Source organism: Clostridiales bacterium (genome assembly GCA_017961515.1).
Lineage (GTDB): Bacteria > Bacillota > Clostridia > Acetivibrionales > RGIG10202 > RGIG10202.
Genome location: JAGCXC010000019.1, coordinates 1 through 57,671 on the forward strand (window position 1 = coordinate 1; position 57,671 = coordinate 57,671).

Sequence of the window (57,671 nt, forward strand, 5' to 3'; positions counted from 1 at the left end):
TACTATTGTCGATGATTCTATGCAATTTAGTCTAACAAATCCTAGCCCAAATTCCACTGTGAACGTATATTCAGGCAATAAAATAACTATATCATATAGTGGTGCAAAAAATACATATGGTACCGAAAATGTTACAGGCTATATCTCCGCCATAATCAAGCCTGGTGAATATGATTCAAAACCTCTATACTACGCTAGACTCAAAACAGTTGATACCCCGGGAGATGGGGAAGTTTGCATAAAAGTACCTCCTCTTGATGATGGCTACTATAATCTAATTATCTATAATGAAATAGAACGAGGTCCATATAAAACAAACTATGCAAAACCAGAAATACTAACAATATACGTATCAAATATAGTTGACAAAACTGCACCTATAATAAATAATGCTTATAGAAATGCTTCTAATACAACGTTTAAATTTACTGCAACAGATGATACTGAACTTGATCGTGTAGTTACATCATCTGGTTATAATCAATCTCTATTTGGAAATATTATAACTACAAATATAAATACTAATGAAGCCCAAACATCAATAGACGTATATGATTCCGCGGACAACCTAACCAGGAAATATATAGATGATATGATACTAGATGATACCCCCCCCCAAGTTGTCAATATAACATATGATGATGGCACATATACTCTAACTATAAGTGATAATGAATCTGGTATATGGAAGATAACTAATGGCGATGGTACTCGTACTTATCACGACTGTAGTACAATTGTTAACCATATTGTTCTTCCTGATCCTAACATTAGTTTTGAACCAAAATCCCTTTAGGGTAACATTCTCCACTATCTACACCTTAAATTTTTGTCATAAAATTTAAGGTGTAGAAGTGGGGGCTTTTTTTGTAACTATATACAAGCTTTAAACATAGTCTCTTTTCTTATACCTCTCCTTTATTAAAAGAAAAAATATTGCAAATATTATCAAAAAAAGATATAATTTACTCTAATCATTTAGAGGGAGGTTTTTTTAACTTATGAATTTTTTTAATCTTAGTAGTACGTTTTTAACCATTTGGGGATATGAATTGTCCTTTTTAGAATTTTTAGCAACAATATTTGGTATACTTAATGTATATTTGCTTGCTAAAATAAAAGTTTCTAATTACTTTTGGGGGATATTAAATGTAATTCTCTCATTTTTTATCTTTTTTCAAATTCAAATGTATTCAGATATGTTCCTACAAGTATATTATCTAGCCATGAATATATATGGGTGGTGGATGTGGTTACACCCAAAAAACAACAGTCAGTCCAACGATGCTAAACTGAAAGTATCAAAAAACTCGTTATCTTATAATTTAATTGCGGCATTATTAACTGTTATAGGATTCGTATTTCTTGGTTTCTTTCTAAAAAACATTCATGTTTTGTTGCCGACTTTATTTATTGAGCCATCTAGGTCTCCTTTTATTGATTCATTCATAACCGTTCTTAGTATTGTAGCTATGTTCTTTATGGCAAAAAAGAAAATTGAACACTGGTATTTATGGTTTATCGCTGATTTTACTTCGGTAGTGTTTTGCTACATGCAAAATATAAAATTTTTGGCATTAGAATATTTTATATTTTTATTCTTTGCCTTTTTAGGATATATGGAATGGAGAAAAGAATTGTTATCGGAAACTTAACTTTTAAAAAGATGAGTGTACAATTACTCATCTTTTCATATTTTTACTCCGCTACACTTTTCTTCTTCTTCATGTATGACGCAACAAAAGCAATAAGTACTATAACCATTATCATAATAGAAATGTGCTCAAATTTTTTAAACAACGGTCTTACCACTAATTCATAGTTCTCACCAAATTTATACCCTAAAAATATCAGTAGAAAATTCCATGGCACCATCCCCAACAAAGAATATATAACAAACTTTATAAAATTCATTTTTGTTATTCCCGCTGGCAATGATATAAATGTCCTTATTACAGGTAACAGCCTTCCAAAAAATACCGCACTCACACCGTGCTTATTAAATGTCTTTTCAGCTTTATCAAAGTTATCCTTTGATATGAAAAAATATTTCCCATACTTTAATATAAAAGACCTTCCTCCATAAAATCCAACCCAATACGTTAGTACAGATCCTAATAAGCTTCCTAACAACACCGCAACATTTGCACCAAGCAATGTTATCCTTCCTTCCGCTATCATAAATCCTCCTAGCGGCAAAATTAACTCACTTGGCAATGGTATACACGCGCTCTCTAAAAACATACCTAACCCTATTCCTAAGTACCCTAACTGACTTACTATGTTTGTTATAAATACGGCTACTACCTCAATCATTTTAACCATAATTTCTACCTACAGCTCCCTCTTATATTTGTTTTTCAACTCCAGATGACTCTATATCGGTCTGAGAATTTGATGGATTATTCTCTGTATAATTTTTCTTACTCTTCTTTGGTGTGTAAGTATCATAATTCAAAAAATCTGCTAAACTAACCTTTCTATCATTTGTAATGAAAGATCCCTTTACTATCTCATACGCCCTTTTTCTATCGTACAAATAGTACGACCCATTATTTATATATGCTGCGTCTCCTGGAAGAGTATTCATATCTACCACATTTAAATCAAATTTATTAAAATACATAATACTTCTTACTACTATATCAGGACTTATATTTGTATCTATATTGGCATACACTGTATCCACAAAGCCACTAGCTTTGGTTAAATATTTTATATTCAATTTTTGTTTTATAAATTCCTTTATAAAACTTTGCTGCGCCTCTATCCTTTTTATATCGCTGCCATCATAGTATTTGTTAACCTTCACCTTATTATAATGTCTAAACCTCATAAATTGCTCTGCCTTTTCTCCGTCCAAGTGCTGCTCGCCTTTCTTTAAGTGTATATGTAGCTTTTGGCACGGATCATCATATTCCATATCCACTGGTATGTTATAGTCCACTCCATCAAACAGATCTACAATTTCTCTAAACGCTTTCACATCTAAATAAACATAGTATTTGATGTCTATATTTAAAAAATCACTAACTGTCTTCATTGCTAGTTTCTCTCTTCCCATTGGATATGCACAATTTATCTTTGCAAGCTTCCCTTTCACTAAAACTCTTGTATCACGTGGTATGGATAATACTGTAACTTTGGGTTTCTTGCAGTCCACATTTGCTACCATTATTGTATCTGTATTCTTATTTACTTTATCTCCACCTAATATTAACACATTAAATGGTTCTTTTAATTCATCATCCAACACAGGCTCATATACTGTTGAACTAGCGTTACTTGCTACTTTACTTTGGGAGTTAACCCCGCCTATTGACACGTTCTTACTTAGTATCATACACCCAAACATAAAAAACACACCTAAGAATATGCACGTAAAACAAAGTATCAATCTTCTAAAATTCATCTTTAAAAACTCCCTACTCTCTTTTTTTGGCTTACTTTTTCCTATAACTATACTTCTTTAGACAAAAGGTCTCGTATTCTTCCTACATTATACATTTTATTCATACTTTTAGCAACCTCAAATTTTAAAACAAACTGATCTGATTACTCTCTGGCATCCCTTCCAGTGCACCTATCTGATCCAAAATATCAATTACAGGCTTACTCAATCTTGCTTCTGACCTTAATTCATCTATCGACAAGAATTTACCTTTTTTTCTAGCCTCCGCGATACTCTGAGCTGCTGCTTTTCCCAAACCTTGCAAAGTACAAAGTGGTGGACGTATTTTCCCATCCTCTATCAAAAACTTTTCTGCATCAGACTTATATATATCTATTGGTAAAAATTCTATTCCTCTTGCATACATTTCATTCACTACCTCAAGTATTGTCAAAATATTTTTTTCTGTCATCTTCAATTTATTGCCCATGTCTTTATACTCTTTTATTTTTTTCTGTACTCGCTCTTTTCCATATATCATTATCACAGCATCAAACAAGTCTGCTCTTACTGTATAATATGCTATATAAAATGCCAAAGGATAATACACCTTAAACCATGCTATTCTAAACGCCATCATCACATATGCCGCTGCGTGTGCTTTTGGGAACATATATTTTATTTTCTTACATGAATCAATATACCAATCTGGCACATTTTTTTCTTTCATTATTTCCTCATACTCTTTCTTTAACCCTTTCCCCTTTCTGACATCCTCCATTATCTTAAATGATGTCTTAGGTGGTAAACCCGCTCTTAATAAATACAACATTATATCATCTCTTGTACATATAACCTCCGACAATGTAGCAATATTATTGCGCACCAAATCTTGTGCATTATTTAACCAAACGTCAGTTCCATGTGACAGTCCAGATATCCTTATAAGCTCTGAGAATGTCGTTGGCTTAGTATCTATTAGCATCTGTCTTACAAATTTAGTACCAAACTCCGGCACTGCAAATGTACCAACTGTGCTATCTATATCCTCTGGAGTTATACCCAATGCCTCTGTACTTCTAAACAAAGTCATCGTTTTTTCTTCACCTATTGGTATTTTGGTTGCGTCAACTCCCGTTAAATCCTCTAGCATCCTTATCATTGTTGGATCATCATGTCCTAGTATATCTAACTTTAACAAACGTCCACTTATTGAGTGATAGTCGAAATGCGTCGTTATCGTATCTGAATTGACGTCATCTGCCGGTCTTTGTATTGGGCAAAAATCATATATTTCTTTATATCTTGGCACAACCATTATACCTCCAGGATGCTGCCCTGTTGTTCTCTTTACTCCCTCACATCCTTTGATTAATCTGTTCATCTCTGCTTGTGGCACAATCTTATTTCTTTCCTCAAAATAATTTTTCACAAACCCAAACGCTGTCTTACTAGCTATTGTCCCTATTGTCCCTGCCTTAAACACATTCCCTTCACCAAACAACACTTCTGTATACTTATGCGCCTTGGCTTGATATTCCCCCGAAAAATTCAAATCTATATCTGGCTCTTTATCTCCATCGAAACCCAAAAATGTTTCGAATGGTATATCATATCCATCTCTTTTTAGTTCCTGGCCACAATTAGGACAGTTTTTAGGTGGCAAATCAAAACCACATATACCTTTCGTGTCCTCCACAAACTCCGAATACTTACACTTGGTACATATATAGTGAGGCGGCAAGGAATTAACTTCGGTTATTCCAACCATATTCGCTACAAACGACGACCCCACTGACCCTCTTGACCCTACCAAGTACCCATGCTCTAGTGAGTTCCACACAAGCTTTTGCGCAATTATATACATCACCGAAAAACCATTCTTTATAATAGAGTTTAATTCCTTCTTTATTCTGTCCGCTACTATTTTAGGCAAATTTTCTCCGTATATCTCATGTGCTTTGGAATACGTTAACTCCTTTATCTCTTCTTCCGCCCCATCTATCTTAGGTGGATATGTTCCATCCGGTATAGGCAAAATATCCTCTATCATATCCGAAATCTTATTTGTATTAGTCACCACTATTTCATTAGCTAATTCATCATCTAAATAATAAAATTCCGCTAACATCTCTTCGGTAGTTCTAAGATATAATGGTGCTTGGTTATCAGCATCTTTAAATCCCTTTCCCGCCATTAGAATCCTTCTATATACTTCGTCTTTTGGATCCAAAAAATGCACGTCACATGTTGCAACAACAAGCTTTCCCAATTTTTTCCCCAACGCTATTATCTTTTTATTGATATCCTCTAACTCTTTTTTACTCTCAACTATATTATTCTCTAACATAAAACGATTATTCCCCAATGGTTGCACTTCCAGATAATCGTAAAATTTAGCAATCTGTTCTATTTCTAAATCACTTTTTTTATTAACAATTGCACGATAGAGTTCACCTGACTCACATGCACTCCCTAATATTAATCCCTCTCGATACTTTAATATAAGCTTCCTTGGCACTCTAGGTCTCATATAAAAATATTTAAGATGCGACTCGGATATAATTTTATATAAATTCTTTAATCCTACATAATTCTTGACTAAAATTATCGCATGATGAGTTCTAGTCTTCTTTATATCAACATTCCCCTGTAGCAAATTATTTATATCCTCCAATGTCTCTATTTCATCTTTTTTTAGTATATCCAAACACTTAAGTAATATACCTGCTGTAGCCATTGCATCATCTACTGCCCTATGATGATTTAGTAAGCTTACACCTAAGTGCTTTGCAACTATATTTAGCTTATGCTTACTAAGGTTTGGAAACATTCTCCTTGATAACATCAATGTGTCTAAAACTGAATTCTCAACCGAAAGCTTTAGTCTTGACGCAAATTCTTTTACAAATCCTAAGTCAAAAGGTGCATTGTGCGCTACCAAAACACAGCCTTTCGCAAACTCCAAAAACTTTGGCAACACTTCCTCTACTCCCAAACTTTCTGCAACCATATCATCTGTTATCCCTGTCAATTCGGTTATAAATGGCGGTATAGGCACAGTCGGCTTTATAAACTCCGAAAATTTATCTACCTCTTGTCCATTTTTTATTTTTACTGCACCTATTTCTATAATCTGCTCTTTTTTACTATCTAGCCCCGTTGTTTCTATATCAAATACAACAAACTCTGTATCCATTGTTGTATTTTGTTTATCCACCACTATGGGCATCTCATCTTCTAATAAATAGCACTCCACACCATATATCACTTTTATACCGTACTTTTTAGCCGCATCCATTGCTTCCGGGAATGCTTGCACCACGCCATGATCCGTTATAGCTACGGCCTTATGCCCCCAGCTACTAACTCTTTTTATTAGATCCGACGCTGACGATACTCCATCCATTGCACTCATTTGCGTATGAAGGTGTAACTCAACTCTCTTTTCATCCGCATTATCCATACGTTTTTCTTTCTCTTCACCCTTTAAGATACCTAATACGTAAATAGATACTTCTCTTATATATTTATCATATTGCGCATCACCTTTTACCTTTAAAACAGCCCCTTCTTTGACGTGATCCTTTATTCTAATCAAATCATCCTTCTTTAAAAATATCTTGCACGTAACAGAAGATGTATAGTCTGTCATATCAAACATAAATAATATTTTGCCATTTTGTAACTCCCTCTCCTCTGTCGATATAACTTCTCCGTTAAATGCAATCTCCCCTGAATCCTGTGTTATTTCTACTATTTTAATTAGTGGGTCGTTAAACACCTTTCCATATATATCGCTGCTTGGAGTTTTGGGCTTCCTATAATTATTTTCACTCTTTCGTTGTGAATTATCCACAGGCTTCGTTTCAGAAGCTATATTAGCACTGCTTAATATAGAATGAGTAACAACACGATATTCTTCACTTTCTTTCTCTCTTATGTAACTTATTTTCTCCTGCTCGGTTGGCACATAATTACAAAATTCCACTCTTACACTTTTATCAAAATAATCTTTAAGCAATTTCTCTATCATTTCGTTACATCTCTTGCTTAAAAGTATATCAGCACCTCTTGTCAATAGAATAATTTTTAGCTTACCATCAACCAATTTATACTGTGCATTTCTTAGTATCGCCTTTGCAATAGCCATATTACATGACAGCACAAGCAGTATATCCTTCCAATAATTGGCTAACACATCTTCTAGAGTAAAATCACTTTCATATGTAACTTTGATCCTAATTCTTGAATCTTTAAACATATCTTTAAGACTTCTTTGCACTGAATACACAACTGTGGGAGATATCAAATTATACGACACTAAAACCAGTTCTACCTTCTGGCTCTTCTTATACACATTAATGCATCTAACACTGACATTTTTTAAATAACTACTCCTCTTTGCGTTGTCCTCAAGATTCGGAAACACAGATAGAATGTTTCTTTTGTCATGTAATGTTACATCCTGCATAATATATTCCCCCACTATCCTCACATTTTCTCGATTTCCTCTATAAGCTCTTTTACAATATTACCCTCCGAGATTTTCCTTATTATATTGCCTTTTTTAAACAAAAGCGCCTCATTATCTCCTCCAGCAATACCTATATCTGCTTCCCTAGCTTCACCTGGTCCATTTACTGCACACCCCATAACTGCAACTACAATATCTTTGTTTATATCCTGTAGCTTTTCTTGTACCTTACCTGCTATTTCAATAAGATTTATTTTACATCTACCACAAGTAGGACATGAAATGAATTTTATCCCCGTTTTCCTTATCCCAAGTGATTTTAATATTTCTATACCTGTCCTTACTTCATCAACCGGATCACTAGTTAAGGATACCCTTATTGTATCACCAATCCCTTTAGCCAACAGGCTTCCTATGCCAATACTTGATTTTATTGTACCAATCCACTTTGTACCTGCCTCTGTTACTCCAACATGTAGTGGATAATCTGTTTTTTCGTTCATCAACGTGTACGCATCTATAGTTTTTTTAACATCAGATGCTTTTAGTGAAACTACTATATCTCCAAAATCTAAATCTTCTAGAATTTTAGCGTTCTCTATTGCACTATAAACCATCGCATCCGTTGTCACACCATACTTTTCTACTATGTGCTTTGGCAATGAACCGCTATTTACTCCAACTCGTATAGGAACTTTATATTGTTTTGCAACCTCAACTATCTTTTTTATTCTATCCACACTTCCTATATTCCCTGGATTAATTCTTATTTTGTCTGCACCATTTTTTATGCTGTCTATAGCCAATCTATAGTCAAAATGTATATCTGCAACTAATGGTATATTTATATCTTTCTTTATTTTAAATATTGCGCTACATGCATCATGGTCAAGCACGGCTACTCTCACAATATCACACCCAGCCTCCTCTAACCTTCTTATTTGCGAGACTGTGGATTTAACATCTCTAGTATCTGTCGTTGTCATAGACTGCACAGTTACCTTCGAATCTCCTCCAATTTGTAAATCCCCTACTTTAACCACTCTTTTCATATACACACACTTCCCTAATTTCGAATTCTTTGTACCAATCGCGCAATATCATTATACGTAGTCACTAATGCCAAACCAAGCAATACCACAATCCCTGCCATAGAAATTCTTGCTTCTTTCTCTGGCGAAATAGGTTTCTTTCTAACTGCCTCCACCATAAGCAACAATAATTTATTCCCGTCAAGTGCAGGGAAAGGAATTAAATTTGTAGCACCTATTGCTATGTTTATAAACGCAGTAATTTTAAGTAATGATAATACCTTTTCTTTTGTATTTTGGCCTACGCTAGCCGCATCACTCATCGTAGCGACAATACCCACAGGCCCAGTCATTTTTGATACTGATACATCACCTAAAACTAACCATTTTAATGTATAACCTACATTACGAATGTTCGCCCAAATATATTTAGTTGAATGTAATAACACTTCACCTAAATTTCCTTGATACATCTCAAAATCAATCCCTAAATTTATAATTGGCTTATCTTTTACACATTTAGGGACAAGATAAACATCTACTTTCTCGTCATTTCTTAAAAGTGTCACCTTCATTTTTTGGTCTTTATTTGCATTTGTATAAACAAGTATCTCCTGTAAATTAGACACATCCACATCGTTTAATGCTAAAATTTTGTCATTGGGTAACATTCCCGCAGTCTTTGCCGGATAATCTTCCAAAAGCTCTTCTATCGTAGTAGAATTTTCTTTCCTTCCCGTAACAATCCCTAAAACATATCTCTCCTCTTGTACAACCCCAGAAGAAACTTTAATATGTTTTTCTTCTTTGTCCCTAATAACAGTTAAATCTGCCTCTTCTTTGTTATACACATAAAAAAACTGCTGTAAATCTGTTGGAAGATATACTCTACTTTTATTATACTTAACAATTCTATCTCCAGCTCTCATACCCGCATTATATGCGATAGAATTGCTCTCAACATCAACTACTTTTGTTGTCTGATAACCCTTGATTGAAAAAATTATCACTAATATCACTAAACTAGACAATAAGTTTGCAAAAGGTCCGGCTGCAACTACAGCCATTCTAGCCCAAACTGATTTATTAGAAAACGAACCTTGATCAGTACTGCTCTCTTCTTCCCCTTCCATCTTTACATAGGCTAAAATCGGTATCAATCTTAATGTGTACTCAGTATCACCTCTTTTTATACCAAAAATCTTTGGTCCTACAAAAAGAGAAAACTCCAATACCTTTATCCCATTTAATCTGGCTACCAAGAAGTGACCTAATTCATGAATTATTATTATAAAATTAAAAGCTAATATTGTTAATATTATTCTCAAAAAATCGCCTCCTAATTAATATACTTTTTTCTGAGCCTATCCTTTACCTCTTTATCTGCATGCAAAATATCCTCTACCGTCACCCTTGAAATATTTTTATATTCATAAAGCGATCTTTTTATTATATCTTGTATATCTGTAAAATTTATTTTATTTCTTAAAAACAAATCTACCGAAAACTCATTTGCTGCATTTAGCACAGTCGGCATAAGACCGCCCTCAATACTTACTTGGTAAGCCATCTTAAGACACTCAAACGTATCCATATCGGGCTTTTCAAATGTCAATTTATTGTACTTTAATAAATCAAGTTTGGCAAAATTGTTTTTTACTCTATCAGGATACATTATAGCATGGCTAATTGGTACTCTCATATCTGGTGTGCCAAGCTCAGCCATAACCACACCGTCAACATATTCCACCATGGAATGTATTATGCTCTCTGGATGAATAACAACTTCTATTTTATCTACGTCCATATCAAATAACCATTTAGCCTCTATTACCTCAAAGCCTTTATTCATTAATGTCGCTGAATCTATGGTTATCTTCCTACCCATAATCCAATTGGGATGCTTTAACGCCATATCTGGCGTAACTGTCTTTAGATATTCATACTTCTTACCTCTGAATGGACCACCTGATGCTGTCAAAATTATTTTTTCCACATCTTTCTTATCATTGCCATATAAACACTGAAATATAGCAGAATGTTCACTATCTATCGGAATAATCTTAATATTCCTCTTTTTTGCTTCATCCATTATTATATTCCCTGCAACAACAAGTGTTTCTTTATTAGCCAGCGCTACATCATGCCCCGATTTTATCGCCATATAAGTTGGCATAAGCCCTGCTATCCCAACAATAGCAGAAACAACTAACTCTACCTCTGGTATCATTGCAATCTTCTCTAGCCCTTTTTGCCCACTAAATACATCTACCTCAAAATCTCTTAGCCTGTGTTTTAACTCATCCTCTAATCGTTCATCTGCTATTGCAACACATAAAGGCCTAAACTCCCTCGTCTGCTTTTCTAACAAATCTATGTTTGAATTTGCAGATATCCCCAGTACTCTTATATTGTTTAGTTTGCACACTTCTAACGTTTGTCTACCTATAGAACCAGTGGATCCCAGTATTGATATGTATTTTGCCATATATCAAACACCTCCTAAAAACCTCATATAAAAATATATCATAGGTGCTATGAACATTATGCTGTCAAATCTATCTAATATACCACCATGTCCAGGCAAAATATTTCCATAATCCTTTACACCAACAAAGCGCTTTATCGATGATGCAAACAAATCCCCTATTTGCGCTACAATCGCCATCACAAATCCTAATATTCCAAAATACAAAAGCGACACATCCATAACATTAACCGAAATTAAATATTTCCCGTATAACAACATCACCAAGACTGTAGCAATTACACCACCAATAGATCCTTCTATCGTCTTTTTAGGACTAACCTCTGGCAAAAGTTTGTGTTTACCAATTGAAAGCCCTACAAAATATGCAAATGTGTCTGTTACACACGATCCTATAAAAATTATCCATATGTAATATAAACCGTGCTCCATAAGCCTTATTAGTGTCACAAATGCAAATAAAAATGGTATATATAAAATTCCAAACACCGTTACAGCTAAATCAATTATTTTATATCTATGATTTTTTAACACAGCCAGAATCGCCAATACAAGCAATAAAACATACATTCCTCCAGCTAACATAACACTATCAGTTTTAAAACTACTAAATTTTAAAACTGGCACTAACAGCAATGCTGTAGATGCGTATAATATAATTTTGCTCGGCTTACAAGACATCTTTTCAAAACATCTTATATATTCTCTCATCGCTACAATAGAAAACAAGAATATAACAATCCCTAATGCTTTCTTATCTACTAAAATAACACCTACTAAAAAAAATACTATACTCAATGCAGTAATTATTCTAGTCTTCATAATAATATCTTAACGACCTCCGTATCTTCTGTTTCTTTTATAATACATCTTTATTGTATCATCAAAATTTTTTTTTGTAAAATCTGGCCACAATACATCTAAAAAAAATAACTCTGAATATGCACTCTGCCACATCAAAAAATTACTCAACCTCATCTCTCCACTAGTACGTATTATTATGTCAGGATCAGGAATATCTTTTGTATACACATTACCAGATATAACCTCTTGGGTAATATCATCTATATTTAATGTTCCATTTTGCACATCGGCTGCTATTTTCTTCATGGCATAAACAATTTCTTGTCTTCCTCCATAATCTAGTGCTATTACAAAAGTTAATCCTTTTTTATCTTTAGTTGCATCTTCCACAAAACTAATTTTTTCTTGTAACGCAAACGATAACTTATTTCTTCTACCTATAACTTTTATTCGCACATCACTTTTATCAAATTTCTTGCTAAACTCATCTATATATTCAGCGAGAATCATCATAAGATCATCTATTTCTTTCTTTGATCTATTCCAATTCTCTGTAGAAAAAGCATACACTATAAGATACTTTATCCCTATATCGTTAACATGTGCTACTATATTTTTTAATGCATTAGCACCTTCTTTGTGACCAATCTTTCTGGGCAATCCTCTTTTTTGGGCCCATCTACCATTACCATCCATTATAATACCTACACTTTGAGGCAAATTACTTTCTATAGCTAAACACTCCTTTTTTAACACAAACTAAATCTCCCACTCATATACAAACCAATATATTTATTACATCTTTATCTACTTTAGTAACCCGTAACACTCTAAAATCTTCAGTTATCGGCACATCTTTAATTGATGGAGCCTTTGTTATATCAAAAGTATATTTATATTTTTGAAGTTTATTTAGCACCGCCATTGCATCTTTTAATCTAAAGCCTGTCAATTTTTTTAATCCTGTAATCATACTTCTAAAACTTCACTTTCCTTCGCTTTTACTATATTGTCTACTTCACTAACATACTTATCTGTTAAGTTTTGTACATCTTTTTCTGCAACTTTTAATTCATCTTCAGTAACTTCTCCATCTTTCTTCTTATTCTTCATCTTGTCCATAGTGTCTCTACGGATAGATCTTATTGCTACTTTTGAATCCTCGCCTTCTTTTTTTATCTCTTTTGTTAGTTCTATTCTTCTTTCCTCTGTCAATGCAGGAAATAACAATCTTAATATTTTACCATCATTATTAGGAGTAATCCCTATATCTGACTTAAGAATTGCTTTTTCTATTTCCTTTAACAAACTACTATCCCATGGTTGTATCGATATAACGCGTGCTTCTGGAATTGTAACATTTGCAACTTGATTGATAGGAGTTGGAGTTCCATAATAAGGTACACTTATTTTATCTAAAACAGAGACATTTGCTCTCCCTGCTCTCATCCTCTTTAATGTATCTTTTAATACTAAAACCGTCTTCTTCATTTTTTCTTCTGCACTCTTGTACTCTTCTTTTAACATATCTTAGCTCATCTCCTACTTATAACTTATTATTATTTTATTTAACTATCTTAGTTCCTATTACTTCCCCTTTTACGGCTTTAACTATGCTCTCTGGATCATCTAATCCAAATACTAAAATTGGTATATCATTATCCATACACAAAGACGCTGCTGTCTTATCCATAACACCTAACTCTTTATATATAATATCTTTATGTGTTAATTTATCAATTTTCTTTGCATCTGAATTAATTGCTGGGTCTTTATCATATACTCCATCTACACTTTTAGCTAATAATATTATCTCCGCATCTATTTCCGCTGCTCTTAGCGCTGCCGCTGTATCAGTAGAAAAATACGGATTTCCTGTTCCACATGCAAATATAACTACTCTCTTTGTTTCTAAATGCTTTACTGCAACTCTTCTTATATACGGCTCTGCTATTTGCCTCATTTCTATTGCAGTCTGGACTCTGGTCTGTATGCCTCGTGCTTCTATGGCATCTTGTAACGCTAATGAATTTATAACAGTTGCAAGCATACCCATATGATCCGCTGTTGTCCTATCCATTCCTGTACCTGCTCGTCCTCTCCAGAAATTTCCTCCTCCAACAACTATAGCTATCTCTACACCCATATCATAAATTTCTTTTATCTTGTCCGAAATATTTTTGATTACATCAAAGTTTAGGCCAAACTTATTGCTACCAGCTAACGCCTCTCCACTTATCTTTAGCATAATCCTTTTATATTTAGCACCCATAACATTACCAACGCCTTTCTATTTTCTCTTCAAAAATAGGAACATAATATCAACCACTATGTTCCTATTTTGTATTATCACCAAAACATTAAATATACCATTAATGCCTCAAGCATAACATACTAACCTTTTATTTGTTTTTGTACCTCTTCTGCAAAATTTTCTTCCTTTTTCTGCAAGCCTTCACCCATCTCAAATCTTGCAAATCTTCTCACCGATATATTCTCTCCTATAACCGCAATCTTTTCAGTAATCAATTGAGATACTGTCTTATCTGGATCCTTTATAAATGGTTGTTCCATTAAGCAATTCTCGTTATAAAATTTTTCTATTCTACCACTAACCATTTTCTCAGCTATATGTTCTGGCTTACCTTCATTAATAGCTTGAGCTTTTAATATCTCTCTTTCTTTATTTAATACGTCCTCTGGTACATCCTCTCTTCTTACATAAAGAGGCTTACTAGCCGCAATTTGCATAGCTATATCTTTTACTAAAATCCTAAAGTCTTCATTCCTTGCAGCAAAATCTGTTTCTATATTAACTTCTACCAAAACACCAATTCTTCCATTTCCATGTATGTAGGACTCAACTATTCCCTCAGCTGCTATTCTACCAGATTTCTTTGCAGCTTGTGCTATACCTCTCTCTCTTAAGAACTCAACTGCTTTATCCATATCTCCATTTGTTTCTGTAAGAGCTTTTTTACAGTCCATCATACCTACTCCTGTTCTTTCACGAAGAACAGCAACCATTTTTGCAGTAATCATTATATTTATCCTCCTTAAAATACTCTTGTATTACTCCTCTTTTGTTTCTTGTTTCTCAACTTCTGCTACATCCTTTACTTCTTCTGCTGCAACAGCTTCTTGATTTTCACTAGCACTGTCATTAACAGCAACTTCATCTGGTTCTTCTACTCCATCTTGTCCTCCCTCAGTAAACTGAGCACCTTGATTAGCCTCAATTACTGCATCAGCAATCTTTGATGATATAAGTTTTACCGCTCTTATAGCATCATCATTCCCTGGAATTGGATAATCTACTTCATCAGGATCACAGTTCGTATCAACTATTGCTACAACTGGTATTCCAAGTTTACGAGCCTCTAGTATAGCATTTCTTTCTTTTCTTGGATCTACTATAAACAACGCTCCTGGTTGTTTCTTCATATTCTTTATTCCGCCTAAATACTTTTCTAGCTTTTCTTTTTCTGCTCTTAATTTAATAACCTCTTTCTTAGGCAAAACCTCAAATATTCCATTTTCTTCCATATCATTTAATTTATTTAATCTTTCTACTCTTTGACGTATAGTATTAAAGTTAGTAAGCATTCCACCTAGCCATCTAGTATTAACATAATACTGGCCACATCTCTCTGCTTCCTCTTTTATCGCATCTTGAGCTTGTTTCTTTGTTCCTACGAACAAAATTTCTTCACCATTCATAACTACTTCTCTTATGAAATAGTAAGCATCCTCCACTTTCTTTACAGTCTTTTGAAGGTCTATAATATATATACCATTTCTCTCTGTAAAGATATATTCTGCCATCTTAGGATTCCATCTTCTTGTTTGATGACCAAAGTGAACTCCTGCTTCTAATAATTGTTTCATTGAAATAACTGACATTTCCATTCCTCCATAAATTTAGTTTTTTCTTCCGCCAGATTCAACTTCGAGAGAAACCTAATAATAAAGGCACCTTCCCTCAAATCGTCTAACGTGTTTTTTTACCATACGATTATATCACTATATGTTTCATTTGGCAATAAAAAAAATAAAGTTTTTTTCAAAAAAATTACAAAATAATATTTAAAGTAAATTATAATAATAAACGCCCAAAAATTACTTTGTATAACAAAAATGCAGCAAGCACTCCATAACACCTAAATGCATTGCCACATTCATTAATATAATTTTTAAATTATATAGCTCTTTGGTTACTTGTACCAAATCTTCTTTGTTTTGAAGTCTTTCGTTGAGTCCTTCTTGTCTCACTATATACAATTGTAGGCTTTTCCTCTCCATCTACAACTTTTTTAGTTATAATACATTTTTCAACATTTTTTTCTGACGGAACATTATACATTACATCCAACATAATTTCGTCCAATATTGACCTTAAACCTCTTGCCCCAGTTTGCCTTTTTAATGCTTTTTCTGCTATAGCCTCTAACGCGTCTTCCTCTATCTCTAACAAACAATTATCCATCTCAAATAACTTTTTATATTGCTTAACCAAAGAATTCTTAGGTTCCTTTAGTATACTAATAAGCGCATTTTTATCCAATGGTTCTAAAACAGCTAAAAGCGGCAAACGACCTATTAGCTCAGGTATCAATCCAAATTTTAATAAATCTTGAGGCAATATATTCTTTAGGATTTCTCCCATCTTTTGATCCTTTTTAGATTCAATCTTAGCTCCAAATCCAAGTGTTTTCTTACCTATTCTGTTTTGTATTATTTTGTCTATCCCGTCAAATGCTCCTCCACATATGAAAAATATATTTGTGGTATCTATTTGTATATACTCTTGGTGAGGATGCTTTCTTCCTCCTTGTGGAGGAACTGCCGCAATTGTTCCTTCAAGTATTTTTAGCAATGCCTGCTGTACTCCTTCTCCACTTACATCTCTTGTTATAGAGGGATTCTCCGACTTTCTAGCTATTTTATCTATCTCGTCTATATATATGATGCCCTTCTGTGCTCTCTCAATATCAAAATCAGCTGCCTGAATTAATCTAAGAAGAATATTTTCAACATCCTCTCCAACATATCCAGCCTCTGTCAAAGATGTTGCATCGGCTATTGCAAATGGAACATTCAAAATCTTAGCTAACGTCTGTGCAAGCAAAGTTTTCCCCGAACCTGTAGGCCCTACCATTATAACGTTACTTTTTTGTAACTCAACATCTGAATCATCACAATCACTACCTATTCTTTTGTAATGATTATACACTGACACACTCAATGCCTTCTTAACTTCATCCTGACCTATCACATACTGATCCAAAACAGCCCTAATATCTTTAGGCTTTGGAATATCCTGTACCACTTCATCTTCAATTATATTCATTTCTCTTTCAACCAGCACCTGCGCACAAAGCTCCAAACAGTCTTTGCAAATATTCACACCTGGCCCTAAAACTAATCCACGTGTCTTATTTTCTGGCTTTTCGCAAAAAGAGCAAATTTCATCACTATTATCATATCTCCTAGACACCATATCACCTCTCCTAATTTCTCTTTGTCATCACTTCATCAACTAATCCATATTCCTTTGCTTCTTGTGCTGACATAAAATTATCCCTCTCGGTATCTGCTTCTATTGTTTCTATAGGCTTTCCTGTTCTCTCACTTAATATTTGATTTAGTTTAGCCTTTGTTTTTATTATGTGATCTGCATGAATCTTTATGTCTGTAGCTTGCCCTCTCGCTCCACCTAATGGCTGATGTATCATAATCTCACTATTAGGAAGTGCATATCTTTTTCCTTTCGCTCCTGCTGCTAACAAAAATGCACCCATACTTGCTGCCATACCTACACAAATTGTTGAAACATCACACTTTATGTGTTGCATTGTATCAAAAATAGCAAATCCTGAAGTTACTGATCCTCCTGGACTATTTATATAAAATTGTATGTCCTTATCTGGATCCTCTGCTTCTAAAAACAACATCTGCGCAACTACCAAACTCGCTGTAACATCATTTACTTCATCGCTTAACACAATAATCCTATCCTTCAACAGTCTAGAATAAATATCATACGATCTCTCTCCTCTATTTGTTTGCTCAACAACTACCGGTACTAAACTCATATTTGTCAAACCTCCTTTAATTATATATATTTACTTATTTATTCCATTATATACCCATATAATATTATATACCTATTCACTCATCTTTGCATTATCTACTAGAATTTTTATGCATTTTTTTACTGCCACGTTATTTCTAACATATCTCTTATCTTCATCACTAAATCCTTCATAGAAGTCCTCTTCAGTTACATTGTAAACTTTAGCAATATTTTCAATTTCCTCTTTTATCTCTTCTTCTAAAGCTTCAATGTTTTCTTTCTTCGTAATTGCTTCTATAACCAACTGAGCTTTTACTTCTCTTTTCGCTCTCTCTTCAAAACTTTCCCTTAATGTTTCTATATTAGAACCTGTGTACATCAAATATGTATTCAAATCCACTCCTTGATGACTTAATCTGTGTTCAAAATCGTTTATCAAATTGTCAACTTGTCTTTTTATCATTACATCAGGAATATCCACAGTAGCATTCTCAACTACTTTTTCTATTACTCTATTCTCAGTTTCGATTTTTGTATTATCTTGTGCTATTTTTTCAAGCTTATCCCTTATACTTTTTTTGTACTCATCTAATGTATCAAACTCACTTACATCTTTAGCAAATTCATCATCGATAACTGGAAGCTCTTTTTCTTCTATCTTCAAAATTTTCACTTCAAACACAGCTTCTTTGTTAGACAACTCCTTTTTGAAGTAATTCTCCGGGAATGTAACCTTTACCTTTAATTCATCATTTAATTTTGCTCCAACTAATTGTTCCTCAAAACCTTCTATAAACTCACCAGAACCTATAGTAAGCTTATGTTCATCTGAAGAACCTCCTTCAAATGCAACACCATCTATAGTTCCCTTATAAGAAATTGTAGCAATATCATCATTTTTTATTGCTCTATCTTCAACTGTCTTTATTCTTGCGTTTTTCTTTGCTGCAGTCTCTACCTCTTTTTGAACATCTTCGTCTGTTACATTATATTCAACCTTTTCTATCTCTATACCCATATACTCACCCAACTCTACTTCAGGCTTAACTGCTACCTCAAGCTCTAAGATTAAATCCTTATCTTTTCCTATTTGCTTTATATCTAGAGTTGGATTATCTATTGGCTCTATACTATTTCCCTTAACAGCCTCTGGATACTTCGATCTAAAAATAATTTCTACTGCATCTTCAAAGAAAATTTCATTTCCATAATATCTCTCTATTATATTTTTAGGGGCTTTACCCTTTCTAAATCCTGGAATGTTAAACTTCTTCACATTTCTAAAATACGATTTTTGTACAGCTTCTAAAAACTCTTTATTTTCAACTTCAATAGTAAGCTTAACTGCACTCTTTCCTGATTTCTCTGCTTTACACTTCATTATAATTATTCCTCCTATTAATAAAACCTTTTTTTATTTGTCCTCAAGCGAACCAATTATATCACATAATAAATAATAAATGCAATTAAAAAAAATATATCTTCAAAATTTCAAAAAAATATGCGCAATGCCTTTACATCACACATATTTTCCATTATTTTTAAATATCCTATTCATTAATTTCCCGCTCTTCTCCATTTATCTCTTTTTCAGCACCATTTTCTACATCTGTCATATCAATTTTCTTTCTATTATTTTCTATATCATTCACATTTGTTGCATTCTCATAACTTGGCGGATTCTCTTCTATATTCATATCCTCATGTCCTACCAGTCTATCATTTTCTCTCTCTTCATAACCTGGTGGTTCAATATCTCTATTCTCTAATAATATATCGTTTTCTATATCTTCATAACTTGGTAAAATGTCTCTTTCTCTCATTTCTCGTTCTCTGGTTATTTGTTCGCTTCTTTCTCTTTCTTTTAAAATATCATAGGTAATACCCCCTGCCATTCCCCCTATTAAAATTGATTCTAAAACAGACACTACTATTAAAAATATTTTTAAGCCCATTTGTCCCGCTATAGGAAAAAATCCCGCTGAAAAAAAAGCCCCAATAAATCCTATCTCAACTAAAATTCCTGCACCAATCCCAGCTCCTATCCTTGCTTTATTTTTCCAATCCATTTTACCAGGCCTCCTTTCGAAAAAATCTCTCTCTTACATATTCCACATTTATTATAAAATATCCTCTTTTTTGACAACAAAAAGGTGATAATCCTATATTTAAGATCATCACCTCAATACAAAGTATCTATATATTAAAGTCTACTTTTTCAATATCTTTGCCCACGAATCCTTTAATCCCACTATCCTATTAAATACAAGTTTACCTTCCTCTTTTGAATCCAATATAAAATATCCTATTCGCAAGAACTGGTATCTTGTACCTACTTTCTCATCTTGTAAGAACAACTCAGCTTTTGCATCCTCCAATACCTCCAATGAATTTGGATTTAGGTAATCCTTATATGTCTTGCCCTCACTATCATCAGGATTCTCTGCTGTAAATAAATTGTTGTAAAGATTAACCCTAGCTGGCACTGCGTACTTATCTGACACCCATTGTATTGTTCCTTTAACTTTCCTTCCATCTTCGGCATTACCACCTCTTGTAGTCGGATCATATGTACAATGAACTTCAACAATCTCTCCAGTCTTTTCATCCTTTACAAAGCTTTCGCATTTCACAAAATATGCATGTTTCAATCTAACTTCCTTACCTGGTGCAAGCCTATAGTACTTGTTAGGTGGGTTTTCCATAAAGTCATCTCTTTCTATATATACCACCTTTGAAAATTTTACTTTCCTTGTCCCTCTATTCTCATCCTCTGGATTATTATCTGCATCAAACTCCTCTAACATATCCTCTGGATAATTGTCAATCACTAGCTTTAATGGACGAAGCACAACCATACAACGTCTCGCATCGTGGTTTAATTCCTCACGTATACAATGCTCAAGAAGCCCTATATCAACTGTGCTTTCTGCTTTTGATATACCTATCCTTGCACAAAAATCCCTTATTGACGATGGTGTATATCCTCTTTTTCTTAGGCCTGATATAGTCGGCATTCTAGGATCATCCCATCCATCTACATAACCGTTCTTCACCAACTCCAGTAATTTTCTTTTACTCATCACTGTATAATTTAAGTTTAACCTTGCAAACTCTATCTGACGTGGACAATTTTTCAAATCTAAAGCTTTTAGCACCCAGTCATACAATGGTCTATGTGCCTCAAACTCCAATGTACACACCGAATGAGTTATCCCTTCTAGATAATCTGACAATGGATGAGCATAATCGTACATTGGGTATATACACCACTTATCCCCTGTTCTATGATGATCAACTTTTAGTATTCTATATATTACAGGATCCCTCATGTTTACATTAGGCGATGCCATATCTATCTTTGCTCTTAATACCTTCTCTCCATCAGCAAATTCTCCATTCTTCATTCTCATGAATAAATCCAAATTCTCTTCTACTGACCTATCTCTATATGGACTATTCTTACCAGGCTCCGTCAATGTACCCCTATACTCACGTATATCATCCGCTGTTAGATCACACACATACGCTTTCCCTTTTTTTATTAATTCCACTGCAAATTCATATAGTTTGTCAAAATAACCTGATGCATAATATAATCTATCTTCCCAATCAAACCCTAACCATCTTACATCCTCCATTATGGAATCAACATACTCTACTTCCTCTTTGCTTGGGTTGGTATCATCAAACCTTAAGTTACATATTCCATTATTCTGCTTTGCTAAAGTAAAGTTTAAACAAATAGACTTAGCATGACCTATATGCAAATAACCATTTGGCTCTGGTGGAAACCTTGTATGTATTTTTCTAGTACACCGTCCACTCGATATATCCTCATCTATTATATCTTGAATAAAATTAGAATAAACTCTCTCATTCTCTTCCATCTTAATTTAGACCTCCTAATTTTTCTATACCAACTCTTATCCTTCGCAATGTTTCTGTCTTTCCTAGTATATAAGCAATCTCAATTGCCCCTCCTGGCGATGCAGGCAATCCTGTCACTGCTGTTCTTACTGGCCATAACATCTGTCCATTCTTTATACCCATATCTTGTATAGCCGAAAACAATGCATTGTGTATCGCATCCTCTGTCCAATTATCTACTTTGTCTAGAATTTTCAAAGCTACCTTCAAATTATCTCTAGACATCTCTAGTGTAGTTTTCATCTTCTTATGCACATATATCTCATTGTCGTACTCCGGCAACAACAAAAAACAAGTTAACTTATCTGGAATATCCGTCAATCTTTCAACTCTTCCTTGAATTAGCTCACTTATTCTTCGTATATCTAACACACTCTTATCCAAGTTTTTATAATACGGTAAAGCAAGCTCATGGAATTTATCCTTGTCCATCATTCTTATGTACTCAGTATTCATCCAGTTCAATTTATTTATATCAAATATCGCAGGTGATTTGCTTATACCACTTATATCAAATACATCCTCTAACTCAGCTAATGAAAATATTTCTTGATTACCCTTAGGACTCCATCCCAAAAGCACTACATAGTTTACTATTGCCTCAACTAAGTAGCCCTGCTCAACTAAATCCTCAAAAGAAGGATCTCCTGCTCTCTTACTTAATTTTTGTCCCGAATTTTTTAATATTAACGGAACATGAACATATGAAGGCAACTCCCACCCAAAAGCCTTATACAACAAATTATACTTTGGTGTAGACGTTAAGTACTCATTGCCTCGCACAATATGTGTTATCTTCATTAAGTGATCATCTATTACATTGGCAAAATTGTACGTAGGAAGCCCATCAGACTTTATAAGTATCTGATCATCTAATTCTTTATTTTCTATATCAATATGCCCATATACAAAATCATCAAACCCCGTAACTCCTTCTGTTGGCATCTTTTGTCTTATAACATATGGCACACCTTCCAATAAATTTTTCTCTATCTCCTCTTTTTTTAAATGAAGGCAATGTCTATCATATTTAAATCCTTCTTCACCGTACTGAGATTGCGATTCCTTAAGCTTACTCAATCTCTCTTTTGTACAAAAGCAATAATACGCCTCACCTTTATCAACTAATTTTTTTGCATACTCTAGATATATATTTTTTCTTTCACTTTGTACATACGGGCCATAATCTCCTCCAATATCTGGACCCTCATCATGTTTTAATCCTGCCATCTTTAGTGTCTTATATATTACCTCTACCGCACCCGGGACATATCTTTCCTGATCTGTGTCCTCTATTCTTAGCACAAAATCCCCTTTATTTTTTTTCGCAATTAAATACTCATACAAAGCCGTTCTTAAATTTCCTATGTGCATGTAACCTGTTGGACTTGGTGCATACCTTGTTCTCACTCTTTTGTTCATCTCTAAAACTCCTTTTGTCATATACTCTTTTTAGTTATTTTTATTCTTTCAATTGCTCTTAATAATGCCGCTTTATTCCTCATATACTCTTTATGTGCAAGCTCTCTTCGCAAATTTTCTTCTGCTCTTTCCTTTGCTTTTTGAGCTCTTCTTAAATCTATATCCTCCGGCCACTCAGCCGCATCAACCATAAGCGTTACGGAATTACGTCCCACTTCCATGAAACCTTCACCAACAAATGCTTTCCTATCAACGCCATCTTTTCTTATCTTTATTATTCCAGCCATTACCGCAAACACCATCGGAATATGATTTTTCATCACACCTATCTTACCCAAAGATGTGTTTATTACTATCATCTCTGCCATGTCACCAAAAAATTTTTTATCTGGTGTAACTATATCTAACTTAAATGACTTATCCATATCACTACTCCTCGCTTTCCGATGCTTTTGCCCTCTCATATACTTCGTCTATATTACCCGCCATCAAAAAGTGCGTCTCTGAAATGTTATCCATCTTCCCTTCAATTATATCCTCAAAACCTTTTATTGTTTCCTCTACTGGAACATACTTACCCACCATACCAGTAAAGTTTTCTGCAACAAAAAATGGTTGTGATAAGAATCTTTGTATCTTCCTTCCTCGGTACACTACAAGCTTATCCTCCTCCGATAACTCATCCATACCTAATATGGCTATTATGTCTTGTAGCTCCTTATTGCGCTGCAAGATCTCTTGCACCTTTCTTGCAACATTGTAGTGTCTCTCCCCTACTACCTTAGGATCCAGTATCCTAGACGTAGACTCTAGAGGATCAACTGCAGGATATATACCCAAGTCTACTATTTCCCTTGACAATACCGTTGTAGCATCCAAATGAGCAAATGTAGTTGCTGGGGCTGGATCAGTCAAATCATCTGCTGGTACATATACCGCTTGAACTGATGTAATTGATCCTTTATTTGTAGATGTAATTCTCTCCTGTAACTCACCCAACTCAGTTGCTAATGTAGGCTGATATCCAACTGCGGATGGCATCCTTCCCATAAGTGCCGATACCTCAGATCCAGCCTGTACAAATCTAAATATATTATCTATAAACAACAATACATCTTGCTGCATATTATCCCTAAAATATTCCGCAACAGTAAGTCCACTAAGCCCAACTCTCATCCTTGCTCCAGGTGGCTCATTCATCTGACCAAATATAAGCGCAGTCTTATCTAATACTCCTGACTCTCTCATCTCATTCCACAAATCATTTCCTTCTCTAGATCGTTCACCTACACCAGTAAACACAGAATATCCTCCGTGCTTAGTTGCTATCCTTCGTATTAGTTCTTGTATTAAAACAGTTTTACCCACTCCAGCGCCACCGAACAAACCAATCTTTCCACCTTTCGCATATGGAGCTAGCAAATCTATTACCTTTATTCCCGTCTCGAATATCTCAGTCGCACCTTTTTGATCCTCTAGTGCAGGTGCACTCCTATGTATTGGCATGCGTTCCTTTGTTTGTACGTCACCTAGTTTGTCTATTGGCTCACCCAGTACATTAAACACCCTACCCAATACTTCTCTACCTACTGGCACCATAATAGGTGCACCTGTATCCACCACTTGCATACCTCTTTTTAATCCTTCTGTAGGAGACATAGACACCGCTCTTACTACATCATCTCCTAAATGCTTCATAACTTCACACACTATCTTCTCGCCGTCTTTCTCTATCTCTACAGCATTATATATTTTCGGCAATTCATCTGGCTTAAATTTTACATCTATTACAGGACCAATTATCCTGACTATTTTCCCTACACCACTCATGCTATACCTCCTTTTTAGAAATCATTCGGCAGCTCCTCCGATAATCTCCGTTATCTCCTGAGTTATGGCCGCTTGTCTTGCTCTATTATAATATAAATCTAATTCCTTTATCATCTTATCTGCATTACGCGTTGCATTATCCATCGCCGTCATCCTGGATGTTTGTTCACTAACAAACGCTTCCACCATCAGCCCATATATTATCCCTTTTACATACTTATCAACCAATATTCTAAGTACTTCTTTTACTGACGGCTCATACAAAAAACCTTCTTCTTCATCTGAAACTAATTTTATTTCTTCTTCCAAACTCTTTTCATCAAGAGGCAAAAGCTTCATTTCTTTTGTCTCAAATGACATTCCTGATACAACTTTAGTATACACAACATACAACTCATTTATTTTGTTTTCCTTAAACAATGTTAAGAACATCTCAGATACATCACTTGCTCTTAGCAAAGTAGGATTATGAACAGGATAATCAAAATCTTCATCAACATTAAAACCGCTCTTACTTAAATGACTCTTTCCATAAAACCCCGCGACATACATTTTGTCTTCCTTACTAACCTTATCTTCAACCATCTTTATTATGTTGTTGTTATATCCTCCTGCCAAACCCTTATCTCCGGACAACACAAAGTATGCTTTTTTTATATCACCTTTTGCCTTTTTAAAAAAAATATTATCTACCTTTTTCTCTTTCTTCAACACCTTTGCCATTACTTCCTTTACCCTTCTGTAAAAGGCTTGTGTATCTTCATACTGTTTTCTTGCCTTCTTCATCTTTGATACAGATATAAGTTTCATGGCTTTAGTTATTTGCTTAGTTTTCTTAACACTATTTATCCTTAACTTGATCTCCCTCATCTTTGCCATGATCTGTAAATCCTCCTTTAGTGGATTCCTTGAACTCAACTACCGCTTTTTTTATCATATCCTCTGTACCTACCGTTAGCTCACCAGTATCATGTATGCTACTTATTATCTTTGGATAATTCTCTTTTATATATACAATAAAATCTTTAACAAACTTTCTTACATCCTTCGTCTCAACATCCATCAAATACTTATTCATTGCTATATATAAAATAACAACTTGTTCTTGTTGCTCAATAGGCATATACTGATCCTGTTTTAGCACCTCCATTATTTTTTCACCTTGCATCAGTGTCTCTCTTGTTGTTTTATCCAAGTCCGATCCAAATTGTGCAAAAACAGCAAGTTCCCTATACTGTGCTAGTGTCATTCTTAATGTACCTGAAACTTTCTTCATTGCCTTTATCTGTGCCGCGCCTCCAACCCTAGATACCGACAATCCGACACTTATTGCTGGTCTTTGTCCTGCATTAAATAACTCTTGCTCTAAATAAATTTGCCCATCTGTTATTGATATAACATTGGTCGGTATATATGCTGACACATCCTGTGCCTGTGTCTCTATTATGGGAAGAGCTGTGATTGATCCTCCACCCAATTCATCGCTTATTCTTGCTGCACGTTCCAACAACCTCGAGTGTAAATAAAACACATCCCCAGGATATGCTTCCCTTCCAGGTGGCCTCTTTAGCAATAATGACATTGCTCTATACGCTATAGCATGCTTAGATAAATCATCATACACAATAAGTACATCTTTGTGATCATTATACATAAATTCTTCTGCTATTGCCACTCCTGCATAAGGTGCAATATACTGTAACGACTCCTTTTGACTGGCAGTAGACGACACAATCACTGTGTATTCCATTGAGCCAGTTTCCTCTAACTTATTTATTATGTTCGCAACAGTTGATGCTTTCTGCCCTATTGCAACATAGATACATATAACACCTTTGCCCTTTTGATTTATTATTGCATCCACAGCTATCGCACTCTTGCCTGTTCCTCTGTCTCCAATTATAAGCTCTCTTTGACCTCTTCCTATTGGTATCATAGAATCTATCGCTAATATTCCAGTCTCTAACGGAACACTAACCGATTTTCTATCTATTACACCTGTAGCTTTTGACTCAACTGGTCGCGTTTTCTTAGATAAAATTTCACCTTTCCCGTCAAGTGGCTCTCCTAACGGACTTATAACTCTTCCTAAAACTTCGCTACCAACCGGAATCTCAATACCCCTACTTGTGCCGTAAACTTTTGTTCCCTCTTTTATATTAGCGTCATCGCCCAATATAACACAAGCAATACTATCCTCCTCTAAATTCATGGCCATTCCAAACTCGCCATCTTCAAATTTAAGGAGCTCACCTTGCATACAATCATCCAGCCCACTTATTCTTGCTATGCCATCACCACACTCTATAACATAACCTACTGTATCTGCAGTAACCTTCATATTATAGTTTTCTATCTGTGATTTTATAATTTCACTAATATCACAAGCCTTAATACCCAACCTTCATCACCTACTTTTCGTATTTTTGTTCACCAGCCAACATGTGCTCTTTTAAATTCATTAATTTAGTCCTTAATGTGGCATCAATCACCCTATCTTTATATTCTATCCTTATGCCACCAATAATACTTTTATCCACTACATTTATTACATCTATGTCAAAGTCACAAAACTTTTCTTTATACTTGCGCTTTATGGCTTGTATTTCCGCTTCATCTAGCTCTAATGCAGATGTTACCCTAAGTTCTATTATGTTATGATAATCATTATACAACTTATTATAACTTTTTTCTATTGATGACAAAAATTTTATGCAATCCTTGTCTATTAAAAGCTTAACAAAATTTAAAAAGATTCCCTCATTGTCATCTTCTAAAATCTTACTAATAACATTTTTCCTATCATTTTTGCTAATACTATAATTTAGCAAAAATGGCCAAAGCTCTTTTTCATTACTACACAACTCTCTTAAATTACAAAGCTTATCTTTGTAGTCACATGTCGCATTTCTCTTTAGCCCTACATCAAATAACGCTTTAGCATATCTTTTGCTTTCCTCTACCATTATAATACACCTTCTTTATCTAAAAAATTTCTGACAACCTGCTTGTTTGTCTCGTTATTTAGATTAACCTCCATAACCCTAGATGCAATTAAAATAGAAAGATCCACTACTTGTTTTCGCAGCTCTTGTACCATCTTATCTCGTTCTTCTTCTATCTCTCCTCGAGCTTTCATAATTATCTTTTCTGCCTCTCTTCTGGTTTCCTCAATCATGTGTTCACACTCTTTTTGGGCAGCTTCCTTAGCTTCTTTTATAATTGATTCTCCATCCTTTTGGGCGTTGTCCAACTGCTCTTTATACCTAGTTTTATATACTTTAGCATCGTTTTGCAATTGTTCTGCGTCATCTATTTGTTTTTTTATGCTATTCTCTCTATCCTCCATTATCTTCATTATAGGCTTAAAGAGTAACTTTTTTAAGACTACATACATAACAATCAAATTTAGCATTGTCCATATGAATGTAGGTCCAAAATTAAACATCTATATTCACCCTTCCTCTTCCATATAGGGATATCTTCTCTTAAGGAAACTTTGTGAAAAGCAATCTTCTCGATTACTTTTCACATATTTTCCATTAACCAAGTTTAATTATCATCATAATAGCAGCTATAAGACCATAAACTGCTGTTGCCTCTATCAACGCGCCTCCTATTATCAACATAGACTGAATTCTATCAGCTGCCTCTGGTTGTCTTGCTGCTGCATTAGCTGCCTTTGATGTTGCAACTGCTAATCCTATTCCTCCTACTATGCATGTCAACAACGGTATTACCGCCGCAAACACCATCGATACTGGTAACTCTTTCATCCTAATCACCTCCTTAATCTTCCAATGCATCTCCTATATATATAGTCGATAAAAATACAAATATATATGCTTGCAATATCCCGTCAAATAAGTCAAAATATGCACTCATGATAACAGGAGCCAATATCGGTAGCATTGAATATGTTATCTCCATCGCTATAAATGCACCCAATATATTACCAAATAATCTTAAGCACAACGACATTGGTTTTATTGCTAGCTCTAATATATTTATAGGTAACATAACTGCTACTGGCTTACACAATGTTTTTATCCATCCTCTAAATCCCTTAAAATAGATAGTAGAAAAAATGATTGTCACTATAGTCATCAATGCACATCCCGCTGCAACATTTATATCTCTTGTTGGCGGGGTAATAGAATAACTAGGTATCTTATTAAAAACTTCTAAGTGCGTAATATTATATAAGTCCTTACTTGTAGGTATCACATTAAATATTGATATCATATTAGATAAACTCAAGAATATCGCCAATGTACCTATATATGGAACAAAATATTTCCAATAATGTCCCATCGTTTTTTTACACATATTCCCAATAAATTCTATAGCCATTTCAACTAAATTCTGTTTCTTATCAGGGATAGTCTTAAGATTCCTAGAAAAAATATACGCTATTATAACCAGTGCAACCATAACAATCCACATTGTGATCATTGACTCTGTCACAACAATATTTAGTCTTCCTATAGAAAATCTAAATATTTCACGTGTAACTAGCGCTTCTTGTATCTTTTCTTCCATATAAATCACCTTCTTCTAGTTAAACTCAAAAATTGCTAAGACCACCCAGTATGCCAAACACTACTATTATCAAGCTTCCTATAATGCTTCCAATAACGCCATATAATGTATATACTCCTCCAAAAGTAAAACACGCTATCACAAGAAAAACTACCGTCATCAAGAGCGACATACCATAATTAACTAAACTATGAACCAGCGAATCCTTTTGGCCCTTTATCACCACATCCATAAGATCACTAATACAATAAAACCTAATATAGCTTATAGCACTAGTAACAACAAAAATAACACCACCGCGAATATCTCTCTTGATTAAAATTATTAATACAAACACTAGCAGTGTTATTTGGATTATTCGCTCTTCTACATAACTTTCTAGGTCGCTTATCAAGTCATTCTTATCCATAAGATTTACCTCTTATCTCTTGACTTAACCTGCTTTTTCCAGTCCATGCATATCATTTATCTCCAAATTTCTAGTGTGCTCTGTATGTGCCCATTCTTTCTTACGTCTATTTATAAAACCTGCTATTATTATAGGAACCCACGTCAAGCTATATATCGGCAATAACAAAGAATATACTCCTACTTTAGGTGAAAATTTCCCTTCTACTGCCACAAATAATATATTAACGTACGTCACTACTAAAACCAATACCAAAAACAAAAGCACATCTTTTCCACTAAAAGTAGCTATGTCTAAACAACATAAACCTATTATACCCCTTACAAACGCATTTACCGTACTTATAACAATCACAAATGGTTGTATCAAATACAACGAAGCATCTATCGCAACCATATCTCTTTCCTTTATCCCTTTGATAAGTAGTGCTTTTAAATATCTACTTGCACAATCACAATGCCCTTGCATCCATCTTTTTCTCTGTCTACACGATTGCACAAGCCTAAGCGGCTTTTCATCATAAACTACTGCCTCATGTGACCACGCAACCTTCATATTCTTTTGTATCAACTTTAGCGAAAACTCTAAGTCTTCTGTAAGACAAATTGCTCCCCAGCCTATCTCTTTTAAAACATCCATTCTCATAACAAAACCTGTACCACCTAATGCACAGTTTAGGCCTAAATAATACCTTGGCAACTGAAACAATCTATTACTTATCCAATATGCTATAGAATAATTAGCTGATATCCATGAATCCTCCGGATTTTTACTATCTAAATATCCTTGTATTACTTTATGCCCCTGACACAACCTTTTATTCATCTCTAAGAAGAAATTCTTAGAAACCAAATTATCTGCGTCAAGTATACAAACAGCATCATATTCTACTTCCATGGCCAATAGATTGTTAAACATCCATTCCAGCGAGTATCCTTTTCCTTTTTTTACACTATCAACTCTTTCATAAACTTGAGCACCAACCTCTCTCGCTATTTCGGCCGTTTTGTCATCACAATTATCCGCTATAACATATATATCATACATGTCCTTGGGATAATCTATGTCATTTAAACTTCTTACAGCACTAGCTATGACCCTTTCTTCATTGTGCGCTGCTATTAATATTGCAAACCTATTCTTCACAGGAAACTCCGTTGCTGGCACTTCCCCTCTTTTTAGCCAACCAAACGCTGATACAATAAAATAATATATAAATACTATCCACAACAAGACTTGCAAAATAAAACCAATTATTGAACTAATTTCATTAATAGATAAATTCATTTTTATACCCCTCGCCAAAAAATCATTTATACATACAAATATTGTAAAACCATCAATATAAATAAACAACTTATACTGCCAACCAGTACTTTAATACAATTACTACAAATATCATAAATGCGATAGGTTCTTCGACCCTCCTTATAGTTTATAATATGTCCGCTATAATATCAAGTATACAAATTAAATAATTTTACATAAACTAACACAAATCTTTTTGTTTAATTATGTAGAGATTTCTCAAAAACTTCACCAGCATACTATAACACACTTTTTTTCACTATACAATATTAAAAAATAATCTACCAGCAATTTCTATCGGCAAAAATTTATAATTTTTCTAAAAATTCTTATTCTTTTCCCGTTGGTAGCAATAATTATCTGACCACATTCGTCAGTTCTAAATACCTCTATATTATTATTCTTTAATCTTTCTAAAACTACTTTTGATGGATGATTAAATCTGTTATCTTCCCCTACGCTAATAACTGCAATTTTGGGATTTACTCTTCTTACAAATTCCTCACTCGTTGAGTATTCTGACCCATGATGCGCAACCTTTAAAATATCTGCTCTTAAATTTAACTTATTACTCACCATTTTTTCTTCACAATCTTTGGTTATATCAGACGTAAACAAAAAATTTTTATCCTTATATTTCACCTTAAATACTAACGAATTATCATTTTCTCCCTCTAATTCTCTATTTATATCTGGATTCAAAAACTCAATTATTGTATCTTTATCAATAATAATATTATCTCGGCTTTTACATTTATATATATGCGTTTTTCGTGTATCTATTTGTGATATTAACTTATCCATATCTCCTCTGTAATTTGTATCAGGTATAATTAATTTGTTAACATCTACACTATTTACAACATTTATTAATCCTCCTATATGATCCATATGACCATGAGTCGCTATCATAACATCTATATTAGTCACTTTATTTTTTATAATTTCTGAAGCATTTATGTTTTCTCCTCCATCTATTAAAATATTTTTATTATGGTTTGTTTTTATTAAAATACAGTCTCCTTGTCCTACATCCATAAAGTTTATTTTGAAATCTCTGGGTGCAAAATTATACAAAAGTATTATAATCATTATTATCCCTGCTATAATGTTCCTATATTTGTTGAAAAAAATTTTTGCTTTATCAGATTTTTTGTACATAAAAATACTTAAAACGATACTATAGTACACCATAATACCTGTAATCCCTATATATACTATATTTATTGTTAAAAAATGTATGCTAGATAGCCCTTTTGCTATTATAAAAATAAACTTAAGCATTATCTCTATCAAAATAGCTATAGGTTTAGCTAAAATATAACTTATTTTTCTTACAATAAGCATAATTATTCCAGCAAAAACACTAACACTATGCGCATTAGATATTAATATATTTATTAATATAGAACTTAAGGAAAGTTTATTAAAATAGTAAACTTCTAGAGGCAAAACACCTATATTTACTGCAATACTAACTGACAATATCTCTATCAATACTTTGTTAATAGGCTTCTTTTCTAAATACTCCTTTATTTTTTGTGCAAATAAAATTATAGACAACGTGGCAATAAAACTAAACTGAAAACCCATACTGTAAAATGAAAATGGATTTATAATCAATATTATCAATGCTGCAACAATTAAATTTAACAAGGTTTCAGAGTTATAAAATAATATCTCTCCCATTAAACTTAAAACCGTCATTATAGTAGCCCTTATTAAGGATAGAGTAAAACCAACTACTAGCACATATAAGCCAAGTATTGCAATTAATATTGAGTTAACTAATCTGTATCTAATCTTGGCTAATTTTAATATACTTCTAAATATTATTACTATATACACTATATTAATGCCAGATACGCTAAGTAAATGAGCTAAGCCGTATTCTCTAATTTTTTTAATCATATCACAAGATAAATATTGCGTATCCCCTACCAACATGCTTTTTAATAAAGCTGATTCCCTCGGCGCCAACATCTCATCCATAATTTTAAATATTTTATGTCGTAGCTTAATTCCTATCTCTAACATCTTATTACTTTTTGTCTTGTCTCCAATTTTTATAAGATCACTCTTTACAAAAACTGTTCCATATATATTCTTCTCATATAAATATGTCCTGTAATTAAATCCCCCAATATTTCTACTGTTAGTTGGTAATTTAACTTTTCCTACAAAATATATCTCTTTACCGTATGTATAATTATCTTCAAATAAATCTTTATCTGTTATTAATAACAATTTTCTCGCTATTTCTTCTCTTTTTTGTTTAAATTGTACTCTTGTTGTTTTTATAACATAACAATACTTATCGTTTTTCACTGTTTTATCTGATATAATATTCGCATTTATTCTGATATTTTTCCCTTTGTATCGTGAAAAACTTGTGTCCAATTTCATATGTACTGTTATAAAACTACCATAAATACCGAATAAAATAGCAATAAAATATATTAATTTATTCTTGCTATTTATAAAAATTACAACTAACAAACATAACAATTCTATAACTAAGCATATAGTATAACTTGATGTTACGTTTCCTAAAACTATTCCTAATACATTAAAAATCAAAAATACTATACTTGGAAACTTCAAAACTCTATATTACTCCTTTCTATTTTTTAGATTAACATATATTGAAATATTTGTCAATATATGTAGTTTTTTTCTTTTCTGTACATATAGCACCACATTTGATATAATTATCTTATCAAACTTAAAGGAGATTTTTTTATGAGATGCCCATATTGTTCACATATAGAAGATAAAGTAATCGACTCTAGACCTAATGAAGACTCTTCTTCAATTAGGCGGAGACGTGAGTGCCTTAAATGTCACAAGCGATTTACTACTTATGAAAAGATAGAAAATATTCCTCTAATGGTAATAAAAAAAGACAAGACTCGCGAGGAATTTGACGCAAACAAAATGCTTAGTGGCTTACTTCGAGCCTGCGAAAAACGTCCTGTGTCTGTTTCAACTTTAGAAAATCTAGTTTATGATATAGAAAATCAAATTTTAACATCATTGACAAAGGAAATTGATTCTTGTACTCTAGGTGAGATTGTGATGGATAAACTAAAAGATATAGATGATGTGGCATATGTACGTTTTGCTTCTGTTTATAGACAGTTTAAAAACATAAATGCCTTTATAGAAGAGTTACAAAAATTACTAAAAAAATAGAGGAGGCTACTTTGTGAAACATATATTTTTATTAGGCAAAGAAAGTTTTAATTTTTATGATCCTTTTATATTTAGTATTGTAAACTCCTTATCCAAAAAATCTACTAATCCTTATGTTTCATACCATATATCATGCTTTGTTAGAAAAAAAAGATTCTTGCCAACAAATACAAATAAAACAACCTTTTTTAAGGTACATGTTCCAGGATTAGGACCTTTCTCATACTGGTTCTATGACGTTTTTAGTATATATAAAACTTTTAGATATATAAAAAAACATCATATAACAAATTCCACTATTGTACTTTTTTCTACTCGTAGTGGTATTTTCCTACCTTTTTTCACTTATAAATTTAAACTATTTAATACATCTTTGTTTGTATATTGCAAAAAAGATGTTATTAATGGCTGGACATTCTTAGTACGAAAACTTTGGTCCTTGTCTGAATATTTTTGCGTTAGATTTAGCGATATACTGCTATCTTCCGCTAATACATTAACTTCATATTTGAAAGAAACTTATAAAAGAACTAATCCTTTAATTATAAACTTACCCTATGATTTATCAGTCTTAGATAATGAATTTCATTCTTTTTTAAGTCAGTTTGATATTAAACCATATGATTATTATCTTGTAATTGGAAAGTTTTCTCAATTTGGTGGCATATTTAATATACTCAATTGGTTTAGTAAATCTAATACTACCAAAAAACTTGTAATACTGTGTCAAAAAGATTCTCCTTCATTTAAAAAATCAATGTCTTTAGATTCAAGTCAGGATAAAAGAATACTTTTTCTTAATATATCTCGATTTGAGCATTTAATTTATCATCTAATGAAATATTGTATAGCCCTTATACACTACAGTTTATTGGGTATAAATAAGCAATTTTTAAATACTGACCTTGATATTTTACACTTAATTATAAAAAGCCCTTTCAATCGAAATATAAAACTTTCAAATAAATTATATTTCGATGAAAAAGACTTTTTAGACGTAATTAAAAAGGCTGATTCTTTAACACCTTCTAAGCCTTTCTCTAAGCTTGATTTAGACAATACAAAAGTATTAAATCTTGTAAAAACTATAGAAAATTTGTTTTAGATTTCTATACCTAAACTTTTAAGGAACAAATACCTTCAAACCTTTATTTATAAATTCAACAACAACTGGTAATGAATCTCCTTTTTCCCCATCCACGGTTGATACTATCTCCCTATTAGCGCTTATAAAACACTTCTTAAACCTAAAAATTTTTACATTAGGATTATCATCTATTGTTCCATTTAACACCTTGAAAAATAACCCTATCAAATCAATATGAGAACATTCTTTTAATACAACAATATCCATCATCCCATCAGTTATACTTGCTTTCTTTACTATATTAGTGAAGCCACCTATATTCTTTCCGTTCGTTATAAAAAACAAAATTGCATCCTCTTTTATTTCTCCCTCATCCGTGTTTATTGTAAGCTTAAACGATCGTATATTTGCTACTTCACTTAGCGCCTTTATATAATATGCAAACGCACCTAAATTCTTCTTTAATTCGTTATCTGTTTTAAAAGATATGTCCGCAAAAGCCCCTCCTGCATAGGTATTAAGAAAATATTTTTCCTTATTCAAAAGACCTATGTCAACATGTTTTATCTTACCCTTTAGTATCACATCTATATTTGTATCAAAACTTGCTGAAACTCCTATACATGTTGCAAAATCATTACATGTGCCAGCTGGAATCACTCCTAGTGGAATATTTAATCCACTTTGCATCAAAACATTAGCCACGTAGTTTATCGTACCATCTCCGCCCGCTGCCATAATAAATTCATATTCCTCATTTTTTAATGTGTAAAGTAACTCGTGTGTTTTATCAAACTCCAATATATACGGCTGCACCAACACTCCTATACTTTGAAATTTATCAAAAATATACCCTAACTTATTTACTATAAAACGCGCTCCAGATAATGGATTATACACCAGAATTGCTTTTCTCATAAGCTTACATCATCCTTGTCTTAATTATTTTCTAGTTTTCTTTTTTGCTTTTATATCACATTTTGCTTTCTTTACTTTACTAACTTTCTTCTCTACATTAAAATTATAATTCTGTCCTGAATTATTATCCCAATTTTCTGCAGGATCTCTAAATGCCATTCCTAACTGTCCCTCTTTTTTTAATTTAAATTTTATTTTGAACATACCATCTGAAAACATCATTGGCATATCCTCGCAGCCATCCCACATCTCTCCGTATCCTATTCTCATATAAACTTGCTGTGCACCACTTGTTAACAACAACCCTTTATATCCTACTGTTATTTCATCTCCCACTGCCATCTTTTGCTTAGATAAAAATAAACCATTTTGTTCATACATCTTAGATTTGTTTAACATTTTTTAATCCCACCTTTTGTTAATTTATTTTCCTCCATCCTTTAGGATAAAGATTCTTCAAAATGTAATCTTGTTGTTTTGCCCAGCCTAAAGTAAATCCATCTAAAAGCATACCCACGTAGCCATTATCTTTTTCCCTTCTTATTAATGTCTCTCCCTTTAAGTACCTTATTAACTCACAAGAATTATATGGTAACGATATCGTATTTTTTATGTCGTCAGAATTAAGAGAAATTATTAATGAATTCGATGGCTCAAATTTATAATTTCTAAAATCCCCCAAATACCATCCATACTTCACAACTTTAATATTATCCATACTAGGCAAACCTTTTGGCACCATATATAAGCTATTTCCCTCTCTTTTGAATATCCCCTTTAATTCTATATTAAGGTTCTCTTTCTGAAAATCCCTAAACGCTTCTATATGTTTTTTATCTAAATTTATATATTTTATATCATCTTCTTTACAATTATTACCACCTAATTCATCTTCTCCTTTTTGCAGCATGGCTACAAAATGTCCTTCTCCTTTTAATTTATGTGGCCATAATCTAACTGCATTCTCTATTTCCTGATCTCCATGGTAAAATTCTTTCTTCGCCTTATCTATGCCATCTACCCTATCTATTTTTAATATTCTATACTCTTTATATTCATTTGTAAATTTATCTATTGTAATTTCATTCTCTAAAGGATCAAAAGTACACGTGGAATATACCAGCCTCCCCCCTTTTCGTAACATTTTATGTGCCTCTTTAAGTATGTTAATTTGCATTTTACTACATTCTTCATTTTTAAATTTATTATAGCTTCTAATTGCATCACTATCTTTTCTAAACATTCCTTCTCCTGAACATGGTGCATCAACTAATATCTTATCAAAATACTCATAAAAACATTGGGCTAAATTTTCTGGCGTATCATTAGTTACTACCACATTTTTAGCGCCAACCAACTCCACATTTTTAATTAATGCCTTAACTCTTTTAGGGCTAATATCATTCGATACTAACAGTCCCTTCCCCTTTAGTCCCGCCAATATTTGCACACTCTTTCCTCCTGGCGCTGCACAAAGATCTAATATCCTCTCTCCCTCTCTTGCATCTATAATATTCCCCGGAAGCATCGCACTAGGCTCTTGTATATAATATAATCCCACATAATAATATGGATCCTTTCCTGGCGATTCGTTTTTATTATAATAAAATCCATCCTCGGTCCACTTTATTGGCGTTAACTCAAATGGCGATATCTTTAAAAAATCTTCCACCGATATCTTCAGTGTATTTACTCTTAGCCCATAAAATCTATCTTGATCAAGGGATTTTATAAAATCATCATATTCATCCCCTAAAATATTTTTCATCTTTTCTTTAAAATCTTGTGGTAACTTCATAACACTATCCTCTCTAATCTTTTGTAACTATTATACCACATAGTGTCCACGTCATCTATTTTTTTTAACCATGATTTTTTCTATCTAAACTTCGATATTGTATAGCCTCCGCTATATTCCATGTCTTTATATCTTCACTTTGTTCCATATCCGCAAGTGTCCTAGACAATTTAAGTATTCTACTATATGCCCTTGCACTCAAATTTAGCTTATCAAATGCCTGTTTTAGCAATATTTTGCAATTATCATCTAGTTTGCAAAACTTATTTAAATACCGCCCATTAAGCTGTGAATTTGAAAATATCTTCATATTCTTATATCTATCTAACTGTATCTTCCTTGTTTGTATAACCCTTTTCCTTATTTCAGAAGAACTTTCTTCCTTTTTTGTATCGTTTAGTTCCTTGTACTTTACTGGATTCATCTCAATCTGTATATCTATTCTGTCTAATAATGGTCCACTTAATTTACTCATGTATTGATGCACCTGCCTTGGTGTACACGTACATGGAATTTTGTCATCCAAATAGTTCCCACACTTACACGGATTCGCTGCACATACTAACGTAGTCTCAGCTGGATAAACTACACTTCCATTTACTCTGGATATCGAAATATTCCCATCCTCCAGCGGTTGCCTTAATACTTCCAACGCCACTTTACTAAACTCTGGCACCTCATCTAAAAACAATACTCCATAATGTGCAAGAGATATCTCCCCAGGTTTTGGATACTTTCCACCTCCTATTAAAGCTATATTGGATATCGTATGATGAGGACTCCTAAATGGACGATTTCTTATAAGCGATTCATTTGGCTTTAACGTACCAGCTATACTATGTATCTTTGTTACTTCAAGCGATTCCTCAAACGTAAGTGGTGGCAATATAGTTGGCAGTCTCTTAGCTAACATAGTCTTACCACTACCAGGGCTTCCAATTAAAAGGCAATTGTGCCCTCCACTCGCTGCAATTTCTAGTCCCCTCTTAGCCGTTGGTTGTCCCCTAACATCAGAAAAATCAACATCATATGATACTTTTCTTTCGAATGTATCCTCTAATTCTAAATCATATGGTAAAATTTTTTCTACTTCATTTAGATGATTTATTATCTCTTTTATATTTTTAATAGGAAGTACCTCAATTCCTTTTACCACCCCAACCTCTTTTGCATTTTCCATCGGAACAACTATGCTTTTTATTCCCTCATCTAAACACTTCATAGCCATGGATAATGTACCGTTTACTGGCTTTACCTCTCCATTTAATGATAACTCTCCTACAAAGGCATACTCTAAAACAGCCTCTAACCTCACTTTACCCGATGCTATAAGTATTCCCAGTGCTATTGATAAATCTAACACAGAGCCCTCTTTTCTCACATTAGCCGGAGCTAAATTTATTGTCACTTTACCCTCTGGAAACTCAAATCCTGAATTTTTTATTGCCGATCTTACTCGCTCTCTTGATTCTTTTACTGCCGTATCACCTAATCCTACTACATCAAATACTCCTTCTCTAAAATCTATATCCGTCTCGACATCTATTAAATATCCATCTATTCCTACAATTCCACAACTTATTACTTTAGAAAACAAAATAACACTCCCTTTGACACGTTTTTGTATATTTTACTATAAAAATACAAAAATGTCAAGGGATTACCAAAAGTGTTTTTTTTAAGGAGCTATTCGATCTATAATATCGCATCACTCCTTCTTAATTCCCTGTATTATTATAAAATTCAACCTATATAGCAACAGGAATACCCTTTATACTGGCTCCTTTTTTATATCCTTCAAGTTTAAAGTCATCTACCTTAAATTCATAAAAATCCTTCACATCTGGATTTATAATTAACTTAGGCGCATCAAAAGTCTCCCGCTTTAACATCTCTCTTACTAACGGCACATGCCTATCGTATATGTGCGCATCAGCTATCACGTGCACTAGCTCTCCAACTTTAAGCCCTGCTGTTATCGCCATCATATGCATAAGTATAGCATATTGACATACATTCCAGTTATTTGCCACCAATACATCTGAAGATCGCTGATTCAATATCATGTTTAATCTTCCCTTTGTCACGTTAAATGTAACACTATAAGCACATGGATACAAATTCATCTCGTGCAAATCTTCATGATTGTACATGTTCACGATAATTCTTCTGCTATACGGATTATTCTTTAAGTCGTATATTGCTCTATCTACTTGATCAAACATACCTTCTTTATACTTATGTTTCTTACCCAACTGATATCCGTACGCCTTACCTATTGATCCATTCTTATCTGCCCAGCTATTCCAAATAGCACTACCTAATTCTTTTATATTATTTGATTTTTTCTGCCATATCCAAAGCAATTCATCTATTGCAAGCTTAAATGCCGTAGGTCTTAGCGTAATAATAGGAAACTCTTTTGATATATCATACCTATTTACCACACCAAATCTCTTTATTGTGTGAGCAGGTGTTCCATCTTCCCATCGAGCTCTTATTACTTGACCTTCCGATGATTCACCATTGTCTAATATATCATTACACATATGTATAAATATCTCGTCTGCCTTACTCATATTTTCACCTTCCACTATATGATTTTATCCTCTATTTCTCGCAAAACCTCTGCCAAAAATTCATCCACACTAAGGCATCCCTTGTCTCCATCTTTTCTACTTCTTACAGCCAAAACATTATTTTCTACCTCTTTATCACCTATAACCAACATATATGGCACCTTTTCTAACTGCGCCTCTCTTATTTTATACCCTATCTTTTCGCTTCTTAAGTCTACCTCTGTCCTTATTCCTTTTTCTTCCAATCTCTTTTGTACAGCCAAAACATACTCATGTTGATTCTCATGTATAGCCAACAACTTCACTTGCACCGGTGCCAACCATACTGGAAACGCTCCCGCATAATGCTCTGTTAGTATCGCGATAAATCTTTCTATACTACCAAACACAACCCTGTGTACCACAACAGGTCTATGTTTTTCTCCATCACTTCCTATATACATAAGGTCAAACTTTTCTGGTAACTGAAAATCTAGCTGTATTGTTCCACATTGCCATGTTCTACCCAAAGAATCCTCTAGGTGAAAATCTATCTTAGGGCCATAAAAAGCTCCATCTCCTTCATTTATCGAATAAGACATTTTCTTATTTTCTAATGCTCCTTTTAGCGCATTAATAGCCAAATCCCATTGTTCATCTGAACCCATTGAATTTTCGGGCCTTGTTGACAATTCCACATGATACTTAAACCCAAATACTCCATAAAACTTATTTATCAAATCTATTACACCAATTATCTCTTCTCTTATCTGATCATCTGTCATAAATATATGTGCATCATCTTGAGTAAAACATCTTACCCTCATTAATCCGTGCAATGCTCCTGACAACTCGTGCCTATGCACCAACCCCAACTCTGCCATTCTCTGCGGTAAGTCCCTATATGAATGTAGCCTTCTTTTGTACACTAACATTCCTCCAGGACAATTCATAGGCTTTATTGCATAATTTTCTTCATCTATCTTGGTAAAATACATGTTCTCTTTATAGTGATCCCAGTGCCCTGATCTATGCCACAACTCCTCGTTTAGTATTATAGGAGTTCTTATTTCTTGATATCCAGCCTTTTTATGTTCCTCGCGCCAGAAATTCTCTAGTATATTTCTTAAAATCATACCCTTTGGTAAAAAGAACGGAAAACCTGGGCCTTCATCTAATATTGTATAAAGATCCAACTCCCTACCAATTTTTCTGTGATCTCTTTTCTTAGCCTCTTCTATTCTCTCTAAATAAAGGTCCAACTCTTTTCTTTTAGGAAATGCTGTACCATATATTCTCTGAAGCATCTTATTTTTCTCGTTACCTCTCCAATATGCTCCAGCAACTGACATAAGCTTAACTGCCTTAACCTTCCCTGTTGACATAAGATGCGGTCCTGCACAAAGATCCACAAACTCACCTTGCTTATAGAAAGATATCTCTTCTCCTTCTGGCAAATCTTCTATCAACTCAACCTTATATGGCTCACTTAAATTCTTCATGTAATCTATTGCCTCTTGTCTTGGCATAGTAAAACGCTTTATAGGCAAATCTTCTCTTATAATAACATTCATCTCTTCTTCTATTGCCTCTAAATCTTCTGTTGTAAATGTCCTATCAAAATCGAAATCATAATAAAACCCATTATCTATTGATGGACCTATAGCAAGTTTTACATCCTTAAATAATCGTTTAACAGCTTGCGCCATTATATGTGATGCGGTGTGCCTATAAGCTGACTTTCCACCATCATCTTCGAATGTTAATATATTTAACGTCGCATCTTGATTGATTTCGTACCGCAAATCTCTTAACTCTCCATCAACTTCACAAGCCAAAGCATCCTGCATTAATCTTCTACTTATATCTTCTGTTATCTCTTTTACAGTAATACCTTTTGTATATTCCCTAACACTTCCATCTTTTAGTGTAATTTTTATCACTATAGGTCCCCCCTTTTTGATACTAATTATATAACAATTCCTCAACTATTTTCAAGACATTCTCTCTAAAACTTTTTAATCTATTATTAGATTCTTCATAACTTTTGCCTACAGCACCGAAATAAACTTTTATTTTAGGCTCGGTCCCTGATGGTCTTACGCAAAACCACTCATTATTCCCTAATTCGTAATATAAAACATCTGATTCTGGTAAATCTAACTTTTCCTGTTTCCCCGTAACCATATTTAAATATATTCTTCTTTTGTAATCTCTTTTAGCTAAAACACCAAGATTCTTTAGATTATCATCTTTATTATACCTTAACTCGTTCATAGTAAACTTTATTCTCTCTTGTCCATCTAACCCTTTTAGTGTATACGCTTTAACACTCTCCAAATAATAACCATATTTTTTATACAACGCTTGCAATGCGTCATACAACGTCATACCTTTTTTATTATAATATGCTGCCATCTCAGCTATCAGCATGGAGCTTACTACACCATCTTTATCTCTTGCAAATGTTCCAGCAAGATATCCATAGCTCTCCTCAAATCCAAATAAATATGTATAATCTCCATTTTCATCAAGCTCTTTTATCTTTTGTCCTATATACTTAAATCCTGTAAGCGTCTCTTCAACATGAACCCCAAATGTATAAGCTATCTTCCTGGCTAGCTCTGTTGTAACTATTGTTTTTACAACAAAGCTCTTTTTAGGTAGCTTACCTTTTTGATCTTTTTGCGACAAAATATAATCCATAAGCAATGATCCAATTTGATTGCCAGTTAATCCAATATAATCTCCACTACTATTTTTAACTGCAATGCCTACTCTATCGCAATCAGGATCTGTACCAATAACCAAATCAACGTTCTCCTTCTTCGCCAAATCTATTGCCATAGTCAATGCATTCATATTCTCTGGATTTGGCACCTCAACTGTCCTAAACTCACAATCTGGTAGCTCTTGTTCTTTTACAACTAACACATTACTAAAACCAATCTCTTTTAAAATTCTTCTAACAGGCTTGTTACCTGTACCATGAATAGGAGTATACACTATTTTAAAATCCTTTGCCTCTCTTACCACCTCTGGATTTATACTAAGCGTTTTTAGATTGTTTATGTATACATCATCAACATTACTACTTATCACTTCTAGTAACTTTTTTTCCTTTGCATGCTCGATAGACATAACTTCTATCTTGAATATATCCTTTACTCTATCTATTCTATTTGCTATCTTATCTGCATCTTGCAATGATATCTGAGCACCATCACTTCCATATACCTTGTATCCATTATACTCCTTTGGATTGTGACTTGCTGTTATAACTATCCCAGCCTCTGCCTTAAGGTATCTTACCGCAAATGACAATTCCGGAACAGGTCTTAACTCATCAAATAGATATACCTTTATTCCATTGTTAGTCAAAACCATTGCCGCCTGCTCTGCAAATTCATAAGACTTAAACCTTGAATCATATGCTATAACCACACCCCTCTTCATAGCTTCTTCACCCTTACTCTTTATGTGATCCGCTAATCCAAAAGATGCTTTTCTTACGGTATATATATTCATTCTATTAGTACCCGCACCAATTATCCCTCTTAGTCCAGCCGTACCAAACTCTAGATCTTTACAAAACCTCTCTTTTATTTCATCCATATCTTTTATAGATGAAAGCTCTTTTTTGGTAGCATCGTCTATGTACCTACTAATTAACCATTCGTTATATCGATCTTTATATATAGCCTCCATTTTTTATAGCTTATCCTCCCTCTTAAAGTCTCTTCTCTAATTCTTCTCTTTGTGCCTCAAAGCCAGGTTTTCCTAAAAGCGCAAACATATTCTTCTTATACGCCTCTACTCCAGGTTGATTAAATGGATTAACACCTAACAAATATCCGCTTATGCCACACGCCTTCTCAAAAAAGTATATCATATTCCCTAATGTATACTCATCCAATTTATCCACTGTAATAACCAAATTAGGCACTCCTCCATCTGTATGTGCAAGTAATGTTCCTTCCATCGCTTTTTTATTAACAAAATCTAGATCGCGACCCGCCAAAAAGTTTAGACCATCTAAATTATCTTGATTTTCTTTTATTTCTATACTCCTTCTTGGTTTATCAACTTTTATTACAGTCTCAAAAATATTTCTTAGTCCATCTTGTATATATTGTCCCATTGAATGAAGATCAGCTGAAAAATCCACTCCTGCAGGGAAAATTCCTTTTCCATCTTTTCCTTCACTCTCTCCATACAATTGCTTCCACCATTCAGTAAAATAATGAAGACATGGTTCATAATTTACCATGATTTCTGTTGTTTTACTCTTTCTGTATAGTATATTTCTGATAGCTGCATATTTATAACAATCATTCTCATATATATTTTCATTATTATACAAATCGTACGCATTTTTTGCACCAGCCATCAATTTATCTATATCCGCTCCAGACACTGCTATTGGCAACAATCCCACCGCGGTTAAAACAGAATATCTTCCACCTATATCATCTGGCACAACAAATGTTTCATAACCTTCTTTAGTTGCAAGACTCTTTAATGCTCCTCTTGCTTTATCTGTTGTTGCGTATATTCTATTTTTTGCTTCATCCTTGCCATACTTATTCTCCATGTATTCCTTTAATATTCTAAACGCTATCGCAGGCTCTGTTGTTGTTCCTGACTTAGATATAACGTTAAGCGAAACTTCTTTTTTATCTATCACATCAAATAAATCACAAAGGTAGGTTGAACTTATATTGTTCCCCACAAAATAAATCTCTGGAGTCTTCCTTTGCTCCTTACTTAAATTATTATAAAATGTGTGCGACAAGAAATCTATTGCCGCTTTAGCACCTAAATACGATCCACCTATTCCAACAACCAAAAACACATCCGTATTACTTTGTATTTTTTTTGCCGCCTTTTTTATTCTATCAAATTCTTGTTTATCGTAGTTAACAGGTAAGTCTACCCATCCAACATAGTCATTACCTAGTCCACTTTTATTATGTAGCATACTATGAGCTATTGCAACTTGCTTACTTAAGCCATCTATCTCATGCTCACCAAAAAAACTACTCGCCTTTTTATAATCTAGTCTAATCATAATATTTATCTCTCCTTAGTCTCTTAACGTAGCTTTTAGTTCTCTTTGCAACCCATCAATTATCTTTTTCATTGATTTATCTATATCGTCATCAGTTAACGTTCTATCACTTGCTCTAAACGCCAACGAATATGCCATACTCTTTTGTCCTTCTCCCACTTGCTCTCCTTCGTATACATCAAACAATTTAAAGCTTTCTAGTATCTTGCCACCTCTCTGCCTTAAAATATCTTCTACAGAACCTGCCATCACATCTTTTGACACCTTAAATGATATATCCCTTGCTACGGCAGGAAATTTAGGCAACTTTCTATACTCTTCTCTATCTACACTATTTTTAACTAATTTTTCCTTTTCTATATATGCAACATATGTTCTTTCAGGACATTTATAATTTTTTGTAACTACAGGATGTATCTCTCCTAATGTTCCTACTAGTTGCCCATTTATAAACACATTAGCACATCTTCCTGGATGGAATATTTTGCAATTATCACAAGGTTTAAAAGCATAATTTCTAATCTTTAACTCATCAAAAATTTCTTCAACTATTCCTTTTAAAACATAGAAGTCAACCTCTTCATACATACCTATACACACCAATTCTTTTTCCACTGGCGATTTCTTCTCATCATCCCACAAAAACACTTTGGATACTTCAAACAAGTGTGCCTTCTCATTTCTCTTACTATAGTTTATACCAATAGATTCTAGCATCTCGGGCACCGGAGTTGTTCTCATAACGCTATAATCTTCACCTAGTGGATTGGATATAGTTATAACATCTCTAAGCTTTGAATCTTTATCCAAATTCAATTTATCAAAAACCTTTGGCCCCGTAAATGTATACGTTAAAGTCTCGTACAATCCATTTGCCAATAACACTTCCTTTATTCTATCTTCCACCTTCTGGCTCTTATTTTTGCCTCCTACCGTTGGTGAAACACTCTCTAATAATGTTGATTTTATATTATTATATCCATATATTCTGGCAACTTCCTCTGCCAAATCTGCTATACCTTCAATGTCACTTCTAAAGCTTGGCACTGTCACCCTCATAGCCTCTCTATCCACAGCAAACTCCAATTTTTCTAATATATAAAACATTTGTTCATCTGGAATATTAGTTCCCAAAAGTCTATTTATTCTATCACAATCTATATTCATAGACTTTGTCACCACTGGTACATCGTTCGAATCTAAAACTCCCGATAAAATTTCTCCTCCCGCAACATCGGCAATTAACATTGTTGCTCTATCCATTGCCAACAAAACATTATCTATGTTTAGACCTTTTTCAAATAGCGCCGAGGAGTCACTTCTAAGCCCTAATTTTTTAGACGCTAATCTTATCTTTGCTCCATCAAAATTAGCACACTCAAGAACAATATCTTTCGTATCAGAAGAAATCCCTGAATACTCTCCTCCCATTATCCCAGCTATTGCAAGTGCTTTTTCATTATCAGCTATAACCAAAGTATCTGCATCCAATGTCCTTTCCACTTCATCTAATGTCACTATCTTCTCACCAGGATCTGCATCTCTCACAATTATTTTATTAGAATCAATCTTAGCCAAATCAAAAGCATGCATTGGTTGCCCTAATTCCAACATAACAAAGTTAGTCACGTCCACAATATTATTGATTGGCCTAATGCCCGCACCTTTTAATCTATCTTTTATCCATTTTGGTGACTCAGACACCGTAACATTCTTTATCACCCTTAATGCATACCTCTTGCAATACTCTGTGTTTAATACATCCACGCTCATAACATCGCTTGCTTTTTCTGAAACTTCTGTAAAATTTATCATAGGTTTCTCTAGCACTTTATCAAATGCAACTGCTGCCTCTCTTGCTAAACCCAATACACTAAAACAATCCACTCTATTCGATGTAATTTCAAACTCTATCACTGTTTCATCTAGCCCTAAAATTTTTTTCACATCAATACCAAGCGGTAAGTTCTGGTTTAATATAAATATACCATCCTCGCATGCATCTTTATAGTCTTCTTTAGACAAACCTAACTCGCCTATTGAACACATCATACCAAGCGACTCAACGCCTCTTAATTTACCTTTATTTATTCTTACTCCTCCAGGCAATGTCGCTCCAACTTTAGCTATAGGCACAACATCTCCCACGCTTATATTAGTTGCACCAGTAACAATTTGTAAAACTTCATCACCAACATCCACCTTTGATACCTGGAGCCTATCTGCATCTGGATGTTTATCCAACTTTAGGATCTTTCCTGTAACTACTTTTTGTATATCTTCTCCCAAACTCTCTATTCGTTCTACTTTAGAGCCTGTTACCGTCATCCTGTCTACAAACTCTTTTACGCTTATATCCTTTATATCAACATAATCGTTTATCCAACTAAGTGTAGCCTTCATCTCTCCTAAATCACCCTTTCGTCTAAAATTGCTCTAAGAACCTTACATCATTCTCGTAAAATAATCTTATATCATCTATATTGTATCTACCCATTGTCGTTCTTTCTACTCCAAGTCCAAACGCAAATCCACTATACTCATTTGGATCAATTCCACATATCTTAAGCACGTTTGGATGAACCATTCCTGCACCTAATATTTCAATAAAGCCTTCATCTTTACACGTTCTACATCCTTCACCTTTGCAATTCCAACACGATACATCAAACTCTGCACTAGGCTCGGTAAAAGGGAAATAATGAGGTCTTAGCCTTATCTTAGTGTCCTCTCCAAATAATTTCTTCGCAAACACTTCTATTGTTCCTATTAAATCTCCCATTGTAACATTCTTATCAACTACCAATCCTTCAATCTGATGGAATATAGGCGAATGTGTCGCATCAACTTCATCTGATCTATACACCTTACCTGGTGATATTATCTTTATTGGCGGTTTTCTATTTTCCATAATTCTAATTTGTACTGGTGATGTCGCTGTTCTTAACACAAAATCATCATTTATATAAAAAGTATCTTGAGTATCCCTTGCTGGATGATCCTTAGGAATATTCAACGCATCAAAATTATAGTAGTTAGTTTCTATCTCAGGTCCATCCGCAATTTCATAACCCATCTCTATGAATATATTTTTTATCTCATCTATAGTCTTAGTCAACGGATGCTTATTACCTCTCTTATTTCTTTTAGCTGGCATTGTAACATCTATTTTTTCCTTTGATAGCTTCTCCTTTAACTCTTTCTCGTTTAAAATCTCGCTCTTCTTCTCTATTATATTTTCTATGTACTCTCTTACTTGATTTGCTATTCCACCTACAATAGGACGTTCCTCTTTCGTCAATTTCCCCATGCCTCTTAGTATTAATGTAAGATTCCCTTTCTTACCCAAATACTTTATTCTAAAATCCTCTAGCGCTGACAAACTATCTATAACTGCTATTTCTTCTTCTGCATTTTTTTGTAACTCTCTTAACTGTGCCTCCATCTATTTATTAAAACCTCCCTTAGTAATTACTTTGCTACATTCGCATCATACGAACTTAGTATAGTAGAAAATTTGTCTCTTGTCAACAATATAGGTATTTTCAAATACAAAAAACAAAAAAAAGGATTTTTATGTATCTATGGAGAATATCTAAGGTAGAGAATATTTTAAAAAGGAGTGATTCGTATGGCAAAACCACCAATTCCACCTAAACCTAATTTAAATAAAACAAATAAAATTGTTCCACCAGCTCCTCCAGCACCTCCTGTTATGAAAATGAATTCTAATAAAATTCACATAACTAAAGGTAGAGGTCGTTCGGTAAGTGCTCCACAAAAAAATTCTTCTGTGATGGATGAATTAAGTAAAAAACTACAAAAACGTGGAAAAGCAGCTTATGTGCTTGAGGGAACAGGAAAAGTAGCAGAACCAAAACCTGAAGTTCCTAAACCTAAGATACAGCAAGCGGTAAAACCAATTGTAATGACTACACCAGGCACACCACCGCCACCTCCTCCAGCACCTCCTGTTATGAAAATGAATTCTAACAAAATATCAATACCTACTATCAAGAAAAGCAAATCTCTTGAATTAAATAATCAAAAGCAATCAAAAGCAGCTTTTGTTGGTGAATTAAAAAATAAACTTGCAAACCGTAAATTAAGTGGCTCTGTTGTTGATATAGAAAAAATGATAAAATCGAATAAAGAAGCAGCTAATAATGTTGATTTTTCAAGCGTTCTTAAACGTTCCTCTAAAAGCCAACGCTCAATAAATAACGCTACTAAAGACAACAGTAGCGAATTAGAAAGAGCTTTTTCTAAAATGAAACAAAAACGTCGTGATTCTGGAATTGATCTTACAAAATAATCCTTACATAATCAATAAAATTGTAATATGTAAAGAGTCAAGACTCACTTTTAAAGTCCTGACTCTTTATTACATTTAGTGACGTCCTCCATTCATTGCCTGCTGAACCACTGGATTATTCCCGTTATTAGACCCGGAAGATGGTAGCTTTCCAGTTGTAACAAAACCTGCTATTGCACTATAAACACCCTTAGCAGCACTTGTTTTCCAGTACACTGATTGTATAGTTCCAAATGGATCTACTTGGCTACCTGAAATTCCTCCGCTTAGTCCAATATCCCTTATGAACTCTTCCACTTTATCTAATACTTTCACTAGCGCTATTGATAAAACCATCATTTTTAAGTAGGCAGGAAAACTACTCATACCATAACCTGTATGCCAAAATCTACTTAACGCTATAAACATTGTTATTTGTGAAAACTGTACCATCAAGTTCCCTGTAAATCCCTTAACCCAACCTTGCAAAAAATGTCTTGTAGCTTTTGTTATACCAGTAGATAAGGCCAAAGGAAACGTTATCATATAGAATATAACTAAAACATATCTCTCAGCTAATTTAAAACAAATTAACACTAACTTATATCCCAAATAGATTCCTAAAAATAATCCTATAACTTGTTCAAGACCAATAGGAGAAATCCAACTAGCCTCCCCTATTCTTCTTAGTCCTTGCCCTATGCAGTCTCCAAAGCTACTTCCTCCATCGTACAGTGACCACACTATTTTTATCATATTATTATATATACTTTCTAAAATAAATACTACTATTTCCCTCGCCCTCATTATCAAGGCGCCAAATACCAGCACTCTTATACCTACCTTCAATGGCTCCTCTGCCTCAAATCCTATATAAGCGAAAAAACTTTTAAACAATTGCCACATAGCAATCAACGCTAAAAATGCCATTCCCATTGTTCTAAATACGTGATAAAACTCTGTAACAAATCCCAACTCAGGATGAACCACCGGATCAAACATATCTGCTGATATAGTAAATGCTCCAAGCATATTCTTTATTAAACACAGCCATAAATCCATTATCCAATTACCCAAAGCACTAACTATGGCAAAAGCATAAAGTCCTAGTATTTTAACTACAAAAGCTACTTTTTCTACAGAGTAAACTAAAACATTCTTTATTACTGCCTCAAATGCAGCTCTTATACCGTCTACTATTCCAAAATCCATGATATTCTCCACCTACCAATCTATATAAACCAATACTGTTTCTCTTTGTTCCTCAAAACTCCTATCCTAATTATATATCACTTTCTTCATAATGTAAATACTTTTTGCAAAAATTCGAAACAAAAAGTTACTTTTCGTTTATAATCCCGCTTCTATAAGCATATAACAGTTTTTTTAAATCTTCTATTTTTTTAGATAATTTTTTACCTAAATCAACATCTCTATTAAGTATCCTAGTTGTTATATCTTCTTTCACCACCATAGTAGAGTGAATATCTTTTTCTTCTCTTACTGCAATTTCAGTTGACTCAAATGGCTCATGTGCGGCCAATATAAAACCATATGAATTATATATTAACGTATAGCCTGCTATACCCGTCGTCTTCTGGTATGGCTTTGCAAATCCACCGTCTATAACAAACACTCTTCCATTAGCTCTAACTGGATTATGTCCTTTTTTTACTGGGACATGGCCATTTACTATCTTTGCATTTTCATCTTCCAAGCCGAACTCCTTTAGTATCCCCTTTACCACATTCTCATCATCAATTAATGTATAATAAGGATTTTTTTCTTCCTTCCATGTCTCTTCATCATTTATAAAACATCTCTCAAATGTTGTTATCTTTTTCTTGCCAAACAATGGTGAATTATAACCACACCACAAATACCAGTAAAAATCTATCCCTCGCTCAGTATCTTTATGCCCTTCTTCACCAAAATATCCCTGCCTTGCTATTTTTTCAGCATAATCAAACCATTCTCTCCCTCTCGCAGAACCCAAACTTGTCTTAACAAGTGTAAATTCTCCATTTGGCTCCATTGGAACACATCCGTGAAACAATAGATTATTATTCGCGCACTTATATATTCCACCTTTGTTGAACAAAAATTGTACATGATGCTGAAGTTTCTCACTTCTTTTAAACGCCTTCTTTAATTTTTCTATTACTACTTCTTCCTCTGCTGTTAGTTTATAAGGATTCTTTGGATCTATTGTAGGAAAATTTGAATCATTTAACTGATACTCCTTACCATCTATATCAACAGTACCTTTTTCGTAATTTATTTTATGTAAAAGCCTTAAGCTATCCATCTCATAATGCTTATGCTTCTTTATTAACTGACCTTCAAGCTTAAATTGAATTATTGTTATCGCTTTATTAATTTTCGCTAATGCCTTTACATCTGTTGGATACAATGCATCTTTATCAATACTTTTAGGCTTAAAGTTAATACATGGGTCATCCTTATACACCGACAATGCAAACGTCACAAGCTGCCTTATGCTTATGCCGTACCCTATCTCTAATGTATTTAGATTATTATATCTTGTGCAAATTCGCACTATGTTTGCTATACATGCACAATTACCAGCTGCACCACCCATCCAGAGTATATCATGGTTACCCCACTGTATATCTAGGTTGCGTTTTTTCATTAACGCTTCCATAACTATATCACCACCAATACCCCTATCGAATATATCTCCTATTATATGCAAATGATACACTGATATATTAGATATTAACTCCGACAAACTCACAATAAATTTATCTGCCTCTCCTGCTTCTATAATCCCAGTAATAATACTTTGCATATAAAGTTCTCTTTCCTTCTCTCCTCTTCCTCCGTATATCAACTCTTCTATTATATAACTATAATCCGATACCCCCATCTGCCTTTGTACAAAATCTCTAGTGTACTTTAGTGTAACTCTACGAAGTAGCGTTATTAGCCTATTTAACGTAAGCTTATAAAATTCATTCATGTCTGGCTCTTTCTCTTTTATTACCCTAAGCTTTTCCTCTGGATAATATATAAGAGTCGCAAGTGTCTTCATTTCTTTATTACTTAACCTATCTTTAAATAGCTCATTTATCTTTATTTTTATCTCTCCCGATGCATTCTTTAGTATATGCAAGAAAGATTCATACTCACCATGTATATCACTTATAAAGTACTCTGTGCCTTTAGGCAAATTCTGTATAGCCATAAGATTGATAAGTTCACTACTCGCCTTCTCTATTGTCTGATATTGTTTTGACAGAAGCTCCAAATATTTTATATCATTATCGGTTAATTTCATATTAAAAACCTCCATTATATGTTAGATAAAAATTTTTGTATAAATGTCATTCGATGTATAGGACTTGCACCAAATTTCTTTATTGCATCTATGTGCTCTTTTGTTCCATATCCTTTGTGCTTTGCAAAACCGTATTGAGGATATTTCCCATCCATTTCGATCATCAATCTATCCCTTGTTACTTTTGCTATAATAGACGCTGCTGCAATAGATACACTTTTTTCATCACCTTTTACTATCGCTGCATGTCTTAAACTTATATTATCTAATGTTACTGCGTCTATTAGCGCATATTGAGGCTTTACTTTTAAATTATCTAATGCCTTTTTCATTGCAAGCTTGGTAGCCATTAATATATTAATATCATCAATACACTTGTGGTCAACTATTCCTACTCCAACCGCAACTGCTCTAGACATTATCTTATCAAACAACTCTTCTCTTTTTTTCTCCGACAATTTCTTTGAATCATTTATTCCTTCTATAAATTCTCCTCGATTTAGTATAACGGCCCCTGCAACAACTGGGCCAGCTAATGGGCCTCGTCCTGCTTCATCAACTCCTGCAATCATCAGGATCTTTTCTTCATCAAAAAGCTTATTTTCAAACTGGCACATAGTATTGTACCTTAATACTTCTTTCTCGTACGCTGCTTTTTTCCTAAGATACTTATTTATCAACGCATCATTATTAAGTCCACTTTTCTTTATGTACTCTATTGCATCATCTATACTAAGAGTCTTTGCATATTCTTCTACGCTTTTTTTAGTCACTCTCATATTTAATCCCCCATCATGTCAAACTTTGGTGCCTCCAATGATATTTTCCCTATTTTCCCTCCTCTTAGCTCGTCCAATATTATAGATGCTATTCTTGTATAATCCACAACACCACCAGACATTATTGCACCTCTCTTTTTTGCAATAATCTCTAATAATTCATATCCTTTTGAATTTTCTACATCATCTAGTTTATATCTAGCTTTTAGCAAATCAGGATACGTAACCAACAACCTCTCTAGTAAAATAGCTGCCACATCTACTGTATCATACACCTCATCTTTTATTGCTCCAGTAAATGCTAGCTTTAGCCCTACTTCCTTATCCTCGAACTTAGGCCACAATATACCAGGTGTATCCAACAACTCTATCTTTTCGTTTAACCTAATCCACTGTTTTGCACGAGTAACACCTGGTCTATCTCCAGTTTTTGCTACCTTCTTCCCTGCTATTTTGTTTATAAATGCAGACTTCCCTACATTTGGAACACCCACAACCATACTTCTAACAGGTTTTGCTATTATTCCCTTAGCTCTATCTCTTGCAACCTTTTCTTTCATCATATCATCAATAACTTTATTTAACTCGCGTATACCTGTTCCCTTTAATGCATCAACAAATATAACTTTTTGACCTTTTTCCCGAAAATAGCTTCTCCATTTTTTTGATACAGTCATATCAGCCAAGTCAGATTTGTTTAACACAATCACCTTAGGCTTATTTTTAATCAATCCATCTATATCCGGATTCTTGCTACTTTGAGGTATCCTGGCATCTAATATCTCTATTACCACATCAACTAAGCGAATACTCTCAGACAAAATTCTCTTAGTCTTTGCCATGTGACCAGGAAACCAATTTATACTATTGCGGTTAATCCCACTTAATTTTTCTTTTTCTTCATTAATCATTGCATCACTTCCTTAATTCCTCCAATCGTCTTGTAGATATTATACACTTTGAACTTAAATTATTCAATGCCAAAATATTCCAAGAGTGTTTACGTCCTAAGTTTACGCAAACACTCTCCACTCGTATATTTATTTATCTACACGCAATATTATCTCATCATCTTTTACATCTATTATTACATTATCTTTTTCTTTTATCTTTTGATCTAGCATTTCTTCCGCTAGTTTATCCTCCACTAGCGTTTGTATCACTCGACGCAATGGTCTTGCACCATAGCGTGGCTCATATCCCTTCTTCGCTAAAAGAGCCTTTGCTTCATCTGTTATCTTTATATTTATACCTGTTTGCGCCATTCTCTTAGCCAACACATCTATCATTAATGTAACTATTTCCTTTATATGCTCCTCCTCTAATGGATGGAATACAATTATTTCATCTAATCTGTTTAAAAATTCTGGCTTAAATGTATTTTTAAGCTCTCCTAGTACATTATCTTTCATCTGCTTATAGTTTTTAGCTTTTGCATCGCCCTCAGTGGAAAAACCTAATTTCTTTGGCTCCACTATATTTCTTGCTCCAACATTGGATGTCATTATTATAATTGTGTTTCTACAATCTACCGTCCTTCCCTGTGAATCAGTTAATCTTCCATCCTCCAATATCTGAAGCAATATATTAAACAAATCTGGATGTGCCTTTTCTACTTCATCAAACAACACAATAGAGTACGGCTTTCTTCTAATTTTCTCTGTCAATTGTCCGCCATCCTCAAATCCTACATATCCTGGAGGTGATCCAACCAATTTAGATACACTATGCTTTTCCATATATTCAGACATATCTACACGGATTATACTATTTTCATCGCCAAACATCGCTTCTGCTAACGCTTTGCAAAGTTCTGTCTTACCCACACCGGTCGGTCCTAGGAATATAAATGATCCTACTGGTCTCTTTGGATCCTTAAGCCCCACTCTTCCTCTTCTTATCGCTTTTGCTATTGCCTTTACTGCCTCTTCTTGTCCTATCACTCTTTTATGCAATACCTGCTCAAGATTTTTTAGTCTCTCGCTCTCTTCTTCTTCCAGCTTGTTCACAGGTATCCCTGTCCACGAAGATACAACCTCAGCAATTTCATTTTCTGTTACCTCATCTGTATTATTGTGGCTATTCTCCTTCCACTCGTCTTTCATCTTTCCTAATTTTTCATTTAGTTCTTTTAATTTATCCCTTATCTTTGCCGCCTGTTCAAATTCTTGCGACAATACAGCGTCATCTCTTTCCTTATTTAGCGTCTCTATTTGCTCTTCTATCTTCTTTAACTCTGGTGGTGCTGTAAATGCAACCATCCTTACCTTAGATGCTGCCTCATCCACCAAATCTATAGCTTTATCTGGCAAGAACCTCTCTGTTATATATCTATCAGACATTTTTACTGCTGCCTCTATCGCTTTATCTGTTATCTTCACTTTATGATGCGCTTCATACTTATCACGCAACTCTTTTAATATTACTATGGACTCCTCTTGTGTTGGCTCACCTACAATTATAGGTTGAAATCGTCTCTCTAACGCCGAATCCTTCTCTATTTGCTTCCTGTATTCATTTATTGTGGTCGCACCAATTATTTGTATTTCTCCTCTTGCCAAAGATGGCTTTAGTATGTTCGATGCATCTATTGCGCCTTCTGCTGCACCTGCACCAACGATAGTGTGAATTTCGTCTATAAATAATATCACATTACCAACATTCTTTATCTCAGCAATTGCTTTCTTTAACCTATCCTCGAACTCACCCCTATATTTTGCTCCTGCTACCATAGACGATAGGTCTAGTGTTACCACTCTTTTGTCTTTTAGTGTCTCTGGAATATTTCCACTAATTATCTGCTGCGCCAATCCTTCAGCTATAGCAGTTTTACCCACACCTGGCTCTCCTATAAGACATGGATTATTTTTAGTCCTTCTACTTAATATTTGCACCACTCGCTCTATTTCTTTTTCTCTTCCAACTACAGGGTCGAACTTGCCTTCACTAGCCATCTCAGTTA

At 33.9% G+C, this 57,671-nt stretch carries 50 protein-coding genes (1 of these 50 running past the window's edge); 5 read left to right on the forward strand and 45 right to left on the reverse strand.

The features are described from left to right. Both J6Y29_00920 and J6Y29_00925 read left to right on the forward strand, forming a co-directional pair. The coding region (locus J6Y29_00920) for a hypothetical protein (protein ID MBP5426453.1) at nt 1-796 on the forward strand (796 nt) is incomplete at its 5' end. A gap of 205 nt (nt 797-1,001) precedes the next feature. Continuing rightward, nucleotides 1,002-1,655, forward strand: a complete 654-nt coding sequence (locus J6Y29_00925) for a nicotinamide mononucleotide transporter (GenBank protein ID MBP5426454.1) — start codon at nt 1,002-1,004, stop codon at nt 1,653-1,655. A gap of 43 nt (nt 1,656-1,698) precedes the next feature. Here J6Y29_00925 and J6Y29_00930 read toward each other — a convergent pair whose 3' ends face one another. The 30 genes from J6Y29_00930 to J6Y29_01075 all read right to left on the reverse strand — a co-directional run bounded on the left by J6Y29_00930 (nt 1,699) and on the right by J6Y29_01075 (nt 34,312). Further along, nucleotides 1,699-2,325, reverse strand: a complete 627-nt coding sequence (locus J6Y29_00930) for a DedA family protein (GenBank protein ID MBP5426455.1) — start codon at nt 2,323-2,325, stop codon at nt 1,699-1,701. Between the two features lie 22 nt (nt 2,326-2,347). Beyond that, entirely contained in the window at nt 2,348-3,412 is a 1,065-nt protein-coding gene (locus J6Y29_00935) for an LCP family protein (protein MBP5426456.1), read from the reverse strand. Between the two features lie 124 nt (nt 3,413-3,536). After that, nucleotides 3,537-7,865: a PolC-type DNA polymerase III gene (locus J6Y29_00940; protein ID MBP5426457.1), complete on the reverse strand. Its 4,329-nt coding sequence runs from the start codon at nt 7,863-7,865 to the stop codon at nt 3,537-3,539. Between the two features lie 20 nt (nt 7,866-7,885). Further along, a complete protein-coding gene (gene ispG, locus J6Y29_00945; protein MBP5426458.1) occupies nt 7,886-8,920 on the reverse strand; it encodes a flavodoxin-dependent (E)-4-hydroxy-3-methylbut-2-enyl-diphosphate synthase in 1,035 nt (344 codons plus the stop codon). 14 nt (nt 8,921-8,934) lie between these two features. Further along, entirely contained in the window at nt 8,935-10,227 is a 1,293-nt protein-coding gene (rseP, locus tag J6Y29_00950; GenBank protein MBP5426459.1) for an RIP metalloprotease RseP, read from the reverse strand. Between the two features lie 11 nt (nt 10,228-10,238). Then, a complete protein-coding gene (locus J6Y29_00955) occupies nt 10,239-11,387 on the reverse strand; it encodes a 1-deoxy-D-xylulose-5-phosphate reductoisomerase (protein ID MBP5426460.1) in 1,149 nt (382 codons plus the stop codon). 3 nt (nt 11,388-11,390) lie between these two features. Next, on the reverse strand, nt 11,391-12,209 hold the full coding sequence (locus tag J6Y29_00960) for a phosphatidate cytidylyltransferase (GenBank protein ID MBP5426461.1): 819 nt from the start codon (nt 12,207-12,209) through the stop codon (nt 11,391-11,393). A 9-nt stretch (nt 12,210-12,218) separates the two neighbouring features. Next, on the reverse strand, nt 12,219-12,923 hold the full coding sequence (locus tag J6Y29_00965) for an isoprenyl transferase (GenBank protein MBP5426462.1): 705 nt from the start codon (nt 12,921-12,923) through the stop codon (nt 12,219-12,221). Nucleotides 12,924-12,963: 40 nt separating this feature from the next. Then, nucleotides 12,964-13,164, reverse strand: coding sequence for a hypothetical protein (locus tag J6Y29_00970; protein MBP5426463.1), 201 nt, complete (start codon nt 13,162-13,164; stop codon nt 12,964-12,966). Then, a complete protein-coding gene (frr, locus tag J6Y29_00975; protein MBP5426464.1) occupies nt 13,161-13,718 on the reverse strand; it encodes a ribosome recycling factor in 558 nt (185 codons plus the stop codon). Before frr ends, J6Y29_00970 begins: the two co-directional genes overlap by 4 nt. Nucleotides 13,719-13,755: 37 nt before the next feature. Continuing rightward, nucleotides 13,756-14,463, reverse strand: a complete 708-nt coding sequence (locus J6Y29_00980) for a UMP kinase (GenBank protein MBP5426465.1) — start codon at nt 14,461-14,463, stop codon at nt 13,756-13,758. Between the two features lie 122 nt (nt 14,464-14,585). Beyond that, the gene (tsf, locus tag J6Y29_00985) at nt 14,586-15,233 is read right to left on the reverse strand and encodes a translation elongation factor Ts (protein ID MBP5426466.1); all 648 of its coding nucleotides are present in this window, start codon (nt 15,231-15,233) and stop codon (nt 14,586-14,588) included. Between the two features lie 30 nt (nt 15,234-15,263). Then, nucleotides 15,264-16,094 (reverse strand): 30S ribosomal protein S2, encoded by an 831-nt coding sequence (rpsB, locus tag J6Y29_00990; protein MBP5426467.1) that lies wholly within the window; start codon nt 16,092-16,094, stop codon nt 15,264-15,266. Nucleotides 16,095-16,389: 295 nt separating this feature from the next. After that, nucleotides 16,390-17,691: an ATP-dependent Clp protease ATP-binding subunit ClpX gene (gene clpX, locus J6Y29_00995; protein ID MBP5426468.1), complete on the reverse strand. Its 1,302-nt coding sequence runs from the start codon at nt 17,689-17,691 to the stop codon at nt 16,390-16,392. Nucleotides 17,692-17,701: 10 nt separating this feature from the next. Beyond that, entirely contained in the window at nt 17,702-18,286 is a 585-nt protein-coding gene (gene clpP, locus J6Y29_01000) for an ATP-dependent Clp endopeptidase proteolytic subunit ClpP (protein ID MBP5426469.1), read from the reverse strand. A gap of 72 nt (nt 18,287-18,358) precedes the next feature. Then, entirely contained in the window at nt 18,359-19,648 is a 1,290-nt protein-coding gene (locus J6Y29_01005) for a trigger factor (protein ID MBP5426470.1), read from the reverse strand. Between the two features lie 169 nt (nt 19,649-19,817). Further along, nucleotides 19,818-20,336: a hypothetical protein gene (locus J6Y29_01010; protein ID MBP5426471.1), complete on the reverse strand. Its 519-nt coding sequence runs from the start codon at nt 20,334-20,336 to the stop codon at nt 19,818-19,820. 141 nt (nt 20,337-20,477) lie between these two features. Continuing rightward, a complete protein-coding gene (locus J6Y29_01015; GenBank protein MBP5426472.1) occupies nt 20,478-22,157 on the reverse strand; it encodes a glutamine--tRNA ligase/YqeY domain fusion protein in 1,680 nt (559 codons plus the stop codon). A gap of 1 nt (nt 22,158) precedes the next feature. Next, the gene (locus tag J6Y29_01020; GenBank protein MBP5426473.1) at nt 22,159-23,619 is read right to left on the reverse strand and encodes a glutamate--tRNA ligase; all 1,461 of its coding nucleotides are present in this window, start codon (nt 23,617-23,619) and stop codon (nt 22,159-22,161) included. 17 nt (nt 23,620-23,636) lie between these two features. Continuing rightward, entirely contained in the window at nt 23,637-24,044 is a 408-nt protein-coding gene (gene atpC, locus J6Y29_01025; protein ID MBP5426474.1) for an ATP synthase F1 subunit epsilon, read from the reverse strand. A 4-nt stretch (nt 24,045-24,048) separates the two neighbouring features. Further along, the gene (atpD, locus tag J6Y29_01030; protein MBP5426475.1) at nt 24,049-25,449 is read right to left on the reverse strand and encodes a F0F1 ATP synthase subunit beta; all 1,401 of its coding nucleotides are present in this window, start codon (nt 25,447-25,449) and stop codon (nt 24,049-24,051) included. 21 nt (nt 25,450-25,470) lie between these two features. Beyond that, nucleotides 25,471-26,331, reverse strand: coding sequence for an ATP synthase F1 subunit gamma (atpG, locus tag J6Y29_01035; protein ID MBP5426476.1), 861 nt, complete (start codon nt 26,329-26,331; stop codon nt 25,471-25,473). After that, complete coding sequence (locus J6Y29_01040; GenBank protein MBP5426477.1) at nt 26,291-27,850, reverse strand: F0F1 ATP synthase subunit alpha; 1,560 nt, start codon at nt 27,848-27,850, stop codon at nt 26,291-26,293. Before J6Y29_01040 ends, atpG begins: the two co-directional genes overlap by 41 nt. Nucleotides 27,851-27,860: 10 nt before the next feature. After that, nucleotides 27,861-28,415 carry an ATP synthase F1 subunit delta gene (gene atpH, locus J6Y29_01045; protein MBP5426478.1) on the reverse strand — a complete coding sequence of 185 codons (555 nt, stop codon included), beginning with the start codon at nt 28,413-28,415 and terminating at the stop codon, nt 27,861-27,863. Next, on the reverse strand, nt 28,415-28,897 hold the full coding sequence (atpF, locus tag J6Y29_01050; protein ID MBP5426479.1) for a F0F1 ATP synthase subunit B: 483 nt from the start codon (nt 28,895-28,897) through the stop codon (nt 28,415-28,417). The genes atpH and atpF overlap by 1 nt, the downstream gene beginning before the upstream one ends. A 94-nt stretch (nt 28,898-28,991) precedes the next feature. Beyond that, nucleotides 28,992-29,225 (reverse strand): ATP F0F1 synthase subunit C, encoded by a 234-nt coding sequence (locus tag J6Y29_01055; GenBank protein ID MBP5426480.1) that lies wholly within the window; start codon nt 29,223-29,225, stop codon nt 28,992-28,994. A 13-nt stretch (nt 29,226-29,238) separates the two neighbouring features. After that, entirely contained in the window at nt 29,239-29,991 is a 753-nt protein-coding gene (locus tag J6Y29_01060; protein ID MBP5426481.1) for a F0F1 ATP synthase subunit A, read from the reverse strand. Between the two features lie 25 nt (nt 29,992-30,016). Beyond that, on the reverse strand, nt 30,017-30,400 hold the full coding sequence (locus tag J6Y29_01065; GenBank protein ID MBP5426482.1) for a hypothetical protein: 384 nt from the start codon (nt 30,398-30,400) through the stop codon (nt 30,017-30,019). A gap of 24 nt (nt 30,401-30,424) precedes the next feature. Next, a complete protein-coding gene (locus J6Y29_01070; GenBank protein MBP5426483.1) occupies nt 30,425-31,687 on the reverse strand; it encodes a glycosyltransferase family 2 protein in 1,263 nt (420 codons plus the stop codon). Nucleotides 31,688-32,002: 315 nt separating this feature from the next. Beyond that, complete coding sequence (locus J6Y29_01075) at nt 32,003-34,312, reverse strand: DNA internalization-related competence protein ComEC/Rec2 (protein MBP5426484.1); 2,310 nt, start codon at nt 34,310-34,312, stop codon at nt 32,003-32,005. A gap of 138 nt (nt 34,313-34,450) precedes the next feature. Here J6Y29_01075 and nrdR point away from each other — a divergent pair, with 138 nt between their 5' ends. Both nrdR and J6Y29_01085 read left to right on the forward strand, forming a co-directional pair. Continuing rightward, a complete protein-coding gene (gene nrdR, locus J6Y29_01080; GenBank protein ID MBP5426485.1) occupies nt 34,451-34,903 on the forward strand; it encodes a transcriptional regulator NrdR in 453 nt (150 codons plus the stop codon). Between the two features lie 13 nt (nt 34,904-34,916). Then, nucleotides 34,917-36,008, forward strand: a complete 1,092-nt coding sequence (locus J6Y29_01085; GenBank protein MBP5426486.1) for a DUF1972 domain-containing protein — start codon at nt 34,917-34,919, stop codon at nt 36,006-36,008. 18 nt (nt 36,009-36,026) lie between these two features. Here the strand turns inward: J6Y29_01085 and J6Y29_01090 are convergent, their stop codons facing one another. From J6Y29_01090 to pheS, 10 genes are all read right to left on the reverse strand, one after another. Continuing rightward, entirely contained in the window at nt 36,027-36,908 is an 882-nt protein-coding gene (locus J6Y29_01090) for a YegS/Rv2252/BmrU family lipid kinase (protein MBP5426487.1), read from the reverse strand. Nucleotides 36,909-36,932: 24 nt separating this feature from the next. Continuing rightward, complete coding sequence (locus J6Y29_01095; protein ID MBP5426488.1) at nt 36,933-37,307, reverse strand: carbohydrate-binding protein; 375 nt, start codon at nt 37,305-37,307, stop codon at nt 36,933-36,935. Between the two features lie 19 nt (nt 37,308-37,326). Beyond that, nucleotides 37,327-38,706, reverse strand: a complete 1,380-nt coding sequence (locus J6Y29_01100; protein MBP5426489.1) for an RsmB/NOP family class I SAM-dependent RNA methyltransferase — start codon at nt 38,704-38,706, stop codon at nt 37,327-37,329. Between the two features lie 64 nt (nt 38,707-38,770). After that, nucleotides 38,771-40,303: a YifB family Mg chelatase-like AAA ATPase gene (locus J6Y29_01105; GenBank protein MBP5426490.1), complete on the reverse strand. Its 1,533-nt coding sequence runs from the start codon at nt 40,301-40,303 to the stop codon at nt 38,771-38,773. Nucleotides 40,304-40,454: 151 nt separating this feature from the next. Next, a complete protein-coding gene (gene thyA, locus J6Y29_01110) occupies nt 40,455-41,285 on the reverse strand; it encodes a thymidylate synthase (GenBank protein ID MBP5426491.1) in 831 nt (276 codons plus the stop codon). 14 nt (nt 41,286-41,299) lie between these two features. Further along, entirely contained in the window at nt 41,300-43,207 is a 1,908-nt protein-coding gene (gene thrS / locus J6Y29_01115) for a threonine--tRNA ligase (protein MBP5426492.1), read from the reverse strand. Nucleotides 43,208-43,229: 22 nt separating this feature from the next. Next, on the reverse strand, nt 43,230-44,972 hold the full coding sequence (locus tag J6Y29_01120; protein ID MBP5426493.1) for a phospho-sugar mutase: 1,743 nt from the start codon (nt 44,970-44,972) through the stop codon (nt 43,230-43,232). 22 nt (nt 44,973-44,994) lie between these two features. Further along, entirely contained in the window at nt 44,995-46,335 is a 1,341-nt protein-coding gene (locus J6Y29_01125; protein MBP5426494.1) for a glucose-6-phosphate isomerase, read from the reverse strand. Between the two features lie 15 nt (nt 46,336-46,350). After that, a complete protein-coding gene (locus tag J6Y29_01130) occupies nt 46,351-48,738 on the reverse strand; it encodes a phenylalanine--tRNA ligase subunit beta (GenBank protein MBP5426495.1) in 2,388 nt (795 codons plus the stop codon). Nucleotides 48,739-48,760: 22 nt separating this feature from the next. Beyond that, nucleotides 48,761-49,780, reverse strand: coding sequence for a phenylalanine--tRNA ligase subunit alpha (gene pheS / locus J6Y29_01135; protein ID MBP5426496.1), 1,020 nt, complete (start codon nt 49,778-49,780; stop codon nt 48,761-48,763). A 186-nt stretch (nt 49,781-49,966) separates the two neighbouring features. On the opposite strand from pheS, the gene J6Y29_01140 reads away from it, so the two are divergent. Next, nucleotides 49,967-50,650 (forward strand): hypothetical protein, encoded by a 684-nt coding sequence (locus J6Y29_01140; protein ID MBP5426497.1) that lies wholly within the window; start codon nt 49,967-49,969, stop codon nt 50,648-50,650. 75 nt (nt 50,651-50,725) lie between these two features. Here J6Y29_01140 and J6Y29_01145 read toward each other — a convergent pair whose 3' ends face one another. From J6Y29_01145 to J6Y29_01165, 5 genes are all read right to left on the reverse strand, one after another. Beyond that, on the reverse strand, nt 50,726-51,841 hold the full coding sequence (locus tag J6Y29_01145; GenBank protein ID MBP5426498.1) for a hypothetical protein: 1,116 nt from the start codon (nt 51,839-51,841) through the stop codon (nt 50,726-50,728). A gap of 127 nt (nt 51,842-51,968) precedes the next feature. Continuing rightward, the gene (locus J6Y29_01150; GenBank protein ID MBP5426499.1) at nt 51,969-53,945 is read right to left on the reverse strand and encodes a fructose-1,6-bisphosphatase; all 1,977 of its coding nucleotides are present in this window, start codon (nt 53,943-53,945) and stop codon (nt 51,969-51,971) included. Continuing rightward, nucleotides 53,945-54,709, reverse strand: a complete 765-nt coding sequence (locus tag J6Y29_01155) for a ribonuclease HII (GenBank protein MBP5426500.1) — start codon at nt 54,707-54,709, stop codon at nt 53,945-53,947. Before J6Y29_01155 ends, J6Y29_01150 begins: the two co-directional genes overlap by 1 nt. 2 nt (nt 54,710-54,711) lie before the next feature. Next, a complete protein-coding gene (gene ylqF / locus J6Y29_01160) occupies nt 54,712-55,620 on the reverse strand; it encodes a ribosome biogenesis GTPase YlqF (protein MBP5426501.1) in 909 nt (302 codons plus the stop codon). A 129-nt stretch (nt 55,621-55,749) separates the two neighbouring features. Beyond that, nucleotides 55,750-57,671, reverse strand: the 3' portion of a protein-coding gene (locus J6Y29_01165; protein MBP5426502.1) for an ATP-dependent Clp protease ATP-binding subunit. Its footprint extends 511 nt past the window's final position; the window shows 1,922 of its 2,433 coding nt (coding positions 512-2,433); its start codon lies off the right edge, out of view — the gene reads right to left on this strand; the stop codon is at nt 55,750-55,752.

What these genes read in the sequence shown, in the direction of transcription:
- J6Y29_00925 (MBP5426454.1), top strand. Translation starts at nt 1,002, where the DNA reads ATGAATTTTTTTAATCTTAGTAGTACGTTTTTAACCATTTGGGGATAT.
- J6Y29_00930 (MBP5426455.1), bottom strand. Translation starts at nt 2,325, where the DNA reads ATGGTTAAAATGATTGAGGTAGTAGCCGTATTTATAACAAACATAGTA.
- J6Y29_00935 (MBP5426456.1), bottom strand. Translation starts at nt 3,412, where the DNA reads ATGAATTTTAGAAGATTGATACTTTGTTTTACGTGCATATTCTTAGGT.
- J6Y29_00940 (MBP5426457.1), bottom strand. Translation starts at nt 7,865, where the DNA reads ATGCAGGATGTAACATTACATGACAAAAGAAACATTCTATCTGTGTTT.
- ispG (MBP5426458.1), bottom strand. Translation starts at nt 8,920, where the DNA reads ATGAAAAGAGTGGTTAAAGTAGGGGATTTACAAATTGGAGGAGATTCG.
- J6Y29_00955 (MBP5426460.1), bottom strand. Translation starts at nt 11,387, where the DNA reads ATGGCAAAATACATATCAATACTGGGATCCACTGGTTCTATAGGTAGA.
- J6Y29_00960 (MBP5426461.1), bottom strand. Translation starts at nt 12,209, where the DNA reads ATGAAGACTAGAATAATTACTGCATTGAGTATAGTATTTTTTTTAGTA.
- J6Y29_00970 (MBP5426463.1), bottom strand. Translation starts at nt 13,164, where the DNA reads ATGATTACAGGATTAAAAAAATTGACAGGCTTTAGATTAAAAGATGCA.
- frr (MBP5426464.1), bottom strand. Translation starts at nt 13,718, where the DNA reads ATGTTAAAAGAAGAGTACAAGAGTGCAGAAGAAAAAATGAAGAAGACG.
- J6Y29_00980 (MBP5426465.1), bottom strand. Translation starts at nt 14,463, where the DNA reads ATGGGTGCTAAATATAAAAGGATTATGCTAAAGATAAGTGGAGAGGCG.
- tsf (MBP5426466.1), bottom strand. Translation starts at nt 15,233, where the DNA reads ATGATTACTGCAAAAATGGTTGCTGTTCTTCGTGAAAGAACAGGAGTA.
- rpsB (MBP5426467.1), bottom strand. Translation starts at nt 16,094, where the DNA reads ATGTCAGTTATTTCAATGAAACAATTATTAGAAGCAGGAGTTCACTTT.
- clpX (MBP5426468.1), bottom strand. Translation starts at nt 17,691, where the DNA reads ATGGTGTCTAGGAGATATGATAATAGTGATGAAATTTGCTCTTTTTGC.
- clpP (MBP5426469.1), bottom strand. Translation starts at nt 18,286, where the DNA reads ATGAGTTTAGTACCGGTAGTTGTTGAGCAAACAAATAGAGGAGAGAGA.
- J6Y29_01005 (MBP5426470.1), bottom strand. Translation starts at nt 19,648, where the DNA reads ATGAAGTGTAAAGCAGAGAAATCAGGAAAGAGTGCAGTTAAGCTTACT.
- J6Y29_01010 (MBP5426471.1), bottom strand. Translation starts at nt 20,336, where the DNA reads ATGGATTGGAAAAATAAAGCAAGGATAGGAGCTGGGATTGGTGCAGGA.
- J6Y29_01015 (MBP5426472.1), bottom strand. Translation starts at nt 22,157, where the DNA reads ATGGAAGAGAATGAGAGAGTTTATTCTAATTTTATTCAAGATATAATA.
- J6Y29_01020 (MBP5426473.1), bottom strand. Translation starts at nt 23,619, where the DNA reads ATGAACAAAAGAGTGAGAACAAGGTATGCACCAAGTCCAACAGGTTAC.
- atpC (MBP5426474.1), bottom strand. Translation starts at nt 24,044, where the DNA reads ATGGATAAGTCATTTAAGTTAGATATAGTTACACCAGATAAAAAATTT.
- atpD (MBP5426475.1), bottom strand. Translation starts at nt 25,449, where the DNA reads ATGAGTGGTGTAGGGAAAATAGTCAGGATAATTGGTCCTGTAATAGAT.
- atpH (MBP5426478.1), bottom strand. Translation starts at nt 28,415, where the DNA reads ATGGTAGAGGAAAGCAAAAGATATGCTAAAGCGTTATTTGATGTAGGG.
- atpF (MBP5426479.1), bottom strand. Translation starts at nt 28,897, where the DNA reads ATGTTTAATTTTGGACCTACATTCATATGGACAATGCTAAATTTGATT.
- J6Y29_01055 (MBP5426480.1), bottom strand. Translation starts at nt 29,225, where the DNA reads ATGAAAGAGTTACCAGTATCGATGGTGTTTGCGGCGGTAATACCGTTG.
- J6Y29_01060 (MBP5426481.1), bottom strand. Translation starts at nt 29,991, where the DNA reads ATGGAAGAAAAGATACAAGAAGCGCTAGTTACACGTGAAATATTTAGA.
- J6Y29_01065 (MBP5426482.1), bottom strand. Translation starts at nt 30,400, where the DNA reads ATGGATAAGAATGACTTGATAAGCGACCTAGAAAGTTATGTAGAAGAG.
- J6Y29_01070 (MBP5426483.1), bottom strand. Translation starts at nt 31,687, where the DNA reads ATGAATTTATCTATTAATGAAATTAGTTCAATAATTGGTTTTATTTTG.
- nrdR (MBP5426485.1), top strand. Translation starts at nt 34,451, where the DNA reads ATGAGATGCCCATATTGTTCACATATAGAAGATAAAGTAATCGACTCT.
- J6Y29_01090 (MBP5426487.1), bottom strand. Translation starts at nt 36,908, where the DNA reads ATGAGAAAAGCAATTCTGGTGTATAATCCATTATCTGGAGCGCGTTTT.
- J6Y29_01095 (MBP5426488.1), bottom strand. Translation starts at nt 37,307, where the DNA reads ATGTTAAACAAATCTAAGATGTATGAACAAAATGGTTTATTTTTATCT.
- J6Y29_01100 (MBP5426489.1), bottom strand. Translation starts at nt 38,706, where the DNA reads ATGAAGTTACCACAAGATTTTAAAGAAAAGATGAAAAATATTTTAGGG.
- thyA (MBP5426491.1), bottom strand. Translation starts at nt 41,285, where the DNA reads ATGAGTAAGGCAGACGAGATATTTATACATATGTGTAATGATATATTA.
- J6Y29_01120 (MBP5426493.1), bottom strand. Translation starts at nt 44,972, where the DNA reads ATGGAGGCTATATATAAAGATCGATATAACGAATGGTTAATTAGTAGG.
- J6Y29_01125 (MBP5426494.1), bottom strand. Translation starts at nt 46,335, where the DNA reads ATGATTAGACTAGATTATAAAAAGGCGAGTAGTTTTTTTGGTGAGCAT.
- J6Y29_01130 (MBP5426495.1), bottom strand. Translation starts at nt 48,738, where the DNA reads ATGAAGGCTACACTTAGTTGGATAAACGATTATGTTGATATAAAGGAT.
- pheS (MBP5426496.1), bottom strand. Translation starts at nt 49,780, where the DNA reads ATGGAGGCACAGTTAAGAGAGTTACAAAAAAATGCAGAAGAAGAAATA.
- J6Y29_01140 (MBP5426497.1), top strand. Translation starts at nt 49,967, where the DNA reads ATGGCAAAACCACCAATTCCACCTAAACCTAATTTAAATAAAACAAAT.
- J6Y29_01145 (MBP5426498.1), bottom strand. Translation starts at nt 51,841, where the DNA reads ATGGATTTTGGAATAGTAGACGGTATAAGAGCTGCATTTGAGGCAGTA.
- J6Y29_01150 (MBP5426499.1), bottom strand. Translation starts at nt 53,945, where the DNA reads ATGGAGGTTTTTAATATGAAATTAACCGATAATGATATAAAATATTTG.
- J6Y29_01155 (MBP5426500.1), bottom strand. Translation starts at nt 54,709, where the DNA reads ATGAGAGTGACTAAAAAAAGCGTAGAAGAATATGCAAAGACTCTTAGT.
- ylqF (MBP5426501.1), bottom strand. Translation starts at nt 55,620, where the DNA reads ATGATTAATGAAGAAAAAGAAAAATTAAGTGGGATTAACCGCAATAGT.